Annotated in this window: 56 protein-coding genes (1 of these 56 only partly in view); 15 read left to right on the forward strand and 41 right to left on the reverse strand. The window is 63.6% G+C overall.

The window, feature by feature from the left end; all coding sequences use genetic code 11:
• From B0T39_RS13460 to B0T39_RS13475, 4 genes are all read right to left on the reverse strand, one after another.
• On the reverse strand, positions 1-237 hold a 237-nt coding region (locus B0T39_RS13460; RefSeq protein WP_176219463.1), incomplete at its 3' end, for a transposase domain-containing protein.
• A gap of 116 nt (positions 238-353) precedes the next feature.
• Entirely contained in the window at positions 354-896 is a 543-nt protein-coding gene (locus tag B0T39_RS13465; RefSeq protein WP_081547419.1) for a DUF2059 domain-containing protein, read from the reverse strand.
• A 114-nt stretch (positions 897-1,010) separates the two neighbouring features.
• Positions 1,011-1,961 carry a substrate-binding domain-containing protein gene (locus B0T39_RS13470; protein ID WP_081547421.1) on the reverse strand — a complete coding sequence of 317 codons (951 nt, stop codon included), beginning with the start codon at positions 1,959-1,961 and terminating at the stop codon, positions 1,011-1,013.
• A 265-nt stretch (positions 1,962-2,226) separates the two neighbouring features.
• Complete coding sequence (locus B0T39_RS13475) at positions 2,227-2,799, reverse strand: RBBP9/YdeN family alpha/beta hydrolase (protein ID WP_081547423.1); 573 nt, start codon at positions 2,797-2,799, stop codon at positions 2,227-2,229.
• A 211-nt stretch (positions 2,800-3,010) separates the two neighbouring features.
• On the opposite strand from B0T39_RS13475, the gene B0T39_RS13480 reads away from it, so the two are divergent.
• Positions 3,011-4,009, forward strand: a complete 999-nt coding sequence (locus B0T39_RS13480) for a sulfate ABC transporter substrate-binding protein (protein ID WP_081547425.1) — start codon at positions 3,011-3,013, stop codon at positions 4,007-4,009.
• Positions 4,010-4,069: 60 nt separating this feature from the next.
• Here the strand turns inward: B0T39_RS13480 and B0T39_RS13485 are convergent, their stop codons facing one another.
• Together B0T39_RS13485 and B0T39_RS13490 are read right to left on the reverse strand one after the other, a co-directional pair.
• On the reverse strand, positions 4,070-4,567 hold the full coding sequence (locus B0T39_RS13485) for a M48 metallopeptidase family protein (protein WP_081547427.1): 498 nt from the start codon (positions 4,565-4,567) through the stop codon (positions 4,070-4,072).
• Between the two features lie 54 nt (positions 4,568-4,621).
• Positions 4,622-5,149, reverse strand: coding sequence for a GNAT family N-acetyltransferase (locus B0T39_RS13490; RefSeq protein WP_081547429.1), 528 nt, complete (start codon positions 5,147-5,149; stop codon positions 4,622-4,624).
• A gap of 114 nt (positions 5,150-5,263) precedes the next feature.
• Here B0T39_RS13490 and B0T39_RS13495 point away from each other — a divergent pair, with 114 nt between their 5' ends.
• From B0T39_RS13495 to B0T39_RS25660, 3 genes are all read left to right on the forward strand, one after another.
• Positions 5,264-5,569 (forward strand): antibiotic biosynthesis monooxygenase family protein, encoded by a 306-nt coding sequence (locus B0T39_RS13495; protein WP_081547431.1) that lies wholly within the window; start codon positions 5,264-5,266, stop codon positions 5,567-5,569.
• 149 nt (positions 5,570-5,718) lie between these two features.
• Positions 5,719-5,922, forward strand: a complete 204-nt coding sequence (locus B0T39_RS13500) for a hypothetical protein (protein ID WP_081547433.1) — start codon at positions 5,719-5,721, stop codon at positions 5,920-5,922.
• A complete protein-coding gene (locus B0T39_RS25660) occupies positions 5,919-6,080 on the forward strand; it encodes a hypothetical protein (RefSeq protein WP_176219550.1) in 162 nt (53 codons plus the stop codon). The genes B0T39_RS13500 and B0T39_RS25660 overlap by 4 nt, the downstream gene beginning before the upstream one ends.
• Here B0T39_RS25660 and B0T39_RS13505 read toward each other — a convergent pair.
• Together B0T39_RS13505 and B0T39_RS13510 are read right to left on the reverse strand one after the other, a co-directional pair.
• Positions 6,073-6,609 (reverse strand): YaeQ family protein, encoded by a 537-nt coding sequence (locus B0T39_RS13505; protein WP_081547435.1) that lies wholly within the window; start codon positions 6,607-6,609, stop codon positions 6,073-6,075. The two genes, B0T39_RS25660 and B0T39_RS13505, sit on opposite strands and share 8 nt — an antisense overlap.
• 89 nt (positions 6,610-6,698) lie before the next feature.
• Complete coding sequence (locus B0T39_RS13510) at positions 6,699-7,385, reverse strand: MliC family protein (RefSeq protein ID WP_081547437.1); 687 nt, start codon at positions 7,383-7,385, stop codon at positions 6,699-6,701.
• 373 nt (positions 7,386-7,758) lie between these two features.
• Here B0T39_RS13510 and B0T39_RS13515 point away from each other — a divergent pair, with 373 nt between their 5' ends.
• Positions 7,759-9,192 (forward strand): DEAD/DEAH box helicase, encoded by a 1,434-nt coding sequence (locus tag B0T39_RS13515; protein ID WP_081547439.1) that lies wholly within the window; start codon positions 7,759-7,761, stop codon positions 9,190-9,192.
• Positions 9,193-9,411: 219 nt separating this feature from the next.
• The gene (locus tag B0T39_RS13520; protein WP_206118828.1) at positions 9,412-10,212 is read left to right on the forward strand and encodes a substrate-binding periplasmic protein; all 801 of its coding nucleotides are present in this window, start codon (positions 9,412-9,414) and stop codon (positions 10,210-10,212) included.
• Between the two features lie 26 nt (positions 10,213-10,238).
• On the opposite strand, the gene B0T39_RS13525 is transcribed toward B0T39_RS13520, so the two are convergent.
• Positions 10,239-10,850, reverse strand: coding sequence for an EAL and HDOD domain-containing protein (locus tag B0T39_RS13525; RefSeq protein WP_081547441.1), 612 nt, complete (start codon positions 10,848-10,850; stop codon positions 10,239-10,241).
• A 138-nt stretch (positions 10,851-10,988) separates the two neighbouring features.
• On the opposite strand from B0T39_RS13525, the gene B0T39_RS13530 reads away from it, so the two are divergent.
• A complete protein-coding gene (locus B0T39_RS13530) occupies positions 10,989-11,621 on the forward strand; it encodes a 3'-5' exonuclease (protein ID WP_081547443.1) in 633 nt (210 codons plus the stop codon).
• On the opposite strand, the gene B0T39_RS13535 is transcribed toward B0T39_RS13530, so the two are convergent.
• The 10 genes from B0T39_RS13535 to tkt form a co-directional block, all read right to left on the reverse strand.
• Positions 11,605-13,296, reverse strand: a complete 1,692-nt coding sequence (locus tag B0T39_RS13535) for a bifunctional metallophosphatase/5'-nucleotidase (RefSeq protein WP_141111222.1) — start codon at positions 13,294-13,296, stop codon at positions 11,605-11,607. The two genes, B0T39_RS13530 and B0T39_RS13535, sit on opposite strands and share 17 nt — an antisense overlap.
• A 180-nt stretch (positions 13,297-13,476) precedes the next feature.
• A complete protein-coding gene (gene mobA / locus B0T39_RS13540; protein WP_081547447.1) occupies positions 13,477-14,061 on the reverse strand; it encodes a molybdenum cofactor guanylyltransferase MobA in 585 nt (194 codons plus the stop codon).
• A complete protein-coding gene (gene moaE / locus B0T39_RS13545; protein WP_081547449.1) occupies positions 14,058-14,516 on the reverse strand; it encodes a molybdopterin synthase catalytic subunit MoaE in 459 nt (152 codons plus the stop codon). Before moaE ends, mobA begins: the two co-directional genes overlap by 4 nt.
• A 2-nt stretch (positions 14,517-14,518) precedes the next feature.
• Complete coding sequence (locus tag B0T39_RS13550) at positions 14,519-14,770, reverse strand: MoaD/ThiS family protein (protein ID WP_081547451.1); 252 nt, start codon at positions 14,768-14,770, stop codon at positions 14,519-14,521.
• A 138-nt stretch (positions 14,771-14,908) separates the two neighbouring features.
• Positions 14,909-15,973, reverse strand: coding sequence for a class II fructose-bisphosphate aldolase (fba, locus tag B0T39_RS13555; protein WP_043640341.1), 1,065 nt, complete (start codon positions 15,971-15,973; stop codon positions 14,909-14,911).
• Between the two features lie 86 nt (positions 15,974-16,059).
• On the reverse strand, positions 16,060-16,689 hold the full coding sequence (locus B0T39_RS13560) for a LysE family translocator (RefSeq protein ID WP_081547453.1): 630 nt from the start codon (positions 16,687-16,689) through the stop codon (positions 16,060-16,062).
• Between the two features lie 236 nt (positions 16,690-16,925).
• Complete coding sequence (locus B0T39_RS13565; RefSeq protein WP_081547455.1) at positions 16,926-18,101, reverse strand: phosphoglycerate kinase; 1,176 nt, start codon at positions 18,099-18,101, stop codon at positions 16,926-16,928.
• Positions 18,088-19,203 (reverse strand): zinc ribbon domain-containing protein, encoded by a 1,116-nt coding sequence (locus tag B0T39_RS13570; RefSeq protein ID WP_081547457.1) that lies wholly within the window; start codon positions 19,201-19,203, stop codon positions 18,088-18,090. Before B0T39_RS13570 ends, B0T39_RS13565 begins: the two co-directional genes overlap by 14 nt.
• Before the next feature lie 185 nt (positions 19,204-19,388).
• A complete protein-coding gene (gene gap, locus B0T39_RS13575) occupies positions 19,389-20,399 on the reverse strand; it encodes a type I glyceraldehyde-3-phosphate dehydrogenase (protein WP_081547459.1) in 1,011 nt (336 codons plus the stop codon).
• Between the two features lie 130 nt (positions 20,400-20,529).
• Positions 20,530-22,515, reverse strand: coding sequence for a transketolase (tkt, locus tag B0T39_RS13580; protein WP_081547461.1), 1,986 nt, complete (start codon positions 22,513-22,515; stop codon positions 20,530-20,532).
• A 440-nt stretch (positions 22,516-22,955) separates the two neighbouring features.
• Between tkt and B0T39_RS13585 the strand changes: the two genes are divergently transcribed.
• Positions 22,956-23,711 carry a BPSS1780 family membrane protein gene (locus B0T39_RS13585; protein WP_081547463.1) on the forward strand — a complete coding sequence of 252 codons (756 nt, stop codon included), beginning with the start codon at positions 22,956-22,958 and terminating at the stop codon, positions 23,709-23,711.
• 185 nt (positions 23,712-23,896) lie between these two features.
• On the opposite strand, the gene B0T39_RS13590 is transcribed toward B0T39_RS13585, so the two are convergent.
• The 8 genes from B0T39_RS13590 to hutC form a co-directional block, all read right to left on the reverse strand.
• Positions 23,897-25,234, reverse strand: coding sequence for a Na+/H+ antiporter family protein (locus B0T39_RS13590; RefSeq protein ID WP_081547465.1), 1,338 nt, complete (start codon positions 25,232-25,234; stop codon positions 23,897-23,899).
• Positions 25,235-25,454: 220 nt separating this feature from the next.
• Positions 25,455-26,984, reverse strand: coding sequence for a histidine ammonia-lyase (hutH, locus tag B0T39_RS13595; protein ID WP_081547467.1), 1,530 nt, complete (start codon positions 26,982-26,984; stop codon positions 25,455-25,457).
• 141 nt (positions 26,985-27,125) lie between these two features.
• Positions 27,126-28,511 (reverse strand): amino acid permease, encoded by a 1,386-nt coding sequence (locus B0T39_RS13600; protein WP_081547469.1) that lies wholly within the window; start codon positions 28,509-28,511, stop codon positions 27,126-27,128.
• 118 nt (positions 28,512-28,629) lie between these two features.
• On the reverse strand, positions 28,630-29,958 hold the full coding sequence (locus tag B0T39_RS13605) for a YjiH family protein (RefSeq protein WP_019104160.1): 1,329 nt from the start codon (positions 29,956-29,958) through the stop codon (positions 28,630-28,632).
• Positions 29,959-30,100: 142 nt separating this feature from the next.
• Complete coding sequence (hutU, locus tag B0T39_RS13610; protein ID WP_081547471.1) at positions 30,101-31,774, reverse strand: urocanate hydratase; 1,674 nt, start codon at positions 31,772-31,774, stop codon at positions 30,101-30,103.
• A 75-nt stretch (positions 31,775-31,849) separates the two neighbouring features.
• Complete coding sequence (gene hutG / locus B0T39_RS13615; RefSeq protein ID WP_085951935.1) at positions 31,850-32,773, reverse strand: formimidoylglutamase; 924 nt, start codon at positions 32,771-32,773, stop codon at positions 31,850-31,852.
• A gap of 15 nt (positions 32,774-32,788) precedes the next feature.
• On the reverse strand, positions 32,789-34,036 hold the full coding sequence (gene hutI / locus B0T39_RS13620) for an imidazolonepropionase (protein ID WP_039756608.1): 1,248 nt from the start codon (positions 34,034-34,036) through the stop codon (positions 32,789-32,791).
• A 241-nt stretch (positions 34,037-34,277) separates the two neighbouring features.
• On the reverse strand, positions 34,278-34,994 hold the full coding sequence (gene hutC, locus B0T39_RS13625) for a histidine utilization repressor (RefSeq protein WP_141111223.1): 717 nt from the start codon (positions 34,992-34,994) through the stop codon (positions 34,278-34,280).
• A gap of 156 nt (positions 34,995-35,150) precedes the next feature.
• Here hutC and B0T39_RS13630 point away from each other — a divergent pair, with 156 nt between their 5' ends.
• From B0T39_RS13630 to B0T39_RS13640, 3 genes are all read left to right on the forward strand, one after another.
• A complete protein-coding gene (locus B0T39_RS13630; protein WP_081547475.1) occupies positions 35,151-35,567 on the forward strand; it encodes an Mpo1 family 2-hydroxy fatty acid dioxygenase in 417 nt (138 codons plus the stop codon).
• A 34-nt stretch (positions 35,568-35,601) separates the two neighbouring features.
• Positions 35,602-36,471 (forward strand): D-hexose-6-phosphate mutarotase, encoded by an 870-nt coding sequence (locus tag B0T39_RS13635; protein ID WP_081547477.1) that lies wholly within the window; start codon positions 35,602-35,604, stop codon positions 36,469-36,471.
• Between the two features lie 67 nt (positions 36,472-36,538).
• A complete protein-coding gene (locus B0T39_RS13640; RefSeq protein WP_081547479.1) occupies positions 36,539-37,099 on the forward strand; it encodes a hypothetical protein in 561 nt (186 codons plus the stop codon).
• A 295-nt stretch (positions 37,100-37,394) separates the two neighbouring features.
• Here the strand turns inward: B0T39_RS13640 and B0T39_RS13645 are convergent, their stop codons facing one another.
• The 5 genes from B0T39_RS13645 to rarD form a co-directional block, all read right to left on the reverse strand.
• Positions 37,395-39,269, reverse strand: coding sequence for a M3 family metallopeptidase (locus B0T39_RS13645; protein ID WP_081547481.1), 1,875 nt, complete (start codon positions 39,267-39,269; stop codon positions 37,395-37,397).
• 204 nt (positions 39,270-39,473) lie between these two features.
• Positions 39,474-40,034 (reverse strand): GNAT family N-acetyltransferase, encoded by a 561-nt coding sequence (locus B0T39_RS13650; RefSeq protein ID WP_176219551.1) that lies wholly within the window; start codon positions 40,032-40,034, stop codon positions 39,474-39,476.
• Positions 40,028-40,219: a hypothetical protein gene (locus B0T39_RS25665; RefSeq protein WP_166451596.1), complete on the reverse strand. Its 192-nt coding sequence runs from the start codon at positions 40,217-40,219 to the stop codon at positions 40,028-40,030. The genes B0T39_RS13650 and B0T39_RS25665 overlap by 7 nt, the downstream gene beginning before the upstream one ends.
• 367 nt (positions 40,220-40,586) lie before the next feature.
• Complete coding sequence (locus tag B0T39_RS13655; RefSeq protein ID WP_081547485.1) at positions 40,587-40,862, reverse strand: hypothetical protein; 276 nt, start codon at positions 40,860-40,862, stop codon at positions 40,587-40,589.
• A gap of 301 nt (positions 40,863-41,163) precedes the next feature.
• Positions 41,164-42,078, reverse strand: a complete 915-nt coding sequence (rarD, locus tag B0T39_RS13660; protein WP_081547487.1) for an EamA family transporter RarD — start codon at positions 42,076-42,078, stop codon at positions 41,164-41,166.
• A 592-nt stretch (positions 42,079-42,670) separates the two neighbouring features.
• Between rarD and B0T39_RS13665 the strand changes: the two genes are divergently transcribed.
• The 3 genes from B0T39_RS13665 to B0T39_RS13675 all read left to right on the forward strand — a co-directional run bounded on the left by B0T39_RS13665 (position 42,671) and on the right by B0T39_RS13675 (position 47,778).
• Positions 42,671-46,147: an indolepyruvate ferredoxin oxidoreductase family protein gene (locus B0T39_RS13665; protein WP_081547489.1), complete on the forward strand. Its 3,477-nt coding sequence runs from the start codon at positions 42,671-42,673 to the stop codon at positions 46,145-46,147.
• Between the two features lie 327 nt (positions 46,148-46,474).
• Complete coding sequence (locus B0T39_RS13670; protein ID WP_081547491.1) at positions 46,475-47,026, forward strand: hypothetical protein; 552 nt, start codon at positions 46,475-46,477, stop codon at positions 47,024-47,026.
• Between the two features lie 218 nt (positions 47,027-47,244).
• Positions 47,245-47,778 carry a DUF2059 domain-containing protein gene (locus B0T39_RS13675; protein ID WP_081547493.1) on the forward strand — a complete coding sequence of 178 codons (534 nt, stop codon included), beginning with the start codon at positions 47,245-47,247 and terminating at the stop codon, positions 47,776-47,778.
• Between the two features lie 64 nt (positions 47,779-47,842).
• On the opposite strand, the gene B0T39_RS13680 is transcribed toward B0T39_RS13675, so the two are convergent.
• The 5 genes from B0T39_RS13680 to B0T39_RS13700 all read right to left on the reverse strand — a co-directional run bounded on the left by B0T39_RS13680 (position 47,843) and on the right by B0T39_RS13700 (position 52,428).
• Positions 47,843-48,646, reverse strand: coding sequence for a mechanosensitive ion channel family protein (locus B0T39_RS13680; RefSeq protein WP_081547495.1), 804 nt, complete (start codon positions 48,644-48,646; stop codon positions 47,843-47,845).
• A 157-nt stretch (positions 48,647-48,803) separates the two neighbouring features.
• Positions 48,804-49,532 carry an NAD-dependent protein deacylase gene (locus B0T39_RS13685; RefSeq protein WP_081547497.1) on the reverse strand — a complete coding sequence of 243 codons (729 nt, stop codon included), beginning with the start codon at positions 49,530-49,532 and terminating at the stop codon, positions 48,804-48,806.
• A gap of 96 nt (positions 49,533-49,628) precedes the next feature.
• Positions 49,629-49,967, reverse strand: a complete 339-nt coding sequence (locus B0T39_RS13690; protein ID WP_081547499.1) for a nucleotide pyrophosphohydrolase — start codon at positions 49,965-49,967, stop codon at positions 49,629-49,631.
• Between the two features lie 195 nt (positions 49,968-50,162).
• Complete coding sequence (locus B0T39_RS13695) at positions 50,163-52,070, reverse strand: bifunctional 2',3'-cyclic-nucleotide 2'-phosphodiesterase/3'-nucleotidase (protein WP_081547501.1); 1,908 nt, start codon at positions 52,068-52,070, stop codon at positions 50,163-50,165.
• Between the two features lie 34 nt (positions 52,071-52,104).
• Positions 52,105-52,428 (reverse strand): winged helix-turn-helix transcriptional regulator, encoded by a 324-nt coding sequence (locus B0T39_RS13700; protein WP_081547503.1) that lies wholly within the window; start codon positions 52,426-52,428, stop codon positions 52,105-52,107.
• 103 nt (positions 52,429-52,531) lie between these two features.
• Between B0T39_RS13700 and B0T39_RS13705 the strand changes: the two genes are divergently transcribed.
• Positions 52,532-53,071 carry an NAD(P)H-dependent oxidoreductase gene (locus tag B0T39_RS13705; RefSeq protein ID WP_081547505.1) on the forward strand — a complete coding sequence of 180 codons (540 nt, stop codon included), beginning with the start codon at positions 52,532-52,534 and terminating at the stop codon, positions 53,069-53,071.
• An 83-nt stretch (positions 53,072-53,154) separates the two neighbouring features.
• Here B0T39_RS13705 and gstA read toward each other — a convergent pair whose 3' ends face one another.
• The 4 genes from gstA to B0T39_RS13725 form a co-directional block, all read right to left on the reverse strand.
• Positions 53,155-53,766: a glutathione transferase GstA gene (gstA, locus tag B0T39_RS13710; RefSeq protein ID WP_081547507.1), complete on the reverse strand. Its 612-nt coding sequence runs from the start codon at positions 53,764-53,766 to the stop codon at positions 53,155-53,157.
• Between the two features lie 121 nt (positions 53,767-53,887).
• Positions 53,888-54,457: a DUF4337 domain-containing protein gene (locus B0T39_RS13715; RefSeq protein ID WP_081547509.1), complete on the reverse strand. Its 570-nt coding sequence runs from the start codon at positions 54,455-54,457 to the stop codon at positions 53,888-53,890.
• 82 nt (positions 54,458-54,539) lie between these two features.
• Entirely contained in the window at positions 54,540-54,824 is a 285-nt protein-coding gene (locus tag B0T39_RS13720) for a VF530 family DNA-binding protein (RefSeq protein WP_081547511.1), read from the reverse strand.
• A gap of 64 nt (positions 54,825-54,888) precedes the next feature.
• Positions 54,889-55,653, reverse strand: the end of a protein-coding gene (locus B0T39_RS13725) for a TerB family tellurite resistance protein (RefSeq protein WP_081547513.1). It continues 1,506 nt past the right edge of the window; 765 of the gene's 2,271 nt are visible here — the last part of the coding sequence; the start codon falls outside the window, past its right edge; the stop codon is at positions 54,889-54,891.

Raw genomic sequence — 55,653 nt, forward strand, 5'->3', positions numbered from 1 at the left:
GAGGCTCAGAGCCAATTGCTGCACGACCTGCCATAGCGGCAAGTTGCGAAAGAGGGCCAAGCCAATGACCAACCAGACGGCATGCTCAGCAGGAAGTTTGCGGCGCCGAATGGAGGCTTTGCCGGTAACGGCGAGTGCTTGCTCGATCCAGGCAGGGTCAATCAATGCGGCCAATGTCTCTAGCCGAGAAGGGGCGTGTGGCAGCGTGTCATGTAAGGCGCGTTGTAGTAGGCTCATGCAGCGAAAAAGGGAACATGATGAACATGTCCCCTTTTTACTGGATTTACATCCGCAAGTCTTAACTGACTGGCATTAGCCCAGCGGGCGGCTTTGACGGCGAAGCTCGGATGCGCTTACTTTTTGGCGACGCTCTTGCCGAAGCTTTCCGCGGCGGCGCGCATCTTGGGCAGCAGCACCGGCTCGGCGGCCTTCAAGGTGTCGCCGGCGATGGTGTTGATGATCTGCGGCTGCTGCTTCAGCAGTTTCTGACCCGCGGCGGTTTTGTAGAAAGCGTTGATCTGCTTGAGCTCGTCGGCGCTGAACTGGGCGCTGTAAGCCTTGGCCACAGTCTGCTCGAACTGCTGCTTGGCCGTGCTGGAGCCAAAGTAATCGCTGGCCAGCTTGTGCACGTTCTCGCCGTAGGTCTTGAAGCCTTCCTGCGCCTTCTTCTGCTGGGCTTCGCTCAGCTTGATCTTGTTCTTGACGAAGTATTCCTGCAGCAGCGGCATCGCGCTGGCGGTGGTGCGCTGCGCCAGTTCCGGCAGCATATTGTTCAGGCTCAGCGTGGCGGACAACTCTTTGACGGCGGCGTCCTGGGCGGCGTCGGCGTGCGCCAGCAGCGGCAAAGTCAGCGCCAGGGCGGCCAGGCCGGCTTTGAGCGGGCGTGATGCGAACATGTGGAATCCTTTGGCTTTGAGTTGAAAACGGCTGGCGTCGGCCAGGCCGACGCGAAAACACCGGCAGTGTGACACCGCCGCCGCCGCAGGTCAAAAAAGACGGGGAGCCTCCGCCTAGCGCGCCGCGGCGGGCGCCGGGGGCAACTGGCTTTGCCAGCCCTGGTAGGCGCCGATATTGGCGCGTGTGATCAGCTGCACCGGCACCGTCACCAAGCGCGGCTTGGCATTGGGCGTATCCAGCAATTGGCGGCCTAGCTTCACCGCCTCCACGCCGATGGCGTATGGAGCTTGGCTGACGGAGGCCACAATCTGATTCTGCCCTCGCAACGCCTTCTCTATATCCGGCGAGCCGTCCACCCCGGCCACCATCACCTCCTTGCGGCCGGCTTCCCGCGCGGCCTGCTCCGCCCCCAGCGCCTGGCGGTCGTTGCTGGAGAACACGCCGTTGATCATAGGGTAGCGCCGCAGATGTCGTTCCATCAGCCGCTTGCCGCCCCAACTGGACGCCATGCCGCTCTCTTGATGGCTGAGCAAGCGGATTTTGGGAAATGCCGCCAAGCTGCGGCGACAGCCGGCCACCCGGTCCCAGACAGAAGACACCGGCGGACCGTTCTGAATCACCATCGTCCCGCTGCCATGCATCTGCTCCGCCAGATAACGACAGGCCAGCGCGCCGGCCTGGACATTGTCCGATTTAACCGTGCCGTCGACGCCGGGCGCGTCCACGTCCACCGCTACCACTCGCACCCCGGCCTGGTGCGCCAGACGCACCAGCGGCGCCACCGCCTTGCTGTCAGCGGCCACCAGCAGAATCAGCTCCACCTGCTGACGCAGCAGTTGCCGCACTTGTTCTTCCTGCCGCTCCAAGCTGAAATTGGCGGAAAGGGTGATGACTTGCGCATTGGGATTGGCCACGCGCGCCTCGTTCAGCGCGCCTCGCGCCACGATCTGATAGAAGGGGTTGTCCAGCGCTCCCACGGATACGCCGATGCGGCTCAAGGGGGCGGCGTAAACGGTGCCGGCCAAGGACAAGCAACAACAGGCAAGAAATCGGCTCGGCATCATGGCCACTCATGAGATGGTTGCAATACGTGCCATCCCAGTTTAGACCACCAGGCTTGGACCGAAACCACGCCGAGCAACGGTTTGGAAGCCGCAACGCTCCCAGCGCCGCCAGCGGCGAGCGGACCTGTTCAAAACCCGGCGCGCTAGAGCAAAACTAAGGTGAAAACCGATGAGAAAGCGGAATGCGCACGTGGCGCATGAGCATTTCGAATGCGGTACTCACCGTGCCGCGTGCCACCACGCGCAGCAGACCTTAAACAGGCTTTCATGCCGCCTGGCTCAGGCTGGCCCGCACCCGCTGCGCCAGTAGCTCCAGTTGCAGCCAACCGTCTTCCCATTGGCAGTGGCCGGACTCCACATTGATGTGGCCGGCCTGCCGCAGCCAGGCAATGGGCGTGCGCCAGTAGCCGGCCAGCCGCGCCGCGCGCGGCGTCTTGCAGAACGGATCATTACTGCTCGCCACCATCCTGGCCGGAAACGGCAAGGGTTGCCGCGGCGTTGGCGCGAACCCCATTAGCTCGCGCGGAACAAAGGGCCGCTCCACATCCGCCGGCGCCACCAATAAAGCGCCAGCAATTCGTCGCGGATGGCGCTGCGCGTAATGCGCCACCGCTACGCAACCCAGGCTGTGAGCAATGACGATGACCGGCTTTCGCGTCCGGTCCAGCGCCAGATCCAAACTCTGCAGCCAGTCGTCCAGCCGCGGCGCGTCCCAATCGCCCACCTCCACCCGCTCGGCGTTCAAGCGGCGTTGCCAGTGGCTTTGCCAGTGCCGCGGGCCGGAGTTGCGCCAGCCGGGCTGAATGATCAAGTCGAAATCCGCCAGCGAAGGTTCCATCGCTCAGCTCCTTAAGGGTTGATCTCGCACTGTAGAATGACTTTTATATTCTTGGAAATGATATTGAACGAAAAACTTATTCCCTATACCTCTAAGACACCCCTGCCGCCGCATAGATTTATTTGGAATTTAAAGATAAAAAACAATCACTTCTGGCGCTAAAACATTTCTGATTAGATGCATTCATCGCTTGCACCCTCAGGACATCGCCATGCCACGACTCTCCCTCCGCCACGCCCTTCTCTCCCTCGTCTTGTTCAGCGGCGCCGCACCGCTGCTTGCCGCCGAGCTGCTCAACGTCTCCTACGACCCGACCCGCGAGCTCTACCAAGACATCAACAAGGCCTTCGCCGAGCAATGGAAGAAACAGGGCGGCGACGTCGCCATCAAACAGTCTCACGGCGGCTCGGGCAAACAATCGCTGGCCATCCAGCACGGCCTTGAGGCCGATGTGGCCACGCTGGCGCTGGCCTACGACATCGACGTGCTGGCAGACCAGGGCCTGCTGCCCAAGAACTGGCAAAGCCGCTTGCCGGACAATAGCTCGCCCTATACCTCCACCATCGTATTCCTGGTGCGCAAGGGCAACCCCAAGGGCATCCGCGATTGGGGCGATTTGATCAAGCCCGGCGTTCAGGTGATCACGCCCAACCCCAAAACCTCCGGCGGCGCGCGCTGGAACTATCTGGCGGCCTGGGGTTACGCGCTGAAACAGCCCGGCGGCAACGAGGCCAAGGCCCGCGCCTACGTAGGCGAACTGTATAAACACGTGCCGGTGCTGGACACCGGCGCGCGCGGCGCGACGCTGACCTTCGCCCAACGCGGGCTGGGCGATGTGCTGCTGGCTTGGGAGAACGAAGCGGTGCTGGCGGTCAAAGAGCTGGGACCGGACAAGTTCGACATTGTCACCCCCTCCTTGTCCATCCTGGCGGAACCGCCGGTGGCGGTGGTGGACAAGGTGGCCGACAAGAAAGGCAACCGCAAGCTGGCCGAGGCTTATCTGAAGTTCCTGTACACCCCGCAGGGCCAGACCATCGCGGCGCAGAACTACTACCGGCCGCGCGACGCCAAGATTGCCGCGCAATACGCCGGCCAGTTCCCCAAGGTCAAGCTGTTCACGCTGAAAGACACTTTCGGCGACTGGCGCGGCGCCCAGCGTAAACACTTCGCCGACGGCGGCGTGTTCGATCAGTTAATCACCAAGAAATAACACGCCCCTCAAGGCGAACAGCCCGGCTAGCCGGGCTGTTGTTCATACGGGGACAAGAGCTCAGGCCGCCTGGCTTTCTCTCCAGGTCAACCACACCCGCATGTCGAATTCCAGCTGGTGGTAGTCCGGCTCCATATGGCAACAAAGCTGGTAGAAAGCCTTGTTGTGGTCCTTCTCCTTCAGATGAGCCAGCTCGTGCACCACGATCATGCGCAGGAACGGCAAGGGCGCGTCGCGAAACAAGGCAGCGATGCGAATCTCGTTCTTGGTCTTCAGCTTGCCGCCCTGCACCCGCGACACGAAGGTATTGGTGCCCAGCGTGCCCTTGACTGGGTGTTGTTGGCTGTCGTAACTCACCTTGGCCGGCAAGGCGGCGTTTTTTAGATAACGCTGCTTGATCTCGGACACGTACTGGTACAACGCCTTGTCCGTCTGCACATCGTGGCTGTCCGGGTACTTGCGCGCCAGCCAGCCGCCCAGTTGGCCGGCGTCCAGCAGCGCCTGCACCTGACTGAGCAGCGCGGCGGGATAATGCTGCAAATAGTTGAAGGTAGACATCGCACCATTGTAAAACGACTGCGCGGCCAGGTGTTGCCGCGGCGCAAACCGACGCTACAGCAAGCAGGATGGATCATCCCATTGATAACTTAACGCCAGCGCGCGGTTGCCGGCGGCGGTATCCACCTCGCTGGACGCCGACGCCGCGCCGCCCAGCGCCCGGTAAAAACCGCAGGCAGCGTGGTTAGCCTGATACACCCATAGATAAAGCGGCCGGCCCGGCGCGACGCGCATGGCTTCCGCCGCCGCCGCGGCCATCAGCGCGCGGCCGATGCCGCGTCCCTGCTGCCCGGCCAGCACATGCAGATTATCCAGATACACGCCCCGCTCCGGCGCCTCGTCCGGCAATAGGCAAACAAAGCCCACCGGCTCTCCCTGCCACAGCGCCAGCCGTACCCAGGGCGGCCGCGCGGCGGCGAAACGATGTCGCCACACAAGCAGGCGCTCGTCCCAAGCGCGCAAGTCCAGATACTCATCCGGCAGGATGCCGCGGTAATGCAGCCGCCAACTGGCGATGTGCAGCGCTGTTATCCGCTCTACATCCCCAGCATCGGCCTCGCGCAGCAATAGATTCTTCGTCATTTTCGCTCCTCCTGGTCGCGATGGTTCCACGCCAGCGGCCAAACTGGCTCTGGCCAAGACCGCCGACAGTCGAGACAATGCCGATTCCCCCACCTTACTCTAGGAAGGTCCTTCATGCATGTCGTGATTTTCCGTGCGGCCACGCGGCAACTGGATGACGAGTACTTCGCCGTGGCGCAGCAAATGCGCCAGCTGGCGCTGGAGCGCTTCGGCTGTCTTGCCTTTGTTTCCGCCTGTGAGAACGACCAAGAGATCGCACTATCCTACTGGCCTGACGCCGACAGCATCCGCGCGTGGAAGGCCCACGCCGACCATGTGCTGGCGCAGCAGCTGGGACGCGAGCGCTGGTATCGCCAGTATCGGGTGGAAGTGGCGCACATCGAACGCAGCTATGAATGGACCATGGACGCGTCAACCTGAGGTCCGCCGCATGGCGCTGTTTCACGTGGAACCGGGCCGCTTCGCGGCGCGACTAGCTGCTTTTTATCCACGCCAGCGCTTTCTTTAGCCGCTTTTTACGCGCCGGCGCCTAGCATGCAGCCAAGATCCCACCTTCGAGGCCCTTGCTTATGAACGCAAGCAAACCCGTCCGTCACACCTTGCCGGCGCGTGGCATTCCCGACTACCTGCCGGACGAGGACCCGGCGCCGCTGGCGCTGCGCCGCTACATCCTCGAAGCCCGTTTTCCGGCAACGCCCTGCCGGACCGGGCCGAAACTCGGCTGGCGCGCGTCCTTGCGCGCCTGGTGGCGTCTGGTGAGCGCGCAACGATGAAACGCGGCGATCTCGCTCTGCGCCACCGCCGGCTATTGAATGCCTACGCGCAGGCCCGCCATCAACGCCTGCCCTGGCTCAAACGCAAGACGCGGCTGCCGCGCGCGACCCAAACGGGCTTGCTGCAGCGGCTGCGCGCCTGGCTACGCCTTATTTGAGCCGCAGCGGCTCCACCAGCACATTGCTGGATTCGTCGGCCAGCCACATCTGGCCGTCCTGGATCGTGGCGCTCAACTGCATGCTGCGCTGGCAGATGGCGACCAACTCCGCCAGCGTGGCCGGCTCAACGCGGAATACGCTGAGCTTGTCCAGCCGGGACAGCTTGTTCTCGATCTGCGGCCACCATACCTCGCTGGCGCGGCCGCCGTAGCTGTACAGCGCCACTTGCTCGGCGCGGCTGCACGCTTTCTTCAGCCGTTTTTCATCCGGTTCGCCCAGTTCCACCCACAGCTCGATATCGTCGGCATAGCTTTTCTGCCACAACTCCGGCTCGTCGTCTGCGCTCAGGCCGCGGCTGAACTGCAGGGTTTCGCTGGCGTTGAGCGCAAAGGCAGCCAGGCGCAGCATCATGCGCTCAAGGGTTTCGGATGGGTGCTGGGCCAGCGTCAGCTGATGACTGGCGTAATAGCCGCGATCCATGTCGGACACGGCAAGATTGGCTTTGTAAATGGTGGCGGACAGGGCCATGCGGAAACCGGCTTTGCGAAAAAAGAAGCTATTGTACGGGTCAGCCGGCTTTTGCGCGCAATCATCGCGAACAACGAGGCCGCCCTATCTCAAGGCGAAGGCTGGCTGGAACAATCCAAGGGTTCGCCGCGCCAGGTGATGCTGGCCTCGCGGCCCTTGATCCACAGCTCCAGTCCCGGCGCCGCGTAGCGCGCGCCGCTGCCGCTCAGGCCCTGGTGCAAGATGGCGGTGGAACCGTTGTACTCCAGCTTCACCGTGGGGGGATGGGTGCGGTAAAAGGTGGCCAGCACGGTGCGGGTGGCGTTGCCCTTGCAGACATAGCGCAAGGGCGTCAGCGACGGCGCCAACCCCCAAGCCGCCTGCAACTGGGTGATGCGCATGATGTAGACGTCGCCCAGACACATATGCATGTCCTCGGACTTGACGCAGTCCTTCAGGCTTTTCACCCAGCGGCGCTGCTCGGCGATCAGTTTGGCCTCGGCTCCCGGCCGCCCTTGCTGCGCCTGCTCCAACGCCTGGGCGTAAACCTTTTCCAAGCGATTGTCCTGCCGGGTCAGGCTGTCGTCCTGACACACCATGGCCTCCACCGGATTGCCCGGCTTTTCGCAGTTGAAATCGGTTGCCACCGGCGCGTTGGCTTCCGCCGCTTCCTCAGCGGCCTTGGCGCTCTCCGCCGCGCGGCCGTGGCCGCCCTCCGAACCGCCCTTGCCGGCGGCCAGCGCCAAGGCCGGACACAAAATGATCAAGCCGACCAGCCTACGGGCGGATCCAGGCATACCGATTTCCTCTGAACTGCGTTATTCGCCGCCCATCCCGGGCGGACACATCAAAACAGGGCATCTTGCGGCCGCGGCGCTCCGCGCACCGGCGACGTGACAACATGATACCAGTTCGCCCATTCGCATTTATTAATAATATCGGCCGTCAAAACGGCCTTGCGCGGGTTTGGATTCCGCTGAAATGGATATGACAATGCGGCGACAAGTTCCCAAACCGACGATTTGAAGGTAAACTCCGGCCTCCCGCGTGCAATTCCAATCTTTGCGCGCCGCGCGCGCTTCATCCCGAAGCGCCCATCGCATCCCTAACTTTTTCCCGTCAGCCTGGATTGGTTCGCACATACTGCGATAGGCCGTCGCAGGAGCAAACATGTCCACACTCACCTTTGCCGACCTCGGTCTGGCCGAACCCCTGTTGCGCGCTGTCAGCGAAACCGGTTACACCACCCCCACCCCGATTCAAGCCCAGGCCATTCCGCAAGTGCTGCAAGGCGGCGATCTGCTGGCCGCTGCCCAGACCGGCACCGGCAAGACCGCCGGCTTCACCCTGCCGCTGCTGCACATCCTGATGGGCAAGCCGGCCACCCAGCCGGGCCGCCCGCGCGCGCTGGTGCTGACTCCCACTCGCGAACTGGCCGCCCAGGTGGAAGAATCGGTGCAGACCTACGGCAAGCACCTGCCGCTCACCTCCATGGTGATGTTCGGCGGCGTCAACATCAATCCGCAAACCCGCGCGCTGCGCAAGCCGCTGGACATCCTGGTGGCCACGCCGGGCCGTCTGCTGGACCACGCCGGTCAACGCAATATCGACCTGTCCGGCGTTGAAATCCTGGTGCTGGACGAAGCCGACCGCATGCTGGATATGGGCTTTATCCACGACATCCGCAAAGTGCTGGCGCTGCTGCCGGCCAAGCGTCAGAACCTGCTGTTCTCCGCCACCTTCTCCGACGAGATCAAGAGCCTGGCCGACCGCCTGCTGGATAATCCCAAGCTGGTGGAAGTGGCGCGCCGCAACACCACCAACGAGCTCGTGGACCAAAAAATCCACCTGGTGGACCGCGACCGCAAGACCGACTTGCTGATCCACCTGATCAAGGAGCACAACTGGTTCCAGGCGCTGGTGTTCACTCGCACCAAACACGGCGCCAACCGCTTGGCGGAAAAACTGGACAAAACCGGCATCCCCTCCGCCGCGATTCACGGCAACAAGAGCCAGAACGCACGCACGCGCGCGCTGGCCGACTTCAAGAGCGGCGAATTGCAAGTGCTGGTGGCCACCGACATCGCCGCGCGCGGCCTGGACATCGACCAGCTGCCGCAAGTGGTCAACTTCGAATTGCCCAATGTGCCGGAAGACTACGTGCACCGCATCGGTCGCACCGGCCGCGCCGGCAGCAAGGGCGAGGCGGTGTCGCTGGTCTGCGTCGATGAGTTCAACTTCCTGAAGGATATCGAGAAGCTCACCAAGCAATCGATCGAGCGCTTCGCGGTGCCGGGCTTCGAGGCCGATCTGTCGGTGAAGCCCGAACCCATTCCGATGGGCGGCGGCAACCGCCGCGGCCAGCCGCAACGCCAAGGCGGCGGCGGCAAGCCGCGCCATCAGCCGGACAGCAAACCCACCGGCCACGGCCACCGCTCGCCGGCGTCCAAGCCGCGCCAGGGCCAAGGACAGAGTCAGGCCAAAAACGCCACAAACGGCCAGCCTGGTCAACGCTCGTCGCAAGGCCAGGGTCAGGGCCAGCGCAGCAAGCCCGCCGCCTCGCGTCCGAGCTCGGCGTTGTTCAGCCCGCCGAAGGGCCGCTAAGTCCGCGTGCGCCGCGCCGTGTCCTCGCGGCGCGGCCGCCGCAACGCTGCTTTGCCGACCCCGCGGCAATGGAAGCGCTTTACGCCGGACGCCAAACCTGCCTACGATTCAGCAATAGGCCTTTGAGGCCGACAACAATATCGAGCGGAGACGGCGCACGCCGCGCTCCGCACGGGCAGCACGCATGCCGCGCGCACAGATCGAGCAAGGATCGGGGAAATGATGAGACTTCGCAGCTGGCTGCTGGGCAGCCTGGCTGTAGTCCTGCTGGCGGCAGCTCAGCCGCAGGCCGCGCCACGTCTGAAAATCACCCTGTCCAATCAGGAGTGGCCGCCCTATATGGGCAAGGAACTGCCGTATGACGGCATTTTGTCGCGTCTGGTCAAAGAGGCGTTCGCCCGCGCCAACGTCGACGTCGCCTTCCGTTACTACCCCAACAACCGCACGCTGCAATCGGCGCGCAACGGCACCGTGGACGGCAGCTTCGGCTGGGCGCCGACGTCGGAACGCAAGCAGGATCTACTGTTCACTCAGCCAGTGCTGCATGCGCGCATGGTGTTTTTCCAGCGCCGCAACGCCAACTTCCCCTGGAACGACTTGTCCAATCTGCGCCATGCGCGGGTGGGCGTCACCGTCGGCAATTTCTATTCAGACGAGTTCAATCAGCAGGTCAAGGCCGGCCACCTGATCCCCGACATGGCGCCGGACGACGTCACCAATCTGCGCAAGCTGCTGGCCGGCCGCATCGACTTGTTCCCCATCGACGTGGAAGTGGGCCAATACCTTATCGCCCGCAACTTCCAGCCCCGGCTGGCTCAGCAATTGGAGCCGCAAAGCAAATCGTTCTGGGTAGCGCCGCTGCACGTGGTGATCTGGCGCAAACACCGCCAGGGACCGGAATTGGTGGAGCGTTTCAATCGCGGCTTGAAGGCCTTGCAGGACAGCGGGGAGTTCGATCGCATTGTGGCGGAGACCCGAGCCGCCAGCCTGGCCTACCACAAACCGATCAAGGCCCAGTGAAAAGGCCCGGTACGGAGGATGCGACGCTACGACGCGTCCGTGCTGCTCAACACCACCGGGCGGCCGTGGAAATAGCCCTGGAACCAGTGGAAACCCAAATCTCGGCAACGTTCGAACTGCTCGCGGCTGTCCACCTTTTCCGCCAGCAAGATGCCGTCGAAATCGCTCAACTGCGCCATCAGCGCCGGCAGGCTCTCCGTTTCCACCGCAGCCACGTCCACTTTGACAATATCCACCAGCGGCAGCATCGCCGTCTGGTCCGGCCCCAAGTGGATCACGTCGTCCAAGGCCAGGCGGAAGCCGCGTTGGCGCAACAGCGCCATGCGTTGCAGCAAGGGCTCGGTGACGGTCACCGTTTCCAGTATTTCCAGCACCAGCCGTTCCGCCGGCAATTGGTCCAGGATGGCGTCTTGCAACAAATCGGCGCTGGCGTTGATGAAACCGGGAAACTGGCCCAACACATCCACGCTGCCCAGTTCTCCGAAGGCGTTGCGCAACACCTCGGCGCTGGCGAGCAGATCGTCTCGCACCAAGGCGAAATTGGCCGGGCTGGAACGGAACAATAGTTCAAAAGCCACCAGTTGCTGCTGGCGATCGACAATTGCCTGCCGGCCAAGATAACGTGAAGAATTAGGCATGCCGACGATACTACAGGATATTTCCACCGCCGTTGGGCATCTCCTGCTGGTACCGTCAAAAAATATGACAGCTTATGCCTGACCACCGTCATTAAATGCGGTAAGGTTGCAAATTACCCTCACGTCAGCGAGACCGCCATGTTGCCAACCCGACAAATTCCTCGCGAGGAGATCAAAGCGTTGCCGCTGTTCGCCGGCCTGACGCCGGAACAGGTGCGGCTGGCCGCCACGCCGGAGTTGGCCGCCGCCGCGTTGCGGGCGCTGGGCGGTTGCGCGGTGCTGGGCTTCGACACCGAATCCCGTCCCACTTTCCACAAAGGCGAAAAACCGACCGGCCCGCACCTGATCCAGCTGGCCAGCGACGACGGCGCCTGGCTGTTCCCGGTGCAGGATGGCCAGTGCGCGCCGGAGCTGAAAATCCTGTTGGAAGACCCGCAACGGCTATTGGTGGGCTTCGAGCTCAGTTCGGATCAGTCGCTGCTCAAGCAGCGCTTGGGCATACGCTGCGGCCGAGTGCTGGACTTGGTGTCCTGCTTCGACAGCGACGATGCGCGCATCACCGTCGGCGCGGTGCAGGCGGTGGCGCGGCTGTTCGGCCAGTACTTCCGCAAATCCAAAAAACTGTCTACCACCAACTGGTCCAAACTGCCGCTGACGCCGGCGCAACAGGCTTACGCCGGCAACGACGCCTGGGTGGCGCTGCGGGTGTTCCGCGCGCTGGAAGCGCGCGGACGGCTGCTCCCAACGCCCAAACTCAAGGCAGACGCGTGATCCGGTTCAGCGCCGGCACCGCCACCGGCGACGCCACGGCGAAATAACTCTCCAGCACGTCCACGTCCACGCCGCCGCCAACCCGGTTGCCGCCCTGCGTCAACACCGTGAAGCCGTCGCCACCACCGGCGATGAAGTTATTGACCTGCACCCGGTAGCTAGCCGAAGGATCAATAGCTATGCCGTTGATCTTGATGCTGGCGATGTCCACTTTGTTGCCCACCGGCGCCGCCTGGCTCCAGCTATAACTGAAGCCCTTGGATACTTGCAGAATCTTGACCTTGGACGGATCGCTCCATTGCTGCTCCAGCAACTGATCAATCTGCGTACCGGTCAGGGTCAACGTGGTCATCACATTGCCAAATGGCTGAGTGGTGAACAATTGGTTGTACGTCACATTGCCGCCGGCGCCGGGAATGATGTCGGCGCGCACGCCGCCCGGGTTCATGAAAGCCACTACAGCACCCTGGGCGGCGCCGGCCGCCAATTGCGCGTCGGCCACCACGTCGCCCAAGGCGGTTTCGCCGGCCGTGGACGGGGTGCGATCCAAAGTGCCTCCGGCCTGGCCCACGACTCGATTGGCCACTGGGGCCACCAAATCCTTGTACAGCTTGACCAGATTGCTGACTGAGGCCAACGGCGCGATGTCGCGCGCCACTACCCGGTTCTGAGCTTGAATGGAGCCGGGCTTGACGTCGCGGGTGGCCGGATCCAGCACAAAGTCGATCTCGGTGAACAACTGACCGTAATTCTTGGCGCTGGTCACCCGGCGGCCGTCTATTACGCAGTTGTAGGCCTGATGGGTGTGGCCGGTGACCACCAGCTTCACAGCCGGATCCAGTTTTTTGACGATGTCGACGATGGGGCCGGACACGCCGTTGCAATCGTTGAAATTGCCGCTTTGGTAGCCGCCCTCGTGCACCACCACCACCACGGCGGATACGCCCTGCCGCTTCAGTTGCGGAATCAGTTGGTTCACCGTGGCCGCCTCGTCCTGAAAGCTCAGGCCCTTGATGCCGTCCGGCGACACGATTTCCGGCGTGCCTTTCAAAGTCATGCCGATGAAAGCCACCGGGATGCCGCCGAACTTCTTGATTTCATAGGCGGGGAACAAGGTGCCGCCGTCGCTTTTCTTGACGTTGGCCGCCAGGAATTTGAACTTGGCGCCAACGAACTTGCCGTTCTGGCAGGACGTGGTGGGCGCGTCCGTCTTGCAACCGCCGTTCTGCATGCGCAGCAATTCCTGCTGGCCGTCGTCGAACTCGTGGTTGCCCACCGCGTTGAGGTCCAGGCCCAGCAAATTCATCGCCTCGATGGTGGGCTCGTCGTGGAACAAGCCGGACACCAGCGGGCTGGCGCCGATCAGATCGCCGGCCGACACCACCACGGTATTGGGCGATTTGGCGCGCAGCGACTGCACCCAGGCCGCCAGATAGTCAACGCCGCCGGCGTTGATCTTGACGGTCTTGCTTGGGTCGGCCGGATCCGGCACCGTCAGTTGGCCCGGCATTTCCAGATTGCCGTGGAAATCGTTGAAGGCGATCATCTTAACCGCCACCGGCTGGCGCGAAACACCGGTGTTCTGATCGCCCGGACCCCAGCCGCCAGAGCCGGCGGAACAGCCAAACAGCGCCAGGCTCGCCGCCAGGCACACGCTCATGGTTTTCAGTTTCACGAAACGCATCCTTGTCTTGTTTGTTGTCGCGCGCGCCGGCGCCGCCGGCCACGATCGAAATGAAGAGACGTCCGTCCACTGCCATGGACCGTGATGGACGCTCCGATCGCGCGCACTATAGCAAAACAAAATGACAAAGAGTTAAAACTTTCGTGATGCGAAACAAATCGCCATGCGGCCTCAGTCGGCGCGCGGCTCAGCCTCAAGCGCCGCCAGCGCGTCCGCGGTGTTGAGATTGGGAAAAAGATGGTCGAACGCGACTTCGACATGGTCCAGCCCGGCCAGCCAGCCGCGGATGGAACGGCCGCCGCCGGCCAGATAGGCGGCCAGGCCTGCGCGCAGACCGGGCCCCAGGGCCAGCAGGCTGGGATGCCAGCCTTCGCGGTCCCTCGCGCTGGCCGCTTGGCGGCCAGCCGCCACTTCCGCCAGCAAGCGACGCGAGAAGTCGGTCGGCAGCCGCACCGCATCGCAAGGCATCACCAACCAGACCGCGCCGTCGTCGCGCTCCAAGGCCGCCAACACCCCGGCCAACGGCCCAGGGTAATCCGGCAGGCTGTCCGGCAGCAGCGGACAGCCGAAACCGGCGTACAGATCCAGATTGCGGTTGGCCGAGACCCACACCCGTTGGGCCAGCGGCGTCTGCGCGGACAGCGCCGCCAAGGCGTGCGCCAACAACGGCCGCCCGGACAACATCGCCAGGCCCTTGTCGACGCCGCCCATGCGCGTGGCGCGGCCGCCGGCCAGAATCAGCGCCTGGTGGCTCATTGCCAGCGTTCCACCGCCTGGGCGTCGCTGTGTTTGGCGTCCACCCAGCGCGCGCTGCCGTCGGCCAGAATTTCCTTTTTCCAGAACGGCGCGTCCTGTTTCAGATAGTCCATCAGGAATTCCGCAGCAGCGAAAGCGTCGCGGCGGTGGCTGCTGGCCACCACCACCAACACGATGGGCTCGCCCAGACCCAGCCGCCCAACGCGGTGGATGACGGTGGCCGCCTGCAACGGCCAGCGCCGGCGCGCCTCCGCCACAATGGCTTCCAAGGCCTTTTCGGTCATGCCCGGATAATGCTCCAGCTCCAACGCCGTCACGTCGCGGCTGTCGCCGTAATCCCGCACCAGCCCGCTGAAGCAGACCACCGCGCCGCAAGCCGGGTTGCCGGACAGCGCGTCGATTTCCTCGCCGGCGCTGAAACGCTGCGGCTGCACCCGCACCGTGAACGCGTCCATGCTCATCCCCCGGTCACCGGCGGAAACACCGCCACCTCGTCGCCGTCGCTCAAGGTGGAGTCCAGGCGCGCCATCTGCTGGTTCACCGCTACGCGGAACACCCGGTCGGCGGCAAGCTCCCGCGCCCAGACCTCGCCCCGCAGCCGCAACTCCACCAGCAGTTCCCCCACCGTGGCCGCGTCGCTGTCCAAGTGTTCGCTCTCCAGGCCGAACTCGTCCCGCAAGCGGGCAAAATACAAAAGATTCAGTTTCATCGCCTGCCTCTGTGCGCATTAAGCGGATACCGCAGTGTAAGCAATTCGCGCCGGGCCTCCAATACGTCAAGGTGGCTAGGCGCCCGCCCGCAAAAAAGCCCGCTCGCGGCGGGCTGGTCGGGACAAGCCGGCAGATCCTTACTTAACGATCTGAGCCAGTTCGCCCTTCAGGTATTTATTGGCCATGGTGTCCAGGTTGATCGCCTTGATCTTGCTGGCCTGGCCGGCGGAGCCGAAGGCCTCGTAGCGGGCGATACAGATGTCGCGCATCGCGTCGGTGGACACTTTCAGGTATTTGCGCGGATCAAACTCGGCCGGATGCTGGGCCAGGAAGCGGCGAATAGCGCCGGTGGAGGCCAGACGCAGGTCCGTGTCGATGTTGACCTTGCGCACGCCGTGCTTGATGCCTTCCACGATTTCTTCCACCGGCACGCCGTAGGTTTCACCCAGGTCGCCGCCAAACTCGTTGATGATCTGCAGCCATTCCTGCGGCACGCTGGAGGAGCCGTGCATCACCAGATGAGTGTTGGGGATGCGAGCGTGGATTTCCTTGATGCGGTCAATGCGCAGCACGTCGCCGGTGGGCTTCTTGCTGAATTTGTAAGCGCCGTGGCTGGTGCCGATGGCGATGGCCAATGCATCCACGCCGGTGTCCTTGACGAACTGGGCGGCTTCTTCCGGATCGGTCAGCAGCTGGCTGTGGTCCAGCACGCCTTCGGCGCCCACGCCGTCCTCTTCGCCGGCCATGCCGGTTTCCAGGCTGCCCAGGCAGCCGATCTCGCCCTCCACCGACACGCCGCAGGCGTGGGCGAAGTTGACCACGGTGCGGGTGACGTCGACGTTGTAGTCATAGTCGGCCGGGGTCTTGCCGTCGCTCTTCAGCGAACCGTCCATCATCACCGAGGAGAAGCCGAGCTGGATCGAGCGTTGGCACACGTCCGGGCTGGTGCCGTGATCCTGGTGCATCACCACCGGGATGTGAGGGAACTCTTCCACCGCGGCCAGGATCATGTGGCGCAGGAAGGGCGCGCCGGCGTATTTGCGCGCGCCGGCGGAAGCCTGCACGATCACCGGGGCGTTCACCTTGTCGGCGGCCTCCATAATGGCGCGCATCTGCTCCAGGTTGTTGACGTTGAAGGCCGGCAGGCCGTAGCCGAATTCCGCTGCGTGATCCAGCAGCTGACGCATGGAAACGAGAGCCATGGTGTTCAATCTCCGCAAACTGCTCCGCCGGAGCGGAGCATGGTTGGCGCCCGGACCGCGCTACGGCCCAAGGCGAATTCATCAATTCAGTGTCTGGACACGCTGGACAACAATACGCCGGCGCCGACGAAAGCGCCGCCGGACACCTTGTTGACCAGCTTGAGACGCCGCGCGCTGTTCAGCCAGCCGGCCAAACGCGCGCCGCCGCCGGCGTAAGCCAGCTGCCAGGACGCCTCGATCACATAAAATGTCGCCGCCAGGATCGCCAGTTGCGGCCCCTGCGGCTGTTGCGCGTTCATAAACTGCGGGAACAACGCGGTAAAGAAAATAAAGGCCTTGGGATTGCTCATCGCCACCAGGAAACCGGTGCGGAACATGCCCCAGGGCGTGTGCTTGCCGCTCGCCGCCTCGCGGACTTCCTCCACCGGCTGCGGCTGGCTGCGCCAGGTCTTGATTCCCAGATAGATCAAATAGGCGGCGCCCGCGTATTTTACCAAGGAAAACAGCAGTTCGGAGGTGGCCAGCACCGCGCCCAGCCCGGCGGCGGAGCCGAACATGATCAAACCCAGCGCCGTCATCAGGCCAAAACACGTCATCAGCGTGCGCCGCACCCCGTAGTGGATGCCGTGGGTCATCGCCAGCAGCATATTGGGGCCAGGCGTGGCCGAGACGAAAAACACGGTGGTGACGAACAGCAACCAGGTATTGAGCGACATGAATATCTCCGGCGGGTGGGCCATCAGAATGAAACGGCGAGGAATGAAACAGTGTAACGCAAGCCATTCATCCTGATAGCCTTTTCCCAAGCCTTAGAATGTATTTACGATCTCGCGAGCTAAGGCGAGACAAGGCGAAAACGAGCGAAAAAGCGGAATGTACAGGTGGTACATGAGCATTTTGAGCTCGGTTTCAACGCCGTATCGCCGACGCGCAGCAGATCGTAAACAGGTTCTTAGCCGGCGCGCTCGCCCAGGATGGTCACCGCCGGCAACTCCTTGCCTTCCAGGAACTCCAGGAAAGCGCCGCCGCCGGTGGAGATGTAGCTGATGCGCTCGGTGATGCCGTACTTGGCGATCGCCGCCAGAGTATCGCCGCCGCCGGCGATGGAGAAGGCCGGCGAGGCGGCGATGGCCTGGGCCAGGGTCTTGGTGCCGCCGCCGAACTGCTCGAACTCGAATACGCCCACCGGGCCGTTCCATACCACGGTGCCGGCTTTGGCGATGATGGCGGCCAACTCCCGCGCCGAATCCGGGCCGATGTCCAGAATCATGTCGTCGGCCTCCACGTCCGCCGCGTTCTTGGTCACAGCGGCGGCGGTTTCGGCGAACTCCTTGGCGCAGACTACGTCAGCCGGCAACGGCACATTGCCGCCGCGAGCGCGGATCTTGGCGATCACCTTTTTGGCCTCGTCCACCAGTTCGGCTTCGGCCAGCGATTTGCCGATGGCCTTGCCCTCGGCCAGCAAGAAGGTGTTGGCGATGCCGCCGCCCACGATCAACTGGTCAACCTTGTCGGCCAGCGATTCCAGAATGGTCAGCTTGGTGGACACTTTGGAGCCAGCGACGATGGCCACCAGCGGCCGCGCCGGCGCTTGCAGCGCCTTGCCCAGCGCTTCCAGCTCGGCGGAGAGCAGCACGCCGGCGCAGGCGGCCGGCGCGAACTGGGCCACCGCGTGGGTGGAGGCTTCCGCGCGGTGAGCGGTGCCGAAGGCGTCGTTGACGAACACGTCGCACAAGGCGGCGTAGGCGCGGCCCAGATCGGCGTTGTTCTTTTTCTCGCCCTTGTTCAGGCGCACGTTCTCCAGCATCGCCACTTCGCCGGGCGCCACGCTGAAGCCGGACTGCCAGTCCGCCACCAGGCGCACCGGCCGGCCCAAGAGGCCGGACAAACGCTCCACCACCGGCGCCAGGCTGTCTTCCGGCTTGGGTTCGCCCTCGGTGGGGCGGCCCAGATGGGTCATCAGGATCACGCCGGCGCCGGCCTTCAGGCACAGCTCGATGGACGGCAGGCTGGCGCGGATGCGGGTATCGTCGCCGATGACGCCGTTTTTCACCGGCACGTTCATGTCCACGCGGATCAGCACGCGCTTGCCGGCCAGGGCCTGTTCGGAAAGTTTATTGAATTTCATCGTTCGCTCGCTCGGGTTTGGATTCGCTTGTCGATTGATTCATCGGCGCAGATTCCGGCTTGGCGCCGGGACGGCCGCATTTTTTGCAGTACGGAAAAAAGGCGAAATTGCGCGCACCGCAGTCGCAGCCGCGGAACAGCTGCAGGCCGCAATGCACGCAGTAGTCGGCGTCGTCGCCGGCAATATTGTATTGATGGTCGCAGGACGGGCAAGTTTTCTTCTGGTAGGCGCCCAAGGCCTGGGCGTAGGCCACGTGACGCGCGCGCTCGCTCTGGCTTTGCTGCAGTTCGGCGCGCTTTTTCTCCGCGTAGCGCTGGAAGGCCTGGATCATGCGCAGGCCGGCGAACACCGTCAGCGCGATGCCGACGGCCAGCCGCACATAGCCGCCGAAATTGGGCAGATAGGGCAGCAACTCGACAAAGAAAGCGAACAAGGCGAACAGGCCGAAGCCGTAAACGAAGAACCAGTAACGATGAGTCCGGTAACGGCTGAACAGCCATACCGCCAGCAAGAGCAGCGGCAGGATCATCGCCAGCCGCAGCAGGAAGACCTTCAACTCGAAGCGCTGGTAGGCCTGCTGGTAACGATCCTGGGCGACCGTCTCCACCCGGACGATTTCCTCTTGCAGCGTTTGCCGGCTCCGCTCCAGCCCGCGCAGGCCGTCGCTCGCCCGGTCTTCCTTCTGCTGCCATTGCAGGATCTGCGCCTGCAGGGCGTCCAGTTCCCGAGTGCGGCGACTGACTTCGGCGCTTTGCCGCGGATCGGCGCTGGTGGCGCGGCTGGCCAGCCAATTGGCCAAGCCCTTGCGCTGGGTCTGGTAATTACGCTCCAGTTGCTCACGGGTGGCGCCAAGGTTTTCCAGTTGGGCTCGCTGCGCGTCGTTCTGGCGCTGCAAGGCCTTCTGCCGCTGCCGCAGCGGCTCGATGCCGGCCTGCTGTTGCAGCGTTTCCAGCTGCGGCGGGCCGCCGTCCGGCACGTAGAACAGATCGCGGATCACCAGCTCGCCCAGATTGGACAGAAAGCCGGCGAACACCAAAGCCACCAGCCAGGAGGCCAGCCGGACCCATTTTTCAGGGCGGGACAGTGCTTGGTTTTGTCGCATGCTGCTCTCCTGTAACGGCGGGTTCAGCGGGGGCGATTCGGCGATCGCCCGGCAAGTGTATGCCAAAAAAACGGCCCTACCTTAACATCAATCAAATGCCTGTGGATGTAGCGCCCGCGCTAGCAGACGTAAAAAATCCGGGCCGGCATGGCGCGCCGGCCCGGATTTCCTGGATCACTTCGTCGTCAGCAAGCGAACATCGCGCGCGCGGTGCGCAGCATCTGGCAGCTGAAACCCCATTCATTGTCGTACCAGGCCAGCACCTTCACCATATTGCCGCCGGTCACCTTGGTCAGCGTGGAATCGAAGGTGGAGGCTTCTTCGGTGTGGTTGAAGTCGCCGGACACCAGCGGCAGGGTGTTGTAACTCAGAATACCCTTCATCGCGCCGTTGGCGGCTTCCTTCAGGATGTCGTTGACCTCGTCCTTGGTGGTGTCGCGCGCGGCGCTGAAAGTCAGGTCCACCAGCGATACGTTGATGGTGGGCACGCGCACCGAGAAACCGTCCAGCTTGCCTTTCAGCTCCGGCAACACCAGACCGACGGCCTTGGCCGCGCCGGTCTTGGTCGGAATCATATTGTCGGTGGCGGAACGCGCGCGGCGCAGGTCCTTATGTTTGACGTCAGTCAGCACCTGGTCGTTGGTGAAGGCGTGGATGGTGGTCATCAGGCCTTTCTTGATGCCGATGGCCTGGTGCAGCGCCTTGGCCACCGGGGCCAGGCAGTTGGTGGTGCAGCTGGCGTTGGACACCACGGTCATTTCCGGCTTCAACACGTCGTGGTTGACGCCGTAAACAATGGTGGCGTCGACATCGTCGCCGCCCGGCGCGGAGATCAGCACCTTCTTGGCGCCGGCGTCCAGGTGGGCCTGGCATTTGTCCTTGCTGGTGAAGGCGCCGGTGCATTCCAGCACCAGGTCCACGTCCAGTTCCCTCCACGGCAGCTCGGCCGGGTTGCGGGTGCTGAAGAACGGGATCTTGTCGCCGTTCAGGATCAGGTGCGCGTCGTCCTGCTCGACCTCGCCGGGGAAGCGGCCGTGCACGGTGTCGAACTTGGTCAGGTGGGCATTGATGTTGAGATCGCCGGTGGCGTTGACGGCCACTACTTTGAAATCGTCGTGCAGCTGGTTTTCGTAGATGGCGCGCAGTACCTGGCGGCCGATGCGGCCGTAACCATTGATGGCGATGCGGATAGTCATGCTTCTAAATCTCCTGGGGACGATCCGGAGCGCCCGGCTTCCCGGCCGGCGCTCCGCGTGTTGTGTAGTGCGTCCACTACATGAAACGGCGAACAAAAGGCCATTGCTTTCGCAATGGCCTGTCTTTACATCACAGCAGCGCTTTGGTCTTGGCCACTACATTGTCGACGGTGAAGCCAAAGGCCTGGAACAACTGCGGGGCCGGGGCGGATTCGCCAAAGTGGTCGATGCCGACCACGTCGCCGTCCAGGCCCACGTATTTGCGCCAGAAGTCCGGATGGCCGGCTTCGATCGCCAGCCGCGGCAGGCCCGCCGGCAGCACGCTGTCGCGCCAGGCCTTGTCTTGCCGGTCGAACACATTGGTGCACGGCATGGACACCACGCGCACGGCGACGCCTTCCGCCGCCAGCGCGTCCTGCGCCTTCAGCGCCAGTTCCACTTCGGAACCGGTGGCGATCAGCACCGCGCGGGCGCCGGCGGCGTCGCGCAGCACATAGCCGCCCTTCTGGATCGCGGCCAGCTGCGCCGCGTCGCGGGCGACGAAGGGCAGGTTCTGGCGGCTCAGCACCATGCTGCTCGGCGTGGTCTTCTGCTCGACGGCGTGCGCCCAGGCCGCCGCGGTTTCGGCGGTGTCGCACGGACGCCAGGTATGGTGGTTGGGGATGTAACGCAGCGTGGCCACTTGTTCCACCGGCTGGTGGGTGGGGCCGTCTTCGCCAAGGCCGATGGAATCGTGGGTGAACACGAAGATCGGGTTGATCTTCATCAGCGAAGCCATGCGCAATGCGTTGCGGGCGTATTCGCTAAACATCAGGAAGGTGCCGCCGTACGGACGCAAGCCGCCGTGCAGGGTCATGCCGTTCATGATGGCGGCCATGCCGAACTCGCGCACGCCGTAGCTGATGTAGTTGCCCTGGCCGTCGTGGTCTATCCACTTGGAGCCGGACCAGTTGGTCAGGTTGGAGCCGGTCAGGTCGGCGGAGCCGCCGACGAATTCCGGCAGCGCCGGCGACAGCGCTTCCAGCGCGATCTGGCTGGCCTTGCGGGTGGCCACGGTCTGAGCGGCGTCGGCGATCTTGGCCAAGGCGGCGGCCTTGGTCTCTTCCCAGCCGGCCGGCAGCTCGCCCTGCATGCGGCGGCTGAATTCGGCTGCCAGTTCAGGATAAGCGGCGCGGTAGGCGTCGAAGCGCTTGTTCCATTCGATCTCGGCCAGCGCGCCCTTGTCGCGCGCGCTCCACTCGGCGTAAATCTCGGCCGGGATCTCGAACGGCGCGTGCGGCCAGTTCAGGCCTTCGCGCGCGGCGGCGATTTCGGCCGCGCCCAACGGCGAGCCGTGGCAATCGTGGCTGCCCTGCTTGGTGGGCGCGCCGAAGCCGATGGTGGTCTTGCAGCAGATCAGCGTCGGACGCGCGCTTTCCTTCTGCGCGGTGGCGATGGCGGTGGCCACTTCCACCGGATCGTGCCCGTTGACGTTCTTGATCACCTGCCAGCCGTAGGCTTCGAAGCGGGCCGGCGTGTCGTCGGTGAACCAGCCTTCCACGTGGCCGTCGATGGAGATGCCGTTGTCGTCCCAGAAGGCGATCAGCTTGTTGAGCCCCCAGGTGCCGGCCAGCGAGCAGGCTTCGTGGCTGATGCCTTCCATCAGGCAGCCGTCGCCCAGGAAAGCGTAAGTGTGGTGGTCTACGATCTGATGGCCGTCGCGATTGAACTGCACCGCCAGCATTTTCTCGGCCAGCGCCATGCCCACCGCGTTGGTGATGCCCTGGCCCAGCGGGCCGGTGGTGGTTTCAATGCCGGGAGCGTAGCCGTATTCGGGATGGCCGGGCGTTTTGGAGTGGAGCTGACGGAACTGCTTGAGGTCTTCGATGGAGAGGTCGTAACCGGAGAGGTGCAACAGGCTGTAGATCAACATGGAACCGTGACCGTTGGACAGCACGAAGCGGTCGCGGTCTGGCCAGTTGGGGTTGGCCGGGTTGTGTTTCAGGTGATCGCGCCACAATACTTCCGCGATGTCTGCCATCCCCATCGGGGCGCCGGGGTGACCGGATTTGGCTTTTTCAACAGCATCCATGGACAGGAAACGGATGGCGTTGGCAAGCTCGGTACGGGTGACCATTTCGGGAAAACCTCAAGACTTGTGTGGAAACCGGGACGACGGCCGCGCCATCCGAACATGCCTCCGGCATGGACCAACCGTCGCAAAATCATGGAATTATCGCTGATTTTCACCATAGGCGGCAACCGCCCCGCCGCGCGGAATACCGTGGCGGCATGAAGGGGTATGAAAAATAGCCGTATGCGGCCGTTTTGCAAGATAATGCCGATGCAGGCGTAAAATGCATTTTGAATCAAAAGCCTGCGAATGATTCCGCTCCCGATTTCATCGATGACGAATGGGCATAATGCGGATAAGAGGCGCAGGCGGGGAAACCCGCGTCGCAAATCGCGGTCAGTCTGGCTCTGCCTTTTTGCCGCGCAAACGACGCAACGACGCGAGCCGGCCGGCGCCGTCAAGCGCCGCCGGCTTGTTTGGCACAACCTTTTTTGGAGATTTAGATGCAATCATTCGATGCCCTACCCGCTCCGCGCAAAGTCGCTTTAGGACGCGGCTGGCGCTGGATCGTGGAGGCCTTCTACATTGTTCGTCAGCAGCCGCTGACCTGGATTTTGCTGGCGCTGGCCTATCTGGTGATCAATTTCATCGTCAGCATGATTCCCTTGCTGGGCGGCCCGCTGTCCTTCTTCCTGGCGCCGGTGTTCGCCGCCGGCTTCATCCTGGCGGCGAAAAAATGCGAGCAGGGATCGGAGCTGGAACTGGGCGATCTGTTCGCCGGCTTCAAGACCGCGCTGCGGCCGCTGATCAATGTGGGCATGCTGTACCTGGCCATCCTGATCGTCATCGGCGTGGTGCTGGGCCTGTTGATGGGCGCGATGGGCGTGAGCGTGGCCAAGAGCGACCCCAACGCGATCCCGGTGATCGCCGGCCCCATCGCGCTGTTCGCCTTCATCGGCGGCGTGGCCATCTTCCTGGTCAGCCTGGCTTACTGGTTCGCGCCGGCGCTGGTGACGCTGAACCAGGCCGGCCCGTGGCAGGCGATCCGCGCCAGCCTGCAAGCCGGCCTCGCCAACTGGGGCGCGGTATTGGTAAGCGGTCTGATGCTTGCGGTGCTGGCCTTCATCGCGATGATTCCGCTGGGCCTTGGCCTCTTGCTGTGGTTCCCGGTGCTGTACGTGACCGCCTACACCGGCTGGAAAGATATTTTCGGCCAGTCGGCGACGCCGGCGCGGCCGGACGAGCCGGTGGTGTTTTAAGAACCTGTTCAAAGTCTGCTGCGCGTCGGCGATGCGGCGTTAAAAACCGCTGCGAAATGCTCATGCACCATCGCTTCCTCAGCCGTTTTCGCCTTGTCTCGCCTTAGCTCGCTAGATCGTAAACACGCTCTAAGCCCGGCTCGCCTCTTCAATCAAGCCCCGCCCAGCGGGGCTTTTTCATGCCCTCACAGCAGCATCGCGGCGGCCCAGCCAAAGCCCAGCAAGGGCAGGTTGAAGTGCAGGAAAGTCGGCACCACCGTGCCCCACATATGATCATGCTGGCCATCTGCGTTCAAACCGGCGGTCGGCCCCAGAGTGGAATCCGACGCCGGCGAGCCGGCGTCGCCCAAGGCCGCGGCCGTGCCGACCAGCGAAACGATGGCCAGTTCGGAAAACCCGAACCCCAAGGCCAGCGGCACGTAGATGGAGGCGATGATGGGGACGGTGGAGAAGGACGAGCCTATCCCCATGGTGATCAGCAAACCCACCAACAACATCATGAAAGCAGCCAGCGCGCGGTTGTCGCCAATCAGCGCCACCGAGGAACGCACCAGCGACTGGACGTCGCCGCTGGCGTTCATCACGCTGGCGAAGCCCGCCGCGGCGATCATGATGAAGCCCACCTGGGCCATCAGGCGCATGCCCTGAGTGAAATGGCTGTCCAGTTCGGTCCAGCGCATCACCCCGGAGCCGGAGATCAAGGCAAAACCCACCAGGCCGCCAAACACCATGGACCCGGTCCACAGCTGCGCCAGCAAGGACAGCAACAAGGCCGCGCCAATGGACACCCGCTGCCAAGGACCCAATTTGACGCTGCCGTGTTCACCGCCGGTCACGGCGACATCCTGGTAACTGCGCCGCCGCCGATAGCTGAACAGCAAGGCCAGCGCCAGACCAAACACCATGCCCGACGCTGGGATCAGCATGGCCAAAGGTGCCGCGCTCAAGCCAACCTGAAAGCCGCTGGCCGCGCCGGCCTTGTTGATGTTGCCCACCAGGATATCGTTGAGGAAGATGGCGCCGAAGCCGATCGGCATCGTCATATACATCACGGTAATGGAAAAGGTGATGGCGCAGGCCACCGCGCGCCGGTCCAGTTGCAGCCGGTTCATCACCAGTAGCAAAGGCGGCACCAGGATGGGGATGAAGGCGATATGCACGGGAATGACGGTGCCCGAGGCGAAACCGGCCAGCACCAGGCAAGCCAGCAAACTCCACTTGACCACGCGCAGCATGCGCTCCGAATGCCCTCCGTGCTGGATGTAGCCGACCATCCGGCCCGACAGCCCCTGCACAATGCCGGTGCGCGACAGCGCAATGGCGAAAGCGCCCAAGGTCGCATAGGCCAGCGCCACCGGAGCGCCGGCACCCAAGCCCCCGTTGAACGCTTGCACCACCGCCTCTGGCGACATGCCCGCGTAAATGCCGCCAATGGCGGCGGAAAGAATCAGGGCCAACACCACCGGCACCCGCGACAGGCTCAAGGCCATCATGACCAATACGGCTAACACTACGGCATTCATCGGAGTCTCCTCGTTCACGCCCATCTTGGCGGGCGCGTCGATAGTCTGGCGTCCCGGCACCGCCGGGCTCCATTCCCCGAACTACGCGCATCATGGTCTGATGGCTCATGATTATCAGCTTCGCCTCCGGCTTGCCGGAGACGAGCGCGCCGGCCCAGGAAACACCTGGAGCCGGCGTTTTACAACCCGCCGCTTTCCCTTTACGCGGTGGGCTGAGTGCTTACAGCGAAGGCAGCAGGCCGGTCTCGACGAAACGGTTGTAGGAACCGCTGGCCACCAGCGCGGCGGCTTTCTCGATGTCCGGCGCGAAGTAGCGGTCCTTGTCGTAGAAGCTCACCTGCTCGCGCAACTCCGCCTTGGCCGCTTCCAGCTTGGCCGAGGTCTTGTGCGGCGCGCGGAAGTCCACGCCCTGGCAGGCGGCCAGCAATTCCACCGCCAGAATGCCGGCGGTGTTGCCGGCCATGTCGCGCAGACGGCGGCCGGCGAAAGTGGCCATGGACACGTGGTCTTCCTGGTTGGCCGAGGTGGGCAGGCTGTCCACCGAGGCCGGATGCGCCAGCGATTTGTTTTCCGAAGCCAGGGCCGCGCCGGTGACCTGGGCGATCATGAAGCCGGAGTTGACCCCGCCGTTATTGACCAGGAAGGGCGGCAGCTTGGACAGATTGCTGTCGATCAGCAGCGCCATCCGGCGTTCGGACAGCGAGCCGATTTCGGCAATCGCCAGCGCCAGATTGTCGGCGGCGAAGGCCACCGGCTCGGCGTGGAAGTTGCCGCCGGACAGGATGTCGTTGTCGGCGGCGAACACCAGCGGGTTGTCGGACACTGAGTTGGCTTCCACCACCAGCACCGCCGCGGCTTGGCGAATCTGGGTCAGGCAAGCGCCCATCACTTGCGGCTGGCAGCGCAGCGAGTACGGGTCTTGCACCTTGCCGCAGTTTTCGTGCGAGCCTTCGATCTCGCTATGTTCCAGCAGGCTGCGGTAAATACGGGCGGCGTCGATCTGGCCGGCGTGGCCGCGCACAGCGTGAATGCGTTCGTCGAACGGCGTGCGGCTGCCCAGCGCGGCTTCCACCGACAGCGCGCCGGCCACCGAGGCCGAGGCGTACAGGTCTTCCGCGGCGAACAGACCTTCCAGCGCAAAGGCAGTGGACGCCTGGGTGCCATTCAGCAAGGCCAGGCCTTCCTTGGGCGCCAGAGTAATCGGCTCCAGGCCGGCGGAGCGCATCGCCACCACGCCCGGCACGCGGGTGCCGTTGACGAAGGCTTCACCCTCGCCGATCAACACCGCGCTCATATGCGACAGCGGCGCCAGATCGCCGGACGCGCCCACCGAGCCTTTCTGCGGAATCACTGGATAGATGCGCTGGTTGAACAAGGTGACCAGCGCCTCGATCACCAGCCGGCGGATGCCGGAAAAACCGCGCGCCAGCGAGTTGATCTTCAAAGCCATCACCAGGCGCACGGTGGATTCGTCCATCGGCGCGCCGATGCCGGCGGCGTGGGAGAGCACGATGGAGCGCTGCAGCAATTCCAGCTCTTCCGGCGCGATGCGGGTATTGGCCAGCAAGCCGAAACCGGTGTTGATGCCGTAAGCGGTGCGGCCTTCGGACAGCACCCGCGCCACGGTGGCGGCGGAGGCGTCGATGGCGGCGTGGCTGGACGGATCCAGCCGCAGTTGCAAATCGGTTTCACGTGAAACGCGGCGCAGCTCGGCCAGGCTGAGCGTGCCGGGAACAATATTCAATGCCATCTTGAGGTTCTCCTTCTAAAGCGTTTGCAGCGCCGCTCGCCGCGGTGAGCGCTGGTTTTGTGTTATCGCGCCCTGCCGGCAAGCGGCTTGAATGTTCCGGCGAGCCCGCGCCCGCCGGATAAAAAACCTTGCGCCGCGCCTTTACGCGGCGTCGCGCTGGGCCTGAGCCTCCACGCCGGGCGCCAGCACCCGGCTCCACAGGAAATGTCCAGCCACCACCAGCGCCACCCACACCATGCCCACCAGCAGCGCAGAGCGGGTATCTTCGAAGTAACCAAGCACGCCGATCACAAACAACATGAAGCCGATCGCCGCCAGCGGCGCGTACGGCCAGAACGGCACCGGGAATTTCAGCTCCGCCGCCTGCTCCTTGCTCATCTGGCGGCGCATCGCCACCTGAGACAGCAAGATCATCAGCCACACCCACACCGTGGCGAAGGTGGCGATGGAGGCGATCAGCAAGAACACGTCCTTGGGCATCAGGTAATTGAGCACCACGCCCAACAACAAGGCGGCGGCCATGACCAACACCGTCATCCACGGCACGCCGTTGGCCGACAGCTTGGCGAAACTCTGCGGCGCCTGGCCCTGACGCGCCATGCCGTACAACATGCGGCCGGCGCCGAAGATGTCGCTGTTGATCGCCGAAATCGCCGCCGAGATCACCACCGCGTTGAGAATGTGAGCGGCGGCGGGAATGCCCAGGCTTTCGAAAATCTGCACGAAGGGGCTGCCCTGGCTGCCGATCTTCGGCCACGGGAAGATCGACATCAGCACGGTCAGCGTCAGCACGTAGAACAACAGGATACGCACCGGAACCGCGTTGATCGCGCGCGGGATGGTGCGCTGCGGGTCCTGCGCCTCGCCGGCGGAAATACCGATGATCTCGATGCCGCCGAAGGCGAACATCACCACCGCCAACGAGGCGACCACCCCGCCCCAGCCATTGGGCATGAAACCGCCGTGCGACCACAGATTGTGCAGGCCGCTGGCCTCGGCGCTGCCAAAACCGAACAGGATGATGGCCACGCCGCCGATGATCATCGCGACGATAGCCCCCACCTTGACGATGGACAGCCAGAACTCCATTTCGCCAAACACCTTGACGCTGCATAGGTTCAAGGCGCCGATGAAGAAGATGATGCTCAGCACCCAGACCCAGCGGTCCACTTCCGGAAACCACAAACTCATATAGATGCCGAAGGCGGTCACATCGGCCAGGCAGACGATGATCATCTCAAAGGCGTAGGTCCAGCCGGTGATCACCCCAGCCAAGGGGCCCAGATAGCTGGTGGCGTAATGGCCGAAGGAACCGGCCACCGGGTTATGCACCGCCATCTCGCCCAGCGCGCGCATCACCATGTAGACGGCGGCGCCGCCAATCAGATAGGCCAGCAATACCGCCGGGCCGGCCATTTGTATCGCCGCCGCCGAACCGTAGAACAAGCCGGTGCCGATGGCCGAGCCCAGCGCCATGAAACGGATGTGACGGGCGGACAGACCGCGCGTCAACGTTTGTTGCTCCATTTAGTGTCTCCTCAATTCCGATCTTCAGGTGCAATCCTGAAATTGTCGCTTATTATCCGTGTTTGGCCGGCCCCCGCATTGCCGAGCCTCCCCGACGGTAGATTCCAGCCTTCCCATCTCAGCCCAACCAGCCCTGCCACAGCGCTAGATGACCGATGCCGGCGGCCAGCAATATTCCCAACACCGTGCGCAGCAGCCAGATCAACACCAGATGCCGTACCGATAGCGGAATTCTGGTCGCCAGGATGCAGGGAATGGAAGCCGAGAAAAACAGCACGGAACTGACCGACACCACCGCGGCGACAAACCTCACCAGCAAATCAGCGTCCTTCAGCAGGATCGCCGGCAAGAACATTTCCGCCAGCCCTGCGGCCAGGGCCTTGCCTGTCAACATCGGCTCGCTCAAACCAGCCAACCATGCCACCGGTGCCAGCAACAGGCCCAGCACATCGAACAAGGGCGTATACCGTGCCAGCAATAAGCCGATCAGCCCTACCGAAAGGATGGAAGGGACCACGGCGCCCGCCATGGCCAGGCCATCGCGCAGATTCACGATCAAGACCCGCGTCAGACTCGGCGCAGCCTTGGCCTGCCGCAAACCGGCGGCCAAGGCCGCCTGCCAGCGCGTCATGCCGGCCGGCAGTTCATCGCGCACGCCGCCCTGATTATCCATGCGCGAGATTGGCGGCAGCCAGGCGGTGATAGCGGTCACGGTAAACGCCACCACCAGAGTGGACCAGAAGTAGAAATTCCAGATCGGCATCAAGCCCAGCGTCTTGGCCACAATCACCATGAAGGCCGCCGACACGGTGGAAAACCCGGTGGCGATGATGGCGGCCTCGCGTATGGTGTACTTGCCTTCCAGAAACACTCGGTTCGTAATCAGCAAACCCACCGAATAACTGCCGACAAAAGAAGCCACCGCGTCAATGGCGGAATGGCCTGGCGTGCGCCATATCGGCCGCATCACTGGCTGCATCAGTACGCCCACCAACTCCAGCAGGCCGAAACCGATCAGAAACGCCAGGGCGGCGGCGCCCAGCGGCACGATCAGGCCCACCGTCAAAGCCAGCTTGTCGAACAAGAAGGGCAACATATCCTTTTCGAACAACAGCGACGGCCCCAGGCGGGTAAGATACAGAATCGCCAGCGCCAAACCGGCCAACTTTAGCAAGCTGAACACTATGTTGACGGCGCTAACGCGCCAGCGTCCGGAAACAAACGGCGCGATGCTGCCATAGGCGATCAGCAACATCACCAACGTCACCGCCAGCTCACGCTGCGCATTGGCCAGATAACTGGCGGCGTGGTCCAAGGGAATCGTGGAGTTGCCTGCAATCTCCAGGGGCAGGAAAAACAGCAGGATTCCAATCAGGCTATAAGTGAGCAAACGCAGCAAGGCGCTGACGTTATTCGGGGAAAACGGCAGGGAATGCTCGACACTCATCAGCGATGTCTCCTTTGTAGCGGCATTCGACAGTTCGGCTTGGAATAGTTATGGCGCCAAATCTGTTGCTTGAGCGTAACGGCCAAACCGCCCGATGACGCCGAAACTCGGCGCCATCGTCCATGACCGCTGTCCGCGATGCTCAGCGCTTCAGCATCGGCAGGTCCAATCCCTGCTCTCTCGCGCAGTTCTCGGCGATCTCATAGCCGGCGTCGGCGTGACGCATCACGCCGGTGCCCGGGTCGTTGCGCAGCACGCGGCCCACCCGCTTGGCGGCGGCGTCGCTGCCGTCGCAGACGATGACCACGCCGGAGTGCTGGGAGAAGCCCATGCCCACGCCGCCGCCGTGATGTAGCGACACCCAGGTGGCGCCGCCGGCGGTGTTGAGCAAGGCGTTCAGCAAAGGCCAATCGGACACGGCGTCGGAACCGTCCTTCATGCTTTCTGTCTCCCGGTTGGGCGAGGCCACCGAACCGGAGTCAAGGTGGTCGCGGCCAATCACGATGGGCGCTTTCAACTCGCCGTTCTTGACCATCTCGTTGAAGGCCAGGCCCAGGCGGGCTCGGTCCTTCAGGCCCACCCAGCAAATGCGCGCCGGCAAGCCCTGGAAGCTGATGCGCTCATTGGCCATATCCAGCCAGTTATGCAGGTGCGGATCGTCCGGAATCAATTCCTTGACCTTCTGGTCGGTCTTGTAGATGTCTTCCGGATCGCCGGACAGCGCCACCCAGCGGAAGGGGCCGATGCCTTCGCAGAATAGCGGGCGCACATAGGCCGGCACGAAGCCGGGGAAGTCGAACGCATTGGCCACGCCTTCTTCCAGCGCCATCTGGCGGATGTTATTGCCGTAGTCCAGCGTGGCGGCGCCGCGTTGCTGTAGAGTCAGCATCGCGCGCACCTGCACCGCCATCGACTGCTTGGCGGCGGCGGTGATTTCGGCGGCGGACGTTTTCTGCTTGGCGCGCCATTGCTCCACGGTCCAGCCCTGCGGCAGATAGCCGTGCACCGGGTCGTGGGCCGAGGTCTGGTCGGTGACCACATCCGGAGTAATACCGCGTTCAACCAGTTCCGTGAACACGTCGGCGGCGTTGCCCAACAGGCCCACCGACACCGCCTTGCCGCTGTGCTTGGCCTCATCCAGGATGGCCAGCGCCTCGTCCAAGGTCTTGGCCTTACGGTCCACATAACGGGTTTTCAGACGGAAATCGATGCGGGTCTCGTCGCATTCGACGGCGATCATGCTGAAGCCGGCCATGGTGGCGGCCAGCGGCTGGGCACCGCCCATGCCGCCCAGGCCGCCGGTCAGAATCCAGCGACCTTGCGGCTTGCCGTCGAAGTGTTGGTTAGCCACGGAGAAGAAGGTTTCGTAGGTCCCCTGCACAATGCCTTGCGAACCGATGTAGATCCACGAGCCGGCGGTCATCTGGCCGTACATCATCAGGCCCTTCTTATCCAGCTCGTTGAAGTGTTCCCAGTTGGCCCAGTGCGGCACCAGATTGGAGTTGGCGATCAAAACGCGCGGCGCGTCGGCGTGGGTCTTGAACACGCCCACCGGCTTGCCGGATTGCACCAACAGGGTTTCGTCGTCCTCCAGACGCTTGAGCACGTCCAGGATGGTGTCGTAGCACTTCCAGTCGCGGGCGGCGCGGCCAATCCCGCCGTACACCACCAGGCTTTGCGGGTGCTCGGCCACTTCCGCGTCCAGATTGTTCTGGATCATGCGGTAGGCGGCTTCGGTCAGCCAGCTCTTGCAAGTCAATTCGGCTCCGCGCGGCGCGCGGATGTGGCGGGTCGGATCAAAACGCGGGTCGGACATCGGTATTCTCCTTTGTAAGCCCGCCGCCGGTTGTGACCCGGCGGGCGGGGAATGACGCTATCGCTACTATCGGGTTCAGGCTTGTTTCAGGTGCCGGCCTATGCTCCATACCAACCGGGCGGCGGTCTTGGCGCCGTGGCTGTCGATGTCGAAGGCCGGGTTCAATTCCACCAGGTCGGCGGCCGCCAATTTGCCGCTTTCGGCCAGGCGCCGGACCAGGGCCTCGACCACGGGCAGCGCCACCCCCATGGCGGCGGGGGCGGAAACCGCCGGCATCACGCTGGCGGGCAATACATCCAGATCTATGGTCAGGTAGACGATGTCCACCTGATCGACGAAGGCCATCATCGCGCCGCGCACCGTGGACAAGGTATCCAGCGTCATGTCGCTGTCCAACGTCCATTGCACGCCCAGCGCGCGGGCCCGGGCGAACAGCGCTTGGGTGTTGGACGGCTCGGCCACGCCCAAGCACAGATAGTGGAAAGGCCGGCCGGCTTGCGCGCAGTCGGCGGCGATTTGGGCGAACGGCGTGCCGGAAGTGGCTTCGGCCGCTTCGCGGAGGTCAAAATGGGCATCGAAATTGACAATGCCGATCACCTTGCCCGGATGCGCCGCCGCCAGGCCGCGCCAAGTGCCGTAGGCGGTTTCGTGACCGCCGCCCAGCACCAGCGGAAAGTGGCCGTCGGCGCGCAGCCGGCGTACCTGTTCGCCCAGCCGCGCCTGCGCGGCGTCCAGGTCGCCGTCGGCGCAGGCCACGTCGCCGGCGTCGCACAAAGGCAGCGCCTGGTGCCAGGCCAGATTGGCCAGCGCCTTGCGGATCGCCGTCGGCCCGGCGGCCGCGCCAACGCGGCCCTGGTTGCGCCGCACGCCCTCGTCGCAGGCAAAGCCGACAATACCGACGCCCGGCTCCAGGCCGGCGGCGTAGGGGCGCGCCAGCTGATGCCAGCGCCGCGCCAGATCGCCCTCGCCGGCGTCGACCCGGCCGCTCCAAACACTCATGTCCACGCTCATGCTTCAACAGCCTTTCATATGCTGCGCCACGCCGCGGAATACGCGTTGGCGCAAAGGATTGTCGCCCAGGCCGTAGACGATCTCGGCCGGCGAATCGATGTCCCATACCAACAAGTCGGCGACATGACCGGCGGCCAGCCGGCCGTGGCTGCCGCCGCGGCCCAGCGCTTGCGCCGCATGGCGGGTGACGCCGGCCAGCGCCTCTTCCGGCGTCAGGCCGAACAAGACGCAGGCCTGGTTCATCGCCAGCCGGATGGAGGCGAACGGGCTGGTACCGGGATTGAGGTCGGTGGACACCGCCATCGGCACGCCGGCGGCGCGCAGCAGTTCCACCGGCGGTTTCTGGGTCTCGCGCAGGAAATAGAAGGCGCCCGGCAGCAGCACCGCCACGGTGCCGGCGGCCTTCAACGCGGCCACGCCGGCGGCGTCCAGGTATTCAACGTGATCGGCGGACCAGCCGCCGAACTCGGCCACCAGTTCGGCGCCGTGCAGATTGGAAAGCTGCTCGACATGACCTTTGATCTTGAGGCCGTGGGCGCGCGCCGCCTCGAACACGCGGCGGGTCTGCGCCGGGCTGAATCCCACGCTTTCGCAGAAAGCGTCCACCGCCTCGGCCAAGCCGGCGCTGGCTGCGGCAGGCAGGATGGCGTCGACGATATGGTCGATGTAGGCGTCGGCGCGGCCGGCGAACTCCGGCGGCAATGCGTGGGCGGCCAGCAGGGTGGCGGACACCTCCACCGGCAGTTCGTCCCGCAAGCGCCGCGCCGCGCGCAATTGCTTGAGTTCGTCCTCCAGACTCAGGCCGTAGCCGGACTTGATTTCCACCGTGGTCACGCCCTCGGCCATCAGCGCGCGCATCCGCGGCTTGGCGGCGGCGGCCAGGCCGGCCTCGTCCAGCGCCCGAGTGGCGCGCACGGTGGATACGATGCCGCCGCCCTCGGCGGCGATCTGCTGATAAGGCACGCCGTTGAGGCGCTTTTCCCATTCGGCGGCGCGGTTGCCGCCGTAAACCAAGTGGGTGTGGCAATCGATGAAGCCTGGGGTGATCCAAGCGCCCTTGGCGTCGATCACCGCGCCGTCGAAGCCCTCGGGGTCAATGTCCGCGGCCGGCGGCAACGCGAGGATGCGGCCGGCTTCCAGCAAAAGCGCATGGCCTTCCAACGCGCCGTAAGGCGCCGGGAGGCTCGGGTCCATCGTCGCCAGCCTGGCGTTGATCCACAGGCTGCGGCGATCCGTTTCGGCTTGACTCATGGTGGGCTCGCTGCGGGTTATTTGTATATACAATTAATCCTATCCAAACTGCCTGTCAAGTTTGGAGCCGTGATTTTTGTAAATAGGCCGAATTGGCAGATTTTACTTATAGGACAATCATTTGATGTTGCATGGCAACAAAAAAGCCGCCCGAGGGCGGCTTGCACGAGCGCGAAAATTCAACGCCAATTTGTATATACATTAAAACGCCGCGAACCATCAGGCGCCACGGCGCGGGCGCTCAACGCTTGACCCGGGTTTGCGAACGCAGCTTATAGCGCGAGCCCGGATGGGTCAGCCGCGCAAAGCTGACCAGCTTCTTGTGCGACCAGGTGCGGCGTAAAACCAACAGGCAGGGTTCGCGCGCCGTCATGTCCAGCATTGCCTGCTCCGCCGCGCAGGGCAGCACCGCTTCCACGCTGTGCTCGATATCGGTCAGCGGACAATTTTTCATCAGGTAGTCGTTCGGCGTGCGGCTGCTGAAATCCTGTTCCAGGTAATCCGGCGCGAAGGCAGGGTTGACGTAGCGGTCTTCCAACTGGATGGCGACGTCGTCCTCACGGTGCACGATCAAGGAGCGGAATACCGTGCTGCCTTCCTTCACCCCCAGGCGCAAAGCCACGTCCTCGGTGGCGAGCACGGCCTTGAGTTCGTAAACGTCGGCGCTGTGGCGGTGGCCGCGCGCCTCGATTTCCTCGGAGATATTGTTGATGTCCAGCAAAGGCGATTCGGCCTTGCGCTCGGCCACATAAGTGCCGTCGCCGGCGAAGCGCAGCAGAATGCCGGCCTCGGCCAGATCGCGCACCGCCTTGTTGACGGTCATGCGCGACACTTGGAACTGGCGCGCCAACTCCAGCTCGGGCGGAATCTTGCCGCCGGGCAGAAACTGGCGGGAACGGATGCCTTCAAGGATGTATTCCTTGATGCGCAGATAACGCGGTTGTGCTGTGGATGACACCTTGGGACCTAGAAGATTGAACGGTTGGCAAAAGGATTGTAGCCCAAGGCGGCTCGCAAGCCCCTGATCCAGCGCAGACAAAACCGGCCGCGGGCATTGCCGCCGTCCCGCGTCTGCGCCAAGATGGAAACCCGTCGCCCGTTTGCGAGGCCAGACATGACGCTTGAGCAATGGTTGCAAGAGTATGATCTCAGTCACCGCCATCCCGTCAATATCCGCATCCACAAAATCTGCGTGCCCGCCATCGTGTTCGCTCTGTTGGGTTTGCTCTCCAGCGTGCCGGCGCCGCTGAATCCGGCCTGGCTGGCGGTAGCCGCCGGCCTGGCCTTCTATTGGCGGCTGGGCCGAACCCCGGCGCTGGCCATGGCGACGATGTGCCTGCCCATGCTGCTGGCGCTGGAGGCGGCGACGCGCGCCGGACTGCCGCTGGCGCTCTTCTCTCTGGGGCTGTTCGTCGTCGCCTGGATCGGCCAGTTCGTCGGCCACGCGATCGAGGGCAAAAAGCCCTCCTTCTTGCGCGACCTGCAATTCCTGCTGATAGGCCCGTTGTGGACGCTGCGCCGCTGGCTATAGCGCGCTATCATCGGTTTTTTGCCCGGAACCCCGTATGTCCGTCGCCCTGCCTCCCGCCGCCTCGCTGTCCAACCGCGCGCCCGGCGTCGATATTCTCGTGATTGCCGCGGCGGATTTCCACGCGGAAATCTCCTTGCTGGGCGGCCAGTTGCTCAGTTTCCGCCCCGCCAGCGAACAACCCTTGCTGTATTTGTCGCCGCAGGCGCGCTACCTGCCGGGCAAGGCCATACGCGGCGGCGTGCCGCTGTGCTGGCCCTGGTTCGGCCCGCATCCGGACGACCCGACTCAGCCGGCCCACGGCGTGGCGCGCACGCAAGCCTGGCGTCTGGACGAGGTCAGGGAAGACGCCGGCGCGTTCCACGTGAAACTCTCCGGCCCCCAACACCACGGCCTTACGGCGAAAATGGAATACCGGCTGGGCGCGGCGGTGGAGGCGGCGCTGACCACCCGCAATCACGGGGATCGTCCCCTGCGACTGGGCGCCGCGCTGCACAGCTATCTAGCCGTGGGCGACGCGCGTCTGGCCACGCTGTCCGGCCTGGACGGCGCACGCTGTCACGACAAGGTGGCAGGCCGCGAACGCCGCTGGCCGGACGGCGAGTTCCGCTTTCACGGCGAAGTGGACAGCATTGTTTACAGCGAGCGGCCCGCCTTGCTCCGCGACCCGGTCTGGCAACGTTGCATTCGCGTCACAGCGGAAGGCGCCGGCAGCGTGGTGGTATGGAACCCGGCGGCAGAAAAGACGGCCTTGCTGGGCGACTTGCCGACAACCGCCTGGCTTGATTTCATCTGCGTGGAAACCGCCAACGCCGGCGACGATGTCCGAGAGCTGGCTCCCGGCGCCAGCCATCGCATGGCTTGCCGCTTGACGCTGGAGCCCTTCCACGACGAGGCCGGGGTATAATGAGGGCCGAAACCGCCGCGGCCCTCAGCCCGGCGGACCGCGTTTTTCAGTTCCGGAACCCCTAGCGATGGCCAGACCCGACAAGATTTCCCGTTTCCTGCCGATTTCCTTTGCCAACGGCAACAGCGTGCGCCGCTTCGGCAAACACTGCCCCAGCTGTCGCGCGATGGTGGGCTCGGAGCATATGGAAGGCATCGCCAGCAAGCAGCAGGACAAGATCTTCCTCGCGGCCCAGGCGCGCTGCCCGTCCTGCGGCGCCGGCTTTCCGGTGCGTTGCGTGATTACCGACGACAAACGCGTTCACCGCGTGCTGCTCCCGCACTGGGCCTTCCGCATGTGGCTGCACATGGCCACCCGCAACGATCCGCAACCGCCCGGCGACGACAACTGGACGCTGGAGGAAGCCCCGACGGAAACCGCGCAGCAAGGCTTCGTGCTGCCCGACAACGCCTTCGTCACCCGTTCAGAGGAAGTGCTGGGTCGTTTTCAGGGAGAGCCGATCAACGCCTGGATCGAATATCAGGGCCAGCGCTTCGTGTTCGAGCGCGCCGCGCCGCCCAGCGGCGACGCCCGGCTGGACGCCAGCGAACTGCTGTTTGAGGGCCGGCTGATTTACCGCCAGGCTTGAGCGGCGACCTTTAAAAACAACGGCAGCCCGCGGGCTGCCGTTTTTGCGTTCTAAAGCCTAGTACGGCTCACGATCGCGCGCGCCACCGAACTCTCCGTGTCGCGTCCCGCGAAGCGCAGCGGATCGTGAGCAAACCTTAGAACGTGTTTACGATCTCGCGAGCTAAGGCGAGACAAGGCGAAAACGAGCGAAAAAGCGGAATGTACAGGTGGTACATGAGCATTTTGAGCTCGGTTTCAACGCCGTATCGCCGCAGCGCAGCAGCGCAGCAGCGCAGCAGATCGTAAACAGGTTCTTAGTGTGCAACGGCCGGGTAACGCTCCCCCACCCACGCCTCGAAACGGCGGCACATTTCCGTCTCCCCCGCGGCGTTGTCGGCGATCAGCTCGGCGCCGTGCACCAGACGTATCGTCGCGTCCAGCCGCTCCGGGTAATCCCGCGCATAATCCCGTTCCGCGGCGGCGGCGATCAGCCTCTCCGCTTCTCGCCAGGCCTCGTCCACGCTGAGGTCGCAGGCTTCCGCCAGATAACGGGCGTTGAAATGCTCGCCGGTCAGGCTCAGCAAAGTGGCGTCGTGATCTAGGCTGTTGCCCGGAGCCCAGTAATGCTTGGCCAGCAGCGGGCCGATCGCCGGGTTGTCGGTCAGATAGCCGTATTCGCGCAGGAAATGGGCCCGGGTCTGATACACCGCCATATGCGCCAGCAGATAGCCGTGATAAGACGCCGCCGACTCCTGATTCAACAGATGCGGAATCGCCAGCAGCGGCCGCGGGCCGCATTCGACGCCCAAGATCTCGCGCTCGCAGCGGCGCGCCAGCGCCAACACCGTTTCCGGCGTCAGTTCCGCCTCCGGCAGCCGGTACAGCTCGCGCTCGAAGTAAGCGACCACGGCGATGGACCGCTCGGAGAAGGCGAAGAAGGGCTGGACCGCTTCGATGCGCGCGCGGATCAAGGCGTCCGGCATCGCCTCCCCCGCGGCGTTGCGGGCGTAGCGCTTCAGCCAGTCGGCGTCGTTCAGCAGGCTGTCGCAGAACATGCTCTGGGTTTCGGCGTAAGCCATCGAGGTGGGCGCGAACTCCTGGGAGAAGCACGGCGCGTTTTGGATCACATTGGCGAAATGAGCGGCGTGGCCGCCTTCGTGGAACAAAGTGTTGATCGCGCGCGCGCCACTGCCCACCTGATCCGGCGTGGCGTCGGCGGTGAAATTGATCCTGCCCGGCACCCAACGGCCGCCGTCGTAATAGCTGGGCACCGGCCCGTGGCAGAAGCCGTTCTGATACTTGCCTTTGCGCTCCACGAGGTCCAGCTGCATGGTGGCCTGCCGGTATTGCACGCCCAAGCGGCGAAAACTCAGCACCCAGCGTTCCACCGCCTTGGAGAACGGCAGATAGGGATCCATCTGCCGGGTAACGTCGCCGCTCATATGGAAGCGCAGATTGTACGGCAGCAACGCCTCCGCGCCTTTGTCGTCGGCCAAGCGCCGCAGCGCCCGCTGATTGGCGTCGCGGGTGCGCGCTTCGAAATCATCGAGCACGGCGAACAGCGCCTCCGACGTCATCTGCTCGTTCTTGCGCACCTTGTGCTCAAAATAATCGGCGTTGCCCAGGCTGCGCGCCAGCGCGTTGCGCTGTTTGACGATGTCGAGAAAGCCGTTGTCCAGCACCCAGCGCTCCAGATCGAGCAAGGCGTCGTGCGAACTTTTGCGCGCGGCGAGATCCGGGTTGGTGGCCATATTGATGGCCAGCATGGTCAGCGTCGCCTCTTCGCGCTCGCCGCGCTCGTTGATGTGGCTGAGCGCGAGGTCGCGGCGCTTGGCGAACAACTCGGCCTCCATCTCGATCAGCCGGCGCATCTGCTCCTGTGCCGCCGCGCTGTCGATGATGTTGCTTTCAAACAGGGCCAACCAACCCTGATAGCCGTGCAGCAAGGCGTCGCGCTCCGCGCCGGCCGGCTGCGCCTGCAAACGCTCCAACGCCGCGCGCACCACCGACAGCCGTTCCGGGCTGGAGATAAAGGCTTTGTAGTCGGCTTCGGCGCGAGCGAAACCGTCGTGGTCGTCGGACACCGCCATATAGGTGTCCCAGAACAGGTCTTCCTTGGTTTTGTGCACCGCCAGGTAATCGTGGTTGAGCTGGTCGAACTCCGCGCGCAGTTCGGCAATTGCTGTCATCTTGCTACTCTCCTTTGCGCTGCCCATCAGCCGCTTTTGGCAGGCCTGGACAGTCTGTTTATGAAATTTGCATTGAGTGTGCGCGCGCCTTCCACACGGGTCAAGTGCGAGCCGCTCCCATCGCTAAGCACCTGTTCAACGCCGTATCGCCGACGCTCAACGGACATTGAACAGGCTCTTAGCGCGCGAGATCGTGAACTGGCTCTAACAACTGGCGGCAGCCCATTGCAGCACTTCGCGCCGAGGGCCGGAGAACGGAAGCGGCACCGCGGACAACAGCAGGTTCAGCCGCGGCTCCGCGCCCAGCGGCTGCACCACGAAGCCCAGCCGTCGCGCCAATTGCAACATGGCGATGTTGCCCGGCGCGCAATCGGCCCAGATCCGGTGCCAGCCCAGCTGCCGATAGCCGAAGTCCAGCATCATTCGCGCCGCTTCCAGCGCGTAGCCCTGGCCCCAGGCCGACTCCGCAAGCTCGATGCCGAAGCCGGCTTCGCCGCCGCGCTCCAGTCCGCGCAGACCCACCGAGCCCAGCAGCGCCTTGTCTTCGACGCGCACGATGGCCAGCTGCCAGGCTCGCCGGGGAGAATCGCGCTGCTGCTCCAGAAAGCGCAGCAACCATTGCCCGCTGCGCGCCGGCGTCACTTCTTCAGGCGGGTAATGACGAGCGAACTCGCGGCCGCTGCGCGCCATCGCGTAGGCAGAGTGGTCGTCCGGGCGGAAATCGCGCAGCATCAGGCGCCGACTGTAGAGCAAGGGGCTCAGCATAAGCCGCCCTTCTCCAGCCTCAGCCGGTGAATGCGCTGTTCCAGCTCCTGACGCTGGTATTGCCCTTGTTGATCTTGGTGTTGAGCCTGGCTTTCTCGCCATGCTTTATCGGCCAACGCCGCGTGGTCGTCGCCGAGAATGTCGCGCAGCAAGTGCCGCGACAGGGGAATAAAGAACAATGCCATGATGGCGTAACCTGTAAAGAACGATAAAGATCATGGACGGCTGGCCCGCGGGGAGCGGGAAGGCGTCCGGCATGCGTCGTCTGGCTTGTGGGGCCTGGCGACGCTGCGCAGTCTGCTACCGGGCCGGCATGGCGTCAAGCATAATCTGCGTGAAACATCACCATGGCATGACAAGAAAACGGCAACGGCCGCGCCCTCCGAAGCGGCCGTCCAGCGTCGGCGCTTAGAACGTGTTTATGATCTCGCGAGCTAAGGCGAGACAAGGCGAAAACGGCTGAGAAAGCGGAATGGTCATACGGTACATGAGCATTTCGAATGCTGTTTTCAACGCCGTATCGCCGACGCGCAGCAGATCGTAAACAGGTTCTTAGCGCCACCAACCTAGATATCGGGCCAGGCTGGTGGAAATGGCCGCATCGGTCAGCCCCAATTGCAGGCCGACCATCGCCGCGTAAAGCTGCATGCCGTGTTCGTCCGGCATATAGGGCAGCGCCCAATCGCTCAACATCGGATACAGCAAGCAAGCCAGCAACAGGCCGGCCGCCAGCGCCGCCCCCACCCAGGCGCGGGAACGCGCGCGCAGGGCCAAGCGGATCAAAAGGTCCGAACCGAAGAAAACCACGCTAACCAAATAGAGCGCCATGACGCGCCTCCTTGCAAAATATTGACCATGTCACTCCGCCGCCGGCAGCACGAAGGCGGCGCGGAGCGAATGCTTGTTTTTGGGGCAATCAGGGCGGCAACGGCATCACAACGATGCATAGGCGGCGCGGTGCGGCCGCGCTCGGTGCTCTGGAACTACAGACACGGGCCGGATTCGGCTCGGCAATGGGCCGGAGCCGAAAGTGTCCGGCGACGGCCCATTGAGTGGTTTATAGCAAATTATCCTAATGAAAACAGCCCGCGTTTCTTGCGAAACGCGGGCTGTCCTGACGACGGAAAACTCAGGCTGCGACGGCTCGTCGCCCCTGCCACATCTGCAGCAAGCCGGCGACGGAGTACAGCAGCAAAGCCGCCCAGATCAAACCGAAACCGATGGCGCGGCCGCTGTCGAAGGCTTCGCCGAACAACAACACGCCCAAGGCCAGCTGGATGCTGGGGCCGATGTACTGAATCACCCCCACCGTCGCCAGCTTGAGCCGGCGCGCGCCGGCGGCGAACAGCAACAAGGGCACCGCGGTCACCACGCCGGCGCCGATCAGCAAGCTGGTCTGCGCGGTGGAACCATGGCCGAAAGCCCCCTGCCCCTGCCATTCGAACCAGACCAGCGCCACCGCCGCCAGCGGCGTCATCAGGAAGGTTTCCAGCGCCAGCCCCTCCAGCGAAGCCAGCGGCGCTTTCTTGCGCAGCAGTCCGTACAGGCCAAAGGTGACCGCCAGCGACAGCGCGATCCACGGCAACGCCCCGGCGCTGTAGGTGATCCAGGCCACGCCGGCCGCCGCCAGCAGCAAGGCGGCGTTCTGCAAACCGCTCAGGCGCTCGGACAGGAAGAGCCTGCCCAGCAGCACGTTGAACAGCGGATTGATGAAGTAACCCAGGCTGCCCTCCACCACGTGTCCGGCGTTCACCGCCCAGATATAGATCAGCCAATTCAAAGACAGCAGCAAGGAAGACAAGGCGAAAATGCCGAGCTTGCGCGGTTCGCGCACCGCCGCCGGCAACCAGCCCCAATGATTGCGCACGGTCAGCACCGCAGCGACGAACAGCGCCGACCAAACAATGCGGTGGCACAGAATTTGCAAAGCCGGGACATCGTGCAGCGGCTTCCAGTACAGCGGAAACAGACCCCAACAGATGAAGGCGGCAACGGTGAAAGCGACGCCGCGGCCGCTTTCGGAAGTAGAAGCATTTGAACTCATGGGATTTCACACAGCAAGGGAGGGGGTCAGGATGACAGCTTAACCAAATTGCCTCAGCGGAAAAACCGCTATTCAATCAACAGATTGTTCAATATTTAAAACAATGACTTTCCAAATGGCAAGCATGCTGCGCTGGCACAATCGCCGCAGTCGCCGTCCACATCAGTCAATCTCTTTGACGTTGACGTAAACGTAACTTATAGTCCGATCAAATAGAGAAAAGACTCTAGAACCCAGCCCCGGACCAGGGACCGCGCCGACATGCCAAGCAGGCCGGCGATCAAAAACAACACCGGCTGGAGATGGAGCTCAACCGCTGACAACAAAGGAGAAGCCGTCGGCGCCGCATAGACCGCAACCATGCGGCGGGCGCAGACACACCGGGCCGCCACCCTGGATAGAATCTGTTTACCATCGTAAATACGTTCTTAAGGGGCGGTGGCATCGGGCCAGCGGGTCTAAAACTTAAGGAGAAGGCCGGCCGCACGCGCCCACAAGGCTCAGGCCGGCCCCATCGCCACAAGCGATGGGACGTCCACAGCGCGGCGCAGGCGCCCGCGGGACGCGCCCGAGAATGACAGGAGGAGAAACCATGTCGATCCGCCACGCAGACCTGGAAGAAAAATACACGGCCCCCACCGGCCAGGTGCTGATGACCGGGATTCAGGCGCTGGTGCGCCTGCCCATGCTGCAACAACAACTGGACCGCGCCGCCGGGCTCAATACCGCCGGCTACGTCACCGGCTATCGCGGCTCGCCGCTGGGCAACGTAGACCAGACCATGCAGAAGGCCGGCAAATACCTGCAGGAGCACAATGTTGTGTTCCATCCCGGCCTTAACGAGGACCTGGCCGCCACCGCGGTCTGGGGCACTCAGCAGGTGAATATGTTCGACGGCGCCAAATACGACGGCGTCTATTCACTGTGGTACGGCAAGGGCCCGGGCGTGGATCGCTCCGGCGACGTGCTCAAGCACGGCAACGCCGCCGGCACCAGCCGTTACGGCGGGGTGCTGCTGGTGGCCGGCGACGACCACGCGGCCAAGTCGTCCACCTTCCCGCATCAATCCGACCACATCCTCGCCGCCAGCATGATTCCGGTGCTCAGCCCGTCCGGGGTGCAGGAAATCATCGATTACGGCCTGCATGGCTGGGCGATGAGCCGCTATTCCGGCTGCTGGGTGTCCATCAAGGCGATATCCGACACCATTGAAAGCTCGGCCATCGTCGACATCTCGCCGGAACGGCTGCAGTTCAAGATTCCGGCGGACTTCCCACTGCCGGAAGACGGCCTCAACATCCGCTGGCCGGACGCCCCTCTGGCGCAGGAAAAACGCGTGCTGCACCACCGCTTGTACGCGGCCCTGGCCTATGCCCGCGAAAACAAGCTGAACCACATCACCCTGGATTCGCCCAAGCCGCGGCTGGGCATCATCACCTGTGGCAAAAGTTATCTGGACGTGATGCAGGCGCTGGACGATCTGGGCATAGACGAAGCCCTGGCCGCCGATATCGGCTTGCGCATCTTCAAGGTGGGCATGGTGTGGCCGCTGGAGCCGGAAGGCGTGCGCCAGTTCGCCGAAGGGCTGGAAGAAATCCTGGTGGTGGAGGAAAAACGCCAGATCATCGAGTACCAGCTGAAAGAGCAGCTGTACAACTGGCGCGATGACGTGCGACCGCGCGTGGTGGGCAAGTTCGCCGAAAAAGGCGAATGGGCGCTGCCACACGGCGACTGGTTGCTACCGGCCGCCGGCGAACTGACCCCCGCGATGATAGCGCGCGCGATCGCCGGCCGGCTGGCGCTGATTTTCGACAGCCCCATCATCCACGACCGGCTGAAGTTCTACGACGACAAGGAAGCCCAGCTGGTCCAGCCGCGCGAATCCATCGCCCGCGTGCCGCATTACTGCTCCGGCTGTCCGCACAACACCAGCACCAAGGTGCCGGAAGGCAGCCGCGCCGTCGCCGGCATCGGCTGCCACTACATGGCGCACTGGATACAGGCCGACAGCACCAAGACCTTCACCCAAATGGGCGGCGAAGGCATCACCTGGGTGGGCCAGGCGCCGTTCACTCACACCAAGCACATTTTCACCAATCTGGGCGACGGCACCTACTTCCACTCCGGCCTGCTGGCCATCCGCGCCGCCGTGGCCGCCAAGGTCAACATTACTTACAAGATCCTGTACAACGACGCGGTGGCGATGACAGGCGGCCAGCATGTGGACGGTTATCTGGACGTGCCGATGATCACCCGCCAACTGGCGGCGGAAGGCATTAAGCGCATCGTGATCACCAGCGACGACCCGGACAAATACCAGAACGTCCAGGGCTTGGCGGCCGGCGTGGAAGTCTTCCACCGCCGCGAGCTGGACCAGCTGCAAAAAGAACTGCGCGAAGTCGAGGGCACCAGCATCCTGATCCACGATCAGACCTGCGCCGCCGAGAAGCGCCGCCGCCGCAAACGCGGCGACTTCCCCGACCCCGCCAAGCGCGCCTTCATCAACCAGCAGGTATGCGAGGGTTGCGGCGATTGCGGCCAGAAATCCGGCTGTCTGTCGGTGCTGCCGGTGGAAACCCCGCTGGGGCGCAAGCGCAAGATCGACCAATCCAGCTGCAATAAGGACTATTCCTGCGTAGAAGGCTTCTGTCCCAGCTTCGTCACCGTGGAAGGCGGCCAACTGAAGAAATCCGCCGGCAGCAGCGCCAGCCTAAGCACGATGCCGACACTGCCTGAACCGAAGATCCCGCAGCTTCATGAACCGTTCAGCATCATGGTCACCGGCGTGGGCGGCACCGGCGTGGTCACCATAGGCCAGGTGCTGGGCATGGCCGCCTATCTGGACCGCAAAGGCGTCACCGTGCTGGACATGGCCGGCCTGGCGCAAAAAGGCGGCTCGGTGTGGTCGCATGTGCGCATCGCCGACAGCCAGGACAAGCTGCACGCCGTGCGCATCGCCGCCGGCGACGCCAACCTGGTGCTGGGCTGCGACCTGGTGGTGACCGCCGCCGAGGAGGCGCTGGCCAAAATGCGCGACGGCTTCAGCCACGCCATCGTCAACAACTACGAATCGCCGACCAGCGCCTTCCTGAAGAATCCGGACGTGCGCTTCCCCAGCAAGGCGATGAAAGACGCCATCATCGAGTCGGTGGGCGCCGGCCGCTACAGCGAGGTCAACGCCACCCGGCTAGCCACCTCCCTGCTGGGCGACGCCATCGCCAGCAATATGTTCATGCTTGGCTACGCTTGGCAAAAGGGCTTGGTGCCGGTGACTCTGGAAGCCATCATGGAAGCGGTGCGTCTGAACGGCGCCGCGGTCAAGTTCAACCAGGACGCCTTCAGCTGGGGCCGTCACGCCGCCCACGATCCGGCGCGCATCGAAGCGCTGGTCAGCCCGTCGGCGGTGGTGGCCTTCGTTCCACGTGAAACCCCTGACGCCGTGCTGCACCATCGCGCCACCGCGCTGACCGCCTATCAGAACGCGGCGCTGGCCGAACGCTACAAGGCGCTGGTGGCGCGGGTGCGTCAGACCGAGGAAGCGTTGAACCCGGCCAGCAGCGCGCTGACGCTGGCGGTGGCCAAAAATTACTACCATGTGCTGGCGTACAAGGACGAGTACGAAGTGGCCCGGCTCTACACAGACGGCGGCTTCCAGCGCGAGCTGGCGCAGCAGTTTGACGGCGATTACCAGCTACGCTTCCACATCGGCGCCGGCTGGATTACCGGCGGGCAGCCGCGCAAAGTGGCCTTCGGCCCCTGGCTGCTGACCGGCATGAAGTGGCTGGCCAAACTGCGCTTCCTGCGCGGCACCCTGCTGGACCCGTTTGCCCGGCAGGCCGACCGCAAGCTGGAGCGTCGACTGATCGGCGTGTTTGAGCGGCAGGTGGAAGACTTGCTGGGCGGACTGACGCTGGACGCGCTGCCGCGCGCGGTGGAGCTGGTGAAAACCTGGGAAGGCGTGCGCGGCTTCGGCCACATCAAGGAGCGCAACTACCAGCAGGCCAAGAGCAAACAAGCCCAGTTGCTGGGCGAACTGAAGCCGGGCGGCAAAAACCGCCAGGTGGCCTAAGAGCCGCTAACAAAACTCAGTTTTACGGCTGAGGCAAGGCACGCCGACGCAGGCAGTACAAGTCGTACGACAAGGAGGCGCAACGCAGTATCAGGAGTTTTGTTAGCAGGTCTAAGTTGAACGGATTGAAGTTGCTGTAAACGTAGTACCCGAGTGTTCCTACAGCTTGCGGGCGTCGACCATGTCGACGCCCTCTTTTTTTCCCGCCCGTTCTTTCTGCCGGTCAAACCCCACTTCGAATTGAAAATGCCAATCGCATTTTCTAGTATTGAAGATGGCGCGCTGCCGCCAACTCAAAACTCAAACGAACCAATATGGAGACCCGCCATGCCCCTGACCCCTCGCCACTGGCTGCTCGCTTCCGCCTGCGCGCTCTTGCTCGGCTGCGCGGCCACGCCCGGCAGCGACCGCTGCGCCGGCCAGACCCAGCCGGCCTTGCCCGGCATGGCCGCGGTGGACAATCCCGATCTGCTGAATAGCGCATTGGGCCAGCCCGGCAAAGGCGGCCTGTGCGCCGGCCAGGTGCGACGCCAGGAGCCGGCGGATCAAACCGTGACGGTCTACCGCGTCTACGACAACAACAAGGCCAACTCGCGCCTGGGCCGCTGGTGGTCGTTCAGCCAGCCGCAGGGGCCGACAAGCGCCTACCGCGCCGCCAACGCCATCTGCCCGAGCTGGAGCCAGCTCAACCGCATGGTGCGCTGCCAACTCAAAGTGGGCGCGCAAGTGGCGGTAGGCCCCGGCCAAAGCGCCGATTGCGCGCCGGACGCCAATTACCCGCCGTCACCGGTCAATCAGGTTTACATCCCCAACTCCGGACCGGACACCTTGTGGGTGGAGCAATGCCAGGATATGGGTGATTTCCCGCCGGCGTCCTAAGAACGTGTTTACGATCTCGCGAGCAAAGGCGAGACAAGGCGAAAACGGCTGAAAAAGCGGAATGTACAGGTGGTACATAAGCATTCTGAAGCCGCACTCACCGTTTCACCCCTCGCGGCGCGCAGCAGATCGTAAACGGACTCTGAGACGAGCCGCCCGGTTGACGCCGGTCTCCCAAGCCATCAGCATGGCCGCTTCATCCAAGATGAGGAACGGCCATGCGCCTTCAATCCATGCTCGCCGCCGGCCTGTGCGCCGCCCTATTCCACGCCGGCCCGGCGTTCGCCGCCGAAGACAGCATCGCCGCCGCCAAAGCGCTGCTGCAGGCGATGCGTTACGACGAGATCATCGCGCAAACGATGCAACAGATGGAAGCCACCATGCAGCAGCAAATGGAGCAGCAGCTGTGGCAAAACCTGCCAAACTGCGCGGAGACGCCTGACTGCAAAAACAAGGTCGGCACCTTTTTGCAGCAGATGATGAAAACCCAGCAAGCCTATTTCCACTCTCCCGAAACCCGCAAATTGATGAACGGAGTGCAGGTCCAAGCGCTGAGCAAGAATTTTAGCGTCGCCGAGATCCGCGAGATGAGCGCTTTCTATCAAACCCCCACCGGCAACAAGATGCTGCGGCTGATGCCCAAGATCACGGCGGAAATCGGTCCGGTGCTGATGCAGGACATCGGCCAGCGCTTGATGCCCGAGCTCAAGCAGCAGATGGACGAGTTCGCGCGGCGGAACGACGTCCGCTAAACCGGCCAACACGCAGCAAAACGGGGCCAGCGGCCCCGTTATTGTTGTCCAGCGCCTGCGGCGCTCAGCTCTGACGCACCACCATCGCCTGCTCCGGCGCCGGGAAGCCGCCGGCGGCCAGGGTCTCGCGAATCACGCGGTTGCTGTCAAAATACACCTGCCAATAGTCCTGCGGCTTGCAATACGGCCGCACAGCCAACACCGGTCCCAAGGGCGTGAACTCCAGCAGGCCAACGTCCGGCGCCGGGCTGGCCAGCACATTGGGCACCTTGGCCACCGTCTCCCGCAGCAAACTCATCGCCGCGGCGTGATCAGCGCTGGCGGCCAACTGGGCTTTCAGGTCTACTCGGCGCTGCTCGGTGGCGCTGAAGTTCTGGATGGTGTCGGAAAAGATTTTGTTGTTGCCGATCAGGGTCAGCACCCCGTCCGGCGTATCCACCGCGGTGGCGAACAGACCAATGTGCTTGACCGTGCCGACGACGCCGGCCACGCCCACCAGATCGCCCACTTTGAACGGCCGCAACACCACCAGGAAGATGCCGGCGGCGAAGTTGGCCAACAAGCCGCTCCAGGCCATGCCGACCGCCACGCCGGCGGCGGCGATCACTGCGGCGAAGGTCGTGGTCTGCACTCCGAAGAAACCGAGAATGCCGATCACCAGCACGATAGTCAGCGTCACATCCAGGAAAGATCTCACATACTGACGAATAGTGTGGTCCAGCGACTTGCTGGCCAGCTTGGCGTCCAGCAGCCGAGTGGCGAAATTGATCAGCCAGCGGCCCACCAGCCACAGCAAGATGGCCGATAAAATGTTGAGGCCGATTTTCACCGCCAGATCGGTCCAGTGACTCCAGTTAATGGCATCCATTTGTAAATCCCCCTTTTCAACGGTTTTGCAACATGTTTAAAGATAGGAGATTGACACAGAAATACCAAATGAATTTTAAATGCGAAGCCACGCCGCAGTTCTTTAAAGCCTCTTCAAGTTCTCGCGAGCCGACGCGCGGCGGATCCTGCGCCGCCTCTCAGACCTTGGACAAGGCGCGGCAGGTCTCCCCTATGCCACCCAGAATGCGCAGGTCGAAGGCGTGATCCATGCGCGTGGGCGTGTAATTGATCAAGGCGGTGGCCACGCCGGCCTGCGCCGCTTCCAAAGGAATCAGATTGACCGGCGACACCTCCAGCGACGAGCCCATCACCAGCAGCAGGTCCGCCTGCAAGGCGGCGTCGAAGGCCAACTCAATCAAGGGCACCGCCTCCCCGTACAACACCACGTCGGGCTTGAGCACGTCGTGGCACAGCCGGCAGACCGGCAATGGGTGATGCAGCACGTAATCCAGCGCATGAGTGGTGTCGCAGCTGGGACAGCTGGCGGTCAGCAAGCTGCCGTGCAATTCCAGTACCTGGCTGCTGCCGGCGCGCGCGTGCAGGCCGTCTATGTTCTGGGTCAGCACCGTCACCCGCTTGCCCTGTTGCTCCAGTTCCGCCAGGAATTGGTGCCCGGCGTTGGGCCGGTAATCGCCAATCAACTTGATGCGGAAGATCTCTCGAAACGCCAGCCAGAACGCCTCCGGGTCGCTGCGGAAATAATCGATGGACACCACTTCGGCCAAGCTCATGCTACGCGACCACAGGCCGTTGGCGGAGCGAAAGTCCGGGATGCCGGACTCGGTGCTCATGCCGGCGCCGGTCAGCGCCACAATGGTTTCCGCCTGCTCCAGCATCTGGCGAAGGCGGTGTATTTGCTCGGACATCTATGCATTCCAGCTAATGAATGAAGCGAAATCTAAGCCAGGTTCAATCAGCGATAACAACGCCAAACCACAGCTTAGCTTTTCCATGCCGTAGGCTCAGCCGGCCGTTGGCACAGGGTATTTGACGGCGTTTTTCGCCATCTTGTCGCGTACCGCCGCGTCCAGATCCACTCCCGTCACCATCGCCAGCCGCGTCAGGTAGAGCAGCACGTCGGCAATTTCCTCCTGCAGATGGGAGAAGCGCGCCGGATCGTGGCGCAGCGCGACAGCCTCCTCGTCGCTCAGCCATTGGAAGATTTCCGCCAATTCGCCCACCTCTCCCACCAAAGCCAGCATCAGGCCGCGCGGCGTGTGATAACGGTTCCAATCGCGTTCATCGGCAAAACGCTGCAATGCGGCGGTGAGTTTTTCAGTAGAGATCAGGGCTTCGGTCATCGTTCTATCCGGGTTTCACGTGGAACATCAGGCGCTTGCCGCCTCAGAATCGGTGCAAAGTCTCGCGAGCAAGACAAGGCGTTGCGGCAGAGAAAGCGGAGAGTACATACGGTATATGCGCATTTCGAAGTTGTACTCACCGTGTAACGCGCCACAACGCGCAGCAGGCATTGAGCAGGTTCTTAAACCTTTATCTTATTCCACCAGCTCCAAGCTCACCGAACCGTCGCCATGCTCCGCCGCCAGGCGGAACTGCGGCTGGCGCGCCAGATAGCGCAACGCGCCGGCGCCGGTGTCGAAGCGCATGGCGACGCCGGACACCGGCAGGATGCGCCAGGCCGGCTTGGCCGCCGGGTCCACCACCTTGCGCTCGGCCAGATAGGCGGCCACCGCCGCGCGGTTTTCGTCCGGAGAATCCACCACCACGCGGCTGGCGTCGATGCCGGGGAAGTGGCCGCCGCCGGAGGCGCGGTAGTTGTTGGTGGCCACCAGGAAGCTGGCGTTCTCGTCTATCGGCTTGCCCTGATAGCTCAGCTTGACGATGCGATGGCTGTCCGGCGCCGCCAGCTTGCCGTCGGCGTCGTAGCGCGCCGGCCGGCTGACGTCGATCTCATAGCTGACGCCGGCGATGCTGTCGAAGTTGTAGGAACGGAACTCCGGGTTCAGCAACGGCTGGGTCTTGGGGCCTTTGGGATCGATGCGCAGAAACTGCCCAGCCGACATCTCCAGCCATTCGCGCACTTCACGGCCGCTGACCTTCACCGCCTTCAGCGTGTTGGGATAGATATAGAGATCGGCCAGATTGCGGATCGCCAGCGGGCCGGCCGGGATGTCGGTGTAGTAATTCCAGCCCTGACGGCCGCCGGCCTTGAACGGCGCGGCAGCGGACAGCACCGGCAAGCCTTCGTACTCGGTGCCCTTGACCGCGTTCTTCACATACCAGGCCTGGGCCTCCGCCACAATCTGCACCGAGGGATCGTCCGCCGCCTGAGCGAAGTAGCTGTAGATGGGCGCGCGGGTTTCCGCCACCTTGCCGCGCACATAGTCCAGCGTCCGGCGGTGTTCGGCGGCGATCAGCTCGGCCACCTTGGGCTCGGCGGCCGCCAGCGATCGCTTGGCCTGCTTATCGTAGATGGCGCGCAAGCCGGCCTGTTTGCCGCTGACTTTCCAGCCGCCGTCGCCGCGCTCCAGCACCAGGTCCACCACGCCGATATGGTCGCCCCAGCGTCCCGGCATCACCGCCGGCACGCCGTTAATGGTGCCGGCGGCCAGGTCCACCTTGGGATAGCCGGCGAAGGCGGAAGACGGGAATTCCGCGTGAGCGTGGCCAAACAGGATGGCGTCGATGCCGGCCACCTCGGCCAGGCCGGCCACCGAGTTCTCGGCAAAGCGCGCGCTCTCGCCTTTTTCGAAACCGGAATGCGGCACCGCGATCACGATGTCGGCGCCCTTCTGCTTGAGCTCGGGCAGATAGCGGCGCGCGGTGTCGACGATGTCCCTCACCTCCACCTTGCCCTGCAGATTGGCCTTGTCCCACTGCATGATCTGCGGCGGCACAAAGCCGATCACGCCGATGTTCAGCATCTGCGGTTGGCCGTCCTCATCCTTGAACTCCCGCTTGAGCAACACATAGGGCTGGAAATAGGGCTGGCCAGTCTTGGCGTCCACCACATTGGCGTTGACATAGGGGAAGGCCGCCGTCTTCAGCGCCTGGCTCAGGAAGGGCAAGCCGTAATTGAATTCGTGGTTGCCGATATTGCCGGCGTCGTAACCCAGCCAGTTGAGCACTTTGTAGGCGGGATGAACCTCGCCTGCGCGCAGCGGCTGAACCTTGGCCACCAGATCGCCCAAGGGATTGCCCTGCAACAGGTCACCGTTGTCTATCAGCAGATTGTTGGGCGCCTCTTGCCGCGCCGCGCGGATCAGCGTCGCCGCGCGCGCCAGGCCGAAGTCCTGCGTCGGCTTGTCCTGGTAGTAGTCGTAATCCAGCAGGTTCATGTGCACGTCGGAGGTTTCCAACACCCGCAGCTTCAGCGGGGCGGCCCAGCCGTTGGCGGCCAGCGCGGCCAACAGGGAGGAGACGAGGAGAGGCGCAAGTTTCACGGGACAGCCCTTTTCTGGTTTTATCGCGCCCGCATTATACGCCCGCCGCCGGCCCCTCCAGATAGAAAGCCCCCCAGGCGCACATCGCGTCTATCACCGGCCGCAGCGTGTCGCCCAGCTCGGTCAAGCGGTATTCCACCCGCGGCGGCACTTCCGCGTACACCGTGCGCGCGATCAGGCCGTCGCGCTCCAGTTCGCGCAGCTGCTCGGTCAATACCTTCTGCGACACCCCGCCCAGCAAGCGGCGCAGTTCGCCGGTGCGCCGGCTGTCCTCGGACAAATGGCACAGAATCGCGCACTTCCATTTTCCGCCCACCAGCCGCACGGTGGCGTCGATGGGAAAATTCAGTTCGCTCATGCGGGCACAGTTACCTTTTGGTGCTTATGAAACAAAAAAGTACATACTTATCAACAGCTTGATCCGTTGTTAGCATGCCGTCTCCCATTTTACAGGAAGCGCCATGAAAACCCTGATCATCGTTGCCCACCCCAATCTTGAGCAATCCCGAATCAACCGCCGCTGGATGGCCGCGCTGCACCGGCATCCGGAACGCTACACCGTGCACGCGCTATACCAGGCTTATCCGGACGGGAACATCGACGTGGCGCGCGAACAGGCGCTGCTGAACCAGCACCAGCGCATCGTGCTGCAATTCCCGCTGTACTGGTTCAGTTCGCCGCCGCTGTTGAAAACCTGGCAGGACCAGGTGCTGGACGAGGGCTTCGCCATCGGCGCGCGACCGGAAGACTGGCGCATGCGGGACAAACGCATCAGCGTGGCGGTGTCCACCGGCATACGCGAGCGGGACTTCGCGGCGGACGGCCGTTATCTGTACCGGATAGAGGAAGTGTTGCGGCCGTTCGAACTGACCTGCCGCTACCTCCGCGCCGAATGGCTGCCCGGCTTCGCCCTGCACGGCGCCGAGCACGATCTGAGCGACGCCGAGATCGAGGCCAGCTCGGACGCGTATCTGCGGCACCTGCAGGCCGAGGCAGTATAAATCCACTCGCCATGAAAAATGCCCGGCTGGAGCCGGGCATGATCTTGTCTGGAACGGCTAACTTATTCCCGTTCCAGTGGGAATTACTCCAGCAAGCCTTCCGCCTTCAGCGCCTGCTGCACGAAGGGCAGCGCCGCCACGCGTTTCTGGAAATCGATCAGCGCCGGGAAATCGCCCAGCGAACGCTGCACGAACTGCGCCCAGTTCAGGCAGGTGAACAGATAGGCGTCGGCCACGCTGAAACGCTCGCCCAGCAGATAAGGCGTTTTCGCCAGTTGCTGCTCCGCCAGCGCCAGCCGGCGGGTCAGCTTGTCCCAGGTCTGCTGCTTGAGTTCGTCGCTATTGGGATAGAACAGCGGCGAGAAGCCCTTGTGCACCTCGGTGGCGATATAGTTCAGCCACTCTTGCAGCCGGTAGCGTTCCAGCGTGCCGTTGGCCGGCGCCAGCTGTTTGGCCGGCGCCTGATCCGCCAGGTATTGCACAATGGCCACGCCCTCGGTCAGCAGCTCGCCGTTATCCAGCTGCAAGGCCGGCACATAACCGCGCGGATTGATGGTGGAGAAGTCCACCCCGCCCTCGGTCAGATGCGGCTGGACCTTGAGATTCACCTTCTCGGTGTCGAACGGCAGGCCGCTGGCGAACAACACGATATGCGGGGACAGCGAGCAGGCGCCGGGGGAAAAATACAGTTTCATCGCTTTTCTCCAGTTCAGAATGTCTCGGGACAAAACGCAGGAATGCGGAAAACCCGGACAGCCTGAGCCAAATCGATGACAGTTGCAACCCTGCCGCCGATAGGGCCGCTGCCGCGGCGATTCAGCCCAGCAGGGAAACGATCCAGCCCGGATGGATATTCCAGCCGGCAAAGCCCGCCAGCCAGAAAAACACGCCCAGCGCGCCAAAAGCCCAGGCGCACAAGAGCGGGATGACATTGGCGGCCAGCGCCGCCACCGCGGCGCAGGCCACGGCGATGGACAGGCCGGCGTCGCTGACGTCGAACAGCTCGTGGCGCGCGTTCAACTCCTCAAAGCCCTGCTCCTTGGCCTTGGCCTTGAGCTGCAAAACCTGCGCCTCCGCGGCGTAGCGAGCGATGTCGCGTTGGATAGCCGCCTGCTCCGGCCTCAAGGCCGCCGCCGCCGCAGGATTGGCCAACTCCAGCAAGCGCGCCTGGCGCTGACTGCTTTCCGCCAGATGCTGCTTGATCTTCTTGGACTGGTATTCGGACCAGCTGTCCACCGCGTCCGCCTTCAATAGCTGGCGCGCCTGCACGATATTGTCGTCCTTCAGCTTGCCCAGCCCCATGAACACCGACAGCAGCACCACGGTCAGCGCCACCAGGCTGTTCAAGTACTTCTTCTCCGCTTCCACGCTGATTTCCAGTTCCATCTCACGCTCCCGGCTGACGATAGGGGGTTCCCATCGCCATAACGCAATACAGCGTCAAACCGTGGACAGGGACAATCGATCGTCAGGACGATTTTTTGGAAAACAGCCGCGGGCGGGAGTCCGCTCCGGAACCGGCGGGCGTCTGCGGCCGGGTCTTCAGCGCCACGAACAAGTCCTCCACCTGCTGACGCGCCCACGGGGTGCGCCGCAAGAAAGCCAGGCTGGATTTGACGCTGGGATCATGATTGAAGCAGCGGATCTGGATGCGCCGCCCCAGCTCCGGCCAGCCGTAATGGCCGACCAACTGGTTCAGCATCTGTTCCAGCGTGACGCCGTGGGTGGGGTTCTTGGGTTGCGGTGCGCTCATGGTCGTGTTTTCTGGCTGGGGCGGGCGCAGTGTACCTTGCCCCCGCCGCGCCGCAAAGCCGTGCTCACGCGGCCGGCTTGGGCTTGCGTTGCCGCGGCGCACGTTTGGGCGCGGGCTTGACCGGCGCCGGAGCCTCCGGAGGCGAACTGTGCCGCTGCGCCAAGCCCATCGCCAGCGCCAGCCGGCCCAGGCGCTGCTGCTTCTCGCCGCTGATGGGACCCGCCGCCTGCAGCAGCAGAATCGCGAGCTCCAGCGCGAACTGGCGTTGTTGCTCGGTGGGCAACAAATGTTCCAGCGTCGCCAGCGCGCGCTTCTCGTCGTTGCGCACCAGCCAAGTCTGGCGCCGAACCGCCTGCTTGAACTGCTCCAGCGTCAAATCCTCGCCCAAGGCGGTTTCCTGCATCACCCGGCGGATAGCGTTGAACGGCCTCACGTCCACTACCCCGTTGCCGATGGCGACATAGATCAACAAGCGCAAAAACCCGTCCACCGGCCCGCCTTCGGCGTAATGGGCCTCCAGCTCCTGGCGCTTGAGCCGCAGCATCTCGCTGCGCTCCCAGCTGCCGTCCGCCTTGCGCACTCCGTATTCGCGCTGCGGTTTCAAACCGGTCAGCGCCGCGCTCCACGGCGATTCGAACAAGGTTCGGAAACTCAACTCCTGCCAGGCGTCGCGACCATCGCGCCAACCGTCCAGCGCCGTCTCCATCAACTGCGCGTAGCTTTGCTGCCATCGCCAGAACGGATTGTCCTCCGCCGCGGGCCGCCGTTCGTCGCGCACCTTCTCCGCCCATTGCCGCAGCCCGGCCAGCCAGGGGTTGCGGCTGGAAAA

Origin of the sequence: Chromobacterium haemolyticum (assembly GCF_002081825.1) — a bacterium.
Taxonomy (GTDB): domain Bacteria; phylum Pseudomonadota; class Gammaproteobacteria; order Burkholderiales; family Chromobacteriaceae; genus Chromobacterium; species Chromobacterium fluminis.

Excerpts from the sequence above, each read along its gene's own strand:
- B0T39_RS13465 (WP_081547419.1), bottom strand. The coding sequence starts at position 896 with ATGTTCGCATCACGCCCGCTCAAAGCCGGCCTGGCCGCCCTGGCGCTG.
- B0T39_RS13470 (WP_081547421.1), bottom strand. The coding sequence starts at position 1,961 with ATGATGCCGAGCCGATTTCTTGCCTGTTGTTGCTTGTCCTTGGCCGGC.
- B0T39_RS13475 (WP_081547423.1), bottom strand. The coding sequence starts at position 2,799 with ATGGAACCTTCGCTGGCGGATTTCGACTTGATCATTCAGCCCGGCTGG.
- B0T39_RS13480 (WP_081547425.1), top strand. The coding sequence starts at position 3,011 with ATGCCACGACTCTCCCTCCGCCACGCCCTTCTCTCCCTCGTCTTGTTC.
- B0T39_RS13485 (WP_081547427.1), bottom strand. The coding sequence starts at position 4,567 with ATGTCTACCTTCAACTATTTGCAGCATTATCCCGCCGCGCTGCTCAGT.
- B0T39_RS13490 (WP_081547429.1), bottom strand. The coding sequence starts at position 5,149 with ATGACGAAGAATCTATTGCTGCGCGAGGCCGATGCTGGGGATGTAGAG.
- B0T39_RS13495 (WP_081547431.1), top strand. The coding sequence starts at position 5,264 with ATGCATGTCGTGATTTTCCGTGCGGCCACGCGGCAACTGGATGACGAG.
- B0T39_RS13500 (WP_081547433.1), top strand. The coding sequence starts at position 5,719 with ATGAACGCAAGCAAACCCGTCCGTCACACCTTGCCGGCGCGTGGCATT.
- B0T39_RS25660 (WP_176219550.1), top strand. The coding sequence starts at position 5,919 with ATGAAACGCGGCGATCTCGCTCTGCGCCACCGCCGGCTATTGAATGCC.
- B0T39_RS13505 (WP_081547435.1), bottom strand. The coding sequence starts at position 6,609 with ATGGCCCTGTCCGCCACCATTTACAAAGCCAATCTTGCCGTGTCCGAC.
- B0T39_RS13510 (WP_081547437.1), bottom strand. The coding sequence starts at position 7,385 with ATGCCTGGATCCGCCCGTAGGCTGGTCGGCTTGATCATTTTGTGTCCG.
- B0T39_RS13515 (WP_081547439.1), top strand. The coding sequence starts at position 7,759 with ATGTCCACACTCACCTTTGCCGACCTCGGTCTGGCCGAACCCCTGTTG.
- B0T39_RS13520 (WP_206118828.1), top strand. The coding sequence starts at position 9,412 with ATGATGAGACTTCGCAGCTGGCTGCTGGGCAGCCTGGCTGTAGTCCTG.
- B0T39_RS13525 (WP_081547441.1), bottom strand. The coding sequence starts at position 10,850 with ATGCCTAATTCTTCACGTTATCTTGGCCGGCAGGCAATTGTCGATCGC.
- B0T39_RS13530 (WP_081547443.1), top strand. The coding sequence starts at position 10,989 with ATGTTGCCAACCCGACAAATTCCTCGCGAGGAGATCAAAGCGTTGCCG.
- mobA (WP_081547447.1), bottom strand. The coding sequence starts at position 14,061 with ATGAGCCACCAGGCGCTGATTCTGGCCGGCGGCCGCGCCACGCGCATG.
- moaE (WP_081547449.1), bottom strand. The coding sequence starts at position 14,516 with ATGGACGCGTTCACGGTGCGGGTGCAGCCGCAGCGTTTCAGCGCCGGC.
- B0T39_RS13550 (WP_081547451.1), bottom strand. The coding sequence starts at position 14,770 with ATGAAACTGAATCTTTTGTATTTTGCCCGCTTGCGGGACGAGTTCGGC.
- fba (WP_043640341.1), bottom strand. The coding sequence starts at position 15,973 with ATGGCTCTCGTTTCCATGCGTCAGCTGCTGGATCACGCAGCGGAATTC.
- B0T39_RS13560 (WP_081547453.1), bottom strand. The coding sequence starts at position 16,689 with ATGTCGCTCAATACCTGGTTGCTGTTCGTCACCACCGTGTTTTTCGTC.
- B0T39_RS13565 (WP_081547455.1), bottom strand. The coding sequence starts at position 18,101 with ATGAAATTCAATAAACTTTCCGAACAGGCCCTGGCCGGCAAGCGCGTG.
- B0T39_RS13570 (WP_081547457.1), bottom strand. The coding sequence starts at position 19,203 with ATGCGACAAAACCAAGCACTGTCCCGCCCTGAAAAATGGGTCCGGCTG.
- gap (WP_081547459.1), bottom strand. The coding sequence starts at position 20,399 with ATGACTATCCGCATCGCCATCAATGGTTACGGCCGCATCGGCCGCCAG.
- tkt (WP_081547461.1), bottom strand. The coding sequence starts at position 22,515 with ATGGTCACCCGTACCGAGCTTGCCAACGCCATCCGTTTCCTGTCCATG.
- B0T39_RS13585 (WP_081547463.1), top strand. The coding sequence starts at position 22,956 with ATGCAATCATTCGATGCCCTACCCGCTCCGCGCAAAGTCGCTTTAGGA.
- B0T39_RS13590 (WP_081547465.1), bottom strand. The coding sequence starts at position 25,234 with ATGAATGCCGTAGTGTTAGCCGTATTGGTCATGATGGCCTTGAGCCTG.
- hutH (WP_081547467.1), bottom strand. The coding sequence starts at position 26,984 with ATGGCATTGAATATTGTTCCCGGCACGCTCAGCCTGGCCGAGCTGCGC.
- B0T39_RS13600 (WP_081547469.1), bottom strand. The coding sequence starts at position 28,511 with ATGGAGCAACAAACGTTGACGCGCGGTCTGTCCGCCCGTCACATCCGT.
- B0T39_RS13605 (WP_019104160.1), bottom strand. The coding sequence starts at position 29,958 with ATGAGTGTCGAGCATTCCCTGCCGTTTTCCCCGAATAACGTCAGCGCC.
- hutU (WP_081547471.1), bottom strand. The coding sequence starts at position 31,774 with ATGTCCGACCCGCGTTTTGATCCGACCCGCCACATCCGCGCGCCGCGC.
- hutG (WP_085951935.1), bottom strand. The coding sequence starts at position 32,773 with ATGAGTGTTTGGAGCGGCCGGGTCGACGCCGGCGAGGGCGATCTGGCG.
- hutI (WP_039756608.1), bottom strand. The coding sequence starts at position 34,036 with ATGAGTCAAGCCGAAACGGATCGCCGCAGCCTGTGGATCAACGCCAGG.
- B0T39_RS13630 (WP_081547475.1), top strand. The coding sequence starts at position 35,151 with ATGACGCTTGAGCAATGGTTGCAAGAGTATGATCTCAGTCACCGCCAT.
- B0T39_RS13635 (WP_081547477.1), top strand. The coding sequence starts at position 35,602 with ATGTCCGTCGCCCTGCCTCCCGCCGCCTCGCTGTCCAACCGCGCGCCC.
- B0T39_RS13640 (WP_081547479.1), top strand. The coding sequence starts at position 36,539 with ATGGCCAGACCCGACAAGATTTCCCGTTTCCTGCCGATTTCCTTTGCC.
- B0T39_RS13645 (WP_081547481.1), bottom strand. The coding sequence starts at position 39,269 with ATGACAGCAATTGCCGAACTGCGCGCGGAGTTCGACCAGCTCAACCAC.
- B0T39_RS13650 (WP_176219551.1), bottom strand. The coding sequence starts at position 40,034 with ATGCTGAGCCCCTTGCTCTACAGTCGGCGCCTGATGCTGCGCGATTTC.
- B0T39_RS25665 (WP_166451596.1), bottom strand. The coding sequence starts at position 40,219 with ATGGCATTGTTCTTTATTCCCCTGTCGCGGCACTTGCTGCGCGACATT.
- B0T39_RS13655 (WP_081547485.1), bottom strand. The coding sequence starts at position 40,862 with ATGGCGCTCTATTTGGTTAGCGTGGTTTTCTTCGGTTCGGACCTTTTG.
- rarD (WP_081547487.1), bottom strand. The coding sequence starts at position 42,078 with ATGAGTTCAAATGCTTCTACTTCCGAAAGCGGCCGCGGCGTCGCTTTC.
- B0T39_RS13665 (WP_081547489.1), top strand. The coding sequence starts at position 42,671 with ATGTCGATCCGCCACGCAGACCTGGAAGAAAAATACACGGCCCCCACC.
- B0T39_RS13670 (WP_081547491.1), top strand. The coding sequence starts at position 46,475 with ATGCCCCTGACCCCTCGCCACTGGCTGCTCGCTTCCGCCTGCGCGCTC.
- B0T39_RS13675 (WP_081547493.1), top strand. The coding sequence starts at position 47,245 with ATGCGCCTTCAATCCATGCTCGCCGCCGGCCTGTGCGCCGCCCTATTC.
- B0T39_RS13680 (WP_081547495.1), bottom strand. The coding sequence starts at position 48,646 with ATGGATGCCATTAACTGGAGTCACTGGACCGATCTGGCGGTGAAAATC.
- B0T39_RS13685 (WP_081547497.1), bottom strand. The coding sequence starts at position 49,532 with ATGTCCGAGCAAATACACCGCCTTCGCCAGATGCTGGAGCAGGCGGAA.
- B0T39_RS13690 (WP_081547499.1), bottom strand. The coding sequence starts at position 49,967 with ATGACCGAAGCCCTGATCTCTACTGAAAAACTCACCGCCGCATTGCAG.
- B0T39_RS13700 (WP_081547503.1), bottom strand. The coding sequence starts at position 52,428 with ATGAGCGAACTGAATTTTCCCATCGACGCCACCGTGCGGCTGGTGGGC.
- B0T39_RS13705 (WP_081547505.1), top strand. The coding sequence starts at position 52,532 with ATGAAAACCCTGATCATCGTTGCCCACCCCAATCTTGAGCAATCCCGA.
- gstA (WP_081547507.1), bottom strand. The coding sequence starts at position 53,766 with ATGAAACTGTATTTTTCCCCCGGCGCCTGCTCGCTGTCCCCGCATATC.
- B0T39_RS13715 (WP_081547509.1), bottom strand. The coding sequence starts at position 54,457 with ATGGAACTGGAAATCAGCGTGGAAGCGGAGAAGAAGTACTTGAACAGC.
- B0T39_RS13720 (WP_081547511.1), bottom strand. The coding sequence starts at position 54,824 with ATGAGCGCACCGCAACCCAAGAACCCCACCCACGGCGTCACGCTGGAA.